Annotated in this window: 54 protein-coding genes, 1 tRNA gene and 1 pseudogene (2 of these 56 cut by a window edge); 22 read left to right on the top strand and 34 right to left on the bottom strand. The window is 29.4% G+C overall.

The window, feature by feature from the left end:
• Positions 1 to 831: the 3' portion of an excinuclease ABC subunit UvrB gene (gene uvrB, locus CAMP18497_RS00530; RefSeq protein ID WP_337212097.1), read on the top strand. It extends 1,143 nt beyond the left edge of the window; 831 of the gene's 1,974 nt are visible here — the last part of the coding sequence; its start codon lies off the left edge, out of view; the stop codon is at positions 829 to 831.
• 17 nt (positions 832 to 848) lie between these two features.
• On the opposite strand, the gene efp is transcribed toward uvrB, so the two are convergent.
• Genes efp through pheS form a run of 8 tightly spaced genes read right to left on the bottom strand, consistent with a single transcriptional unit; the run spans position 849 to position 10,693 of the window.
• Positions 849 to 1,418, bottom strand: a complete 570-nt coding sequence (efp, locus tag CAMP18497_RS00525) for an elongation factor P (RefSeq protein ID WP_039618934.1) — start codon at positions 1,416 to 1,418, stop codon at positions 849 to 851.
• 60 nt (positions 1,419 to 1,478) lie between these two features.
• Positions 1,479 to 3,059, bottom strand: coding sequence for a phosphoglycerate dehydrogenase (serA, locus tag CAMP18497_RS00520; protein WP_337212096.1), 1,581 nt, complete (start codon positions 3,057 to 3,059; stop codon positions 1,479 to 1,481).
• Positions 3,056 to 3,535 (bottom strand): hypothetical protein, encoded by a 480-nt coding sequence (locus tag CAMP18497_RS00515; RefSeq protein WP_263675239.1) that lies wholly within the window; start codon positions 3,533 to 3,535, stop codon positions 3,056 to 3,058. The genes serA and CAMP18497_RS00515 overlap by 4 nt, the downstream gene beginning before the upstream one ends.
• A 6-nt stretch (positions 3,536 to 3,541) precedes the next feature.
• Positions 3,542 to 5,209 carry a 30S ribosomal protein S1 gene (locus tag CAMP18497_RS00510; protein ID WP_337212095.1) on the bottom strand — a complete coding sequence of 556 codons (1,668 nt, stop codon included), beginning with the start codon at positions 5,207 to 5,209 and terminating at the stop codon, positions 3,542 to 3,544.
• Positions 5,210 to 5,264: 55 nt separating this feature from the next.
• Positions 5,265 to 6,101 (bottom strand): 4-hydroxy-3-methylbut-2-enyl diphosphate reductase, encoded by an 837-nt coding sequence (locus CAMP18497_RS00505; RefSeq protein WP_039618941.1) that lies wholly within the window; start codon positions 6,099 to 6,101, stop codon positions 5,265 to 5,267.
• Positions 6,091 to 7,377, bottom strand: a complete 1,287-nt coding sequence (gene aroA, locus CAMP18497_RS00500; protein ID WP_337212094.1) for a 3-phosphoshikimate 1-carboxyvinyltransferase — start codon at positions 7,375 to 7,377, stop codon at positions 6,091 to 6,093. The genes CAMP18497_RS00505 and aroA overlap by 11 nt, the downstream gene beginning before the upstream one ends.
• Entirely contained in the window at positions 7,374 to 9,704 is a 2,331-nt protein-coding gene (gene pheT / locus CAMP18497_RS00495) for a phenylalanine--tRNA ligase subunit beta (RefSeq protein ID WP_337212093.1), read from the bottom strand. The genes aroA and pheT overlap by 4 nt, the downstream gene beginning before the upstream one ends.
• On the bottom strand, positions 9,701 to 10,693 hold the full coding sequence (gene pheS, locus CAMP18497_RS00490; protein ID WP_039668703.1) for a phenylalanine--tRNA ligase subunit alpha: 993 nt from the start codon (positions 10,691 to 10,693) through the stop codon (positions 9,701 to 9,703). The genes pheT and pheS overlap by 4 nt, the downstream gene beginning before the upstream one ends.
• 85 nt (positions 10,694 to 10,778) lie before the next feature.
• Here pheS and CAMP18497_RS00485 point away from each other — a divergent pair, with 85 nt between their 5' ends.
• Positions 10,779 to 11,144, top strand: a complete 366-nt coding sequence (locus CAMP18497_RS00485; protein ID WP_220555324.1) for a histidine triad nucleotide-binding protein — start codon at positions 10,779 to 10,781, stop codon at positions 11,142 to 11,144.
• A 17-nt stretch (positions 11,145 to 11,161) separates the two neighbouring features.
• Here the strand turns inward: CAMP18497_RS00485 and pckA are convergent, their stop codons facing one another.
• The 5 genes from pckA to CAMP18497_RS00460 are packed head-to-tail and all read right to left on the bottom strand — an operon-like array spanning position 11,162 to position 18,633.
• Entirely contained in the window at positions 11,162 to 12,736 is a 1,575-nt protein-coding gene (gene pckA / locus CAMP18497_RS00480) for a phosphoenolpyruvate carboxykinase (ATP) (protein ID WP_337212092.1), read from the bottom strand.
• A gap of 10 nt (positions 12,737 to 12,746) precedes the next feature.
• Positions 12,747 to 14,531, bottom strand: coding sequence for a biotin/lipoyl-containing protein (locus CAMP18497_RS00475; protein ID WP_337212091.1), 1,785 nt, complete (start codon positions 14,529 to 14,531; stop codon positions 12,747 to 12,749).
• Between the two features lie 58 nt (positions 14,532 to 14,589).
• Positions 14,590 to 15,924 (bottom strand): sodium-dependent transporter, encoded by a 1,335-nt coding sequence (locus CAMP18497_RS00470; RefSeq protein ID WP_337212090.1) that lies wholly within the window; start codon positions 15,922 to 15,924, stop codon positions 14,590 to 14,592.
• A 9-nt stretch (positions 15,925 to 15,933) separates the two neighbouring features.
• On the bottom strand, positions 15,934 to 17,271 hold the full coding sequence (locus CAMP18497_RS00465; RefSeq protein ID WP_337212089.1) for a sodium-dependent transporter: 1,338 nt from the start codon (positions 17,269 to 17,271) through the stop codon (positions 15,934 to 15,936).
• A 9-nt stretch (positions 17,272 to 17,280) separates the two neighbouring features.
• Entirely contained in the window at positions 17,281 to 18,633 is a 1,353-nt protein-coding gene (locus CAMP18497_RS00460; protein WP_337212088.1) for a sodium-dependent transporter, read from the bottom strand.
• Positions 18,634 to 18,827: 194 nt separating this feature from the next.
• Here CAMP18497_RS00460 and CAMP18497_RS00455 point away from each other — a divergent pair, with 194 nt between their 5' ends.
• The 5 genes and pseudogenes from CAMP18497_RS00455 to CAMP18497_RS08270 all read left to right on the top strand — a co-directional run bounded on the left by CAMP18497_RS00455 (position 18,828) and on the right by CAMP18497_RS08270 (position 21,076).
• Positions 18,828 to 19,151, top strand: coding sequence for a F0F1 ATP synthase subunit C (locus tag CAMP18497_RS00455; RefSeq protein WP_012661906.1), 324 nt, complete (start codon positions 18,828 to 18,830; stop codon positions 19,149 to 19,151).
• Between the two features lie 25 nt (positions 19,152 to 19,176).
• A tRNA-Leu gene (locus CAMP18497_RS00450) sits at positions 19,177 to 19,262 on the top strand.
• A gap of 19 nt (positions 19,263 to 19,281) precedes the next feature.
• Entirely contained in the window at positions 19,282 to 19,716 is a 435-nt protein-coding gene (locus CAMP18497_RS00445) for a hypothetical protein (RefSeq protein WP_337212087.1), read from the top strand.
• Positions 19,717 to 19,780: 64 nt separating this feature from the next.
• A pseudogene (locus tag CAMP18497_RS08275) lies at positions 19,781 to 20,548 on the top strand (PAS domain-containing protein); the annotation flags it as partial.
• The gene (locus CAMP18497_RS08270) at positions 20,528 to 21,076 is read left to right on the top strand and encodes a methyl-accepting chemotaxis protein (protein ID WP_391527395.1); all 549 of its coding nucleotides are present in this window, start codon (positions 20,528 to 20,530) and stop codon (positions 21,074 to 21,076) included. The pseudogene CAMP18497_RS08275 and the gene CAMP18497_RS08270, both read left to right, overlap by 21 nt.
• Before the next feature lie 11 nt (positions 21,077 to 21,087).
• On the opposite strand, the gene CAMP18497_RS00435 is transcribed toward CAMP18497_RS08270, so the two are convergent.
• From CAMP18497_RS00435 to CAMP18497_RS00400, 8 genes are all read right to left on the bottom strand, one after another.
• Positions 21,088 to 22,251, bottom strand: a complete 1,164-nt coding sequence (locus CAMP18497_RS00435; RefSeq protein WP_337212086.1) for a metal-dependent hydrolase — start codon at positions 22,249 to 22,251, stop codon at positions 21,088 to 21,090.
• Positions 22,248 to 23,150 carry an NAD(P)H-dependent glycerol-3-phosphate dehydrogenase gene (locus tag CAMP18497_RS00430; protein WP_337212085.1) on the bottom strand — a complete coding sequence of 301 codons (903 nt, stop codon included), beginning with the start codon at positions 23,148 to 23,150 and terminating at the stop codon, positions 22,248 to 22,250. The genes CAMP18497_RS00435 and CAMP18497_RS00430 overlap by 4 nt, the downstream gene beginning before the upstream one ends.
• A gap of 2 nt (positions 23,151 to 23,152) precedes the next feature.
• Positions 23,153 to 24,571 carry an Asp-tRNA(Asn)/Glu-tRNA(Gln) amidotransferase subunit GatB gene (gene gatB, locus CAMP18497_RS00425; protein ID WP_337212084.1) on the bottom strand — a complete coding sequence of 473 codons (1,419 nt, stop codon included), beginning with the start codon at positions 24,569 to 24,571 and terminating at the stop codon, positions 23,153 to 23,155.
• 123 nt (positions 24,572 to 24,694) lie between these two features.
• Positions 24,695 to 25,375 carry a F0F1 ATP synthase subunit A gene (locus tag CAMP18497_RS00420; protein ID WP_039668715.1) on the bottom strand — a complete coding sequence of 227 codons (681 nt, stop codon included), beginning with the start codon at positions 25,373 to 25,375 and terminating at the stop codon, positions 24,695 to 24,697.
• Between the two features lie 62 nt (positions 25,376 to 25,437).
• The gene (locus tag CAMP18497_RS00415; protein ID WP_337212083.1) at positions 25,438 to 26,946 is read right to left on the bottom strand and encodes a phytoene desaturase family protein; all 1,509 of its coding nucleotides are present in this window, start codon (positions 26,944 to 26,946) and stop codon (positions 25,438 to 25,440) included.
• Positions 26,937 to 28,277 (bottom strand): DNA repair protein RadA, encoded by a 1,341-nt coding sequence (gene radA / locus CAMP18497_RS00410; protein ID WP_257938838.1) that lies wholly within the window; start codon positions 28,275 to 28,277, stop codon positions 26,937 to 26,939. The genes CAMP18497_RS00415 and radA overlap by 10 nt, the downstream gene beginning before the upstream one ends.
• A 3-nt stretch (positions 28,278 to 28,280) precedes the next feature.
• Positions 28,281 to 29,147 (bottom strand): signal recognition particle-docking protein FtsY, encoded by an 867-nt coding sequence (ftsY, locus tag CAMP18497_RS00405; protein ID WP_337212082.1) that lies wholly within the window; start codon positions 29,145 to 29,147, stop codon positions 28,281 to 28,283.
• The gene (locus CAMP18497_RS00400; RefSeq protein WP_337212081.1) at positions 29,147 to 29,692 is read right to left on the bottom strand and encodes a TlpA family protein disulfide reductase; all 546 of its coding nucleotides are present in this window, start codon (positions 29,690 to 29,692) and stop codon (positions 29,147 to 29,149) included. Before CAMP18497_RS00400 ends, ftsY begins: the two co-directional genes overlap by 1 nt.
• Before the next feature lie 67 nt (positions 29,693 to 29,759).
• Here CAMP18497_RS00400 and CAMP18497_RS00395 point away from each other — a divergent pair, with 67 nt between their 5' ends.
• Genes CAMP18497_RS00395 through CAMP18497_RS00380 form a run of 4 tightly spaced genes read left to right on the top strand, consistent with a single transcriptional unit; the run spans position 29,760 to position 33,691 of the window.
• Positions 29,760 to 30,389 carry a 5-formyltetrahydrofolate cyclo-ligase gene (locus CAMP18497_RS00395; protein ID WP_263675219.1) on the top strand — a complete coding sequence of 210 codons (630 nt, stop codon included), beginning with the start codon at positions 29,760 to 29,762 and terminating at the stop codon, positions 30,387 to 30,389.
• The gene (rny, locus tag CAMP18497_RS00390; protein ID WP_337212080.1) at positions 30,313 to 31,866 is read left to right on the top strand and encodes a ribonuclease Y; all 1,554 of its coding nucleotides are present in this window, start codon (positions 30,313 to 30,315) and stop codon (positions 31,864 to 31,866) included. Before CAMP18497_RS00395 ends, rny begins: the two co-directional genes overlap by 77 nt.
• 8 nt (positions 31,867 to 31,874) lie before the next feature.
• Positions 31,875 to 32,438, top strand: a complete 564-nt coding sequence (locus tag CAMP18497_RS00385) for a DedA family protein (protein WP_087699278.1) — start codon at positions 31,875 to 31,877, stop codon at positions 32,436 to 32,438.
• Positions 32,435 to 33,691: a ComEC/Rec2 family competence protein gene (locus CAMP18497_RS00380; protein ID WP_337212079.1), complete on the top strand. Its 1,257-nt coding sequence runs from the start codon at positions 32,435 to 32,437 to the stop codon at positions 33,689 to 33,691. The genes CAMP18497_RS00385 and CAMP18497_RS00380 overlap by 4 nt, the downstream gene beginning before the upstream one ends.
• Here CAMP18497_RS00380 and CAMP18497_RS00375 read toward each other — a convergent pair.
• The 3 genes from CAMP18497_RS00375 to CAMP18497_RS00365 are packed head-to-tail and all read right to left on the bottom strand — an operon-like array spanning position 33,638 to position 36,533.
• The gene (locus tag CAMP18497_RS00375) at positions 33,638 to 34,450 is read right to left on the bottom strand and encodes a YihY/virulence factor BrkB family protein (protein WP_337212078.1); all 813 of its coding nucleotides are present in this window, start codon (positions 34,448 to 34,450) and stop codon (positions 33,638 to 33,640) included. The two genes, CAMP18497_RS00380 and CAMP18497_RS00375, sit on opposite strands and share 54 nt — an antisense overlap.
• Positions 34,450 to 35,832, bottom strand: coding sequence for an FAD-linked oxidase C-terminal domain-containing protein (locus tag CAMP18497_RS00370; RefSeq protein ID WP_337212077.1), 1,383 nt, complete (start codon positions 35,830 to 35,832; stop codon positions 34,450 to 34,452). Before CAMP18497_RS00370 ends, CAMP18497_RS00375 begins: the two co-directional genes overlap by 1 nt.
• Complete coding sequence (locus tag CAMP18497_RS00365) at positions 35,832 to 36,533, bottom strand: plasminogen-binding N-terminal domain-containing protein (protein ID WP_337212119.1); 702 nt, start codon at positions 36,531 to 36,533, stop codon at positions 35,832 to 35,834. Before CAMP18497_RS00365 ends, CAMP18497_RS00370 begins: the two co-directional genes overlap by 1 nt.
• A 134-nt stretch (positions 36,534 to 36,667) precedes the next feature.
• Between CAMP18497_RS00365 and CAMP18497_RS00360 the strand changes: the two genes are divergently transcribed.
• The 3 genes from CAMP18497_RS00360 to tpx are packed head-to-tail and all read left to right on the top strand — an operon-like array spanning position 36,668 to position 39,701.
• Complete coding sequence (locus CAMP18497_RS00360; protein ID WP_114640562.1) at positions 36,668 to 37,825, top strand: peptidoglycan DD-metalloendopeptidase family protein; 1,158 nt, start codon at positions 36,668 to 36,670, stop codon at positions 37,823 to 37,825.
• A 1-nt stretch (position 37,826) separates the two neighbouring features.
• Positions 37,827 to 39,170: a magnesium transporter gene (gene mgtE, locus CAMP18497_RS00355; protein WP_337212076.1), complete on the top strand. Its 1,344-nt coding sequence runs from the start codon at positions 37,827 to 37,829 to the stop codon at positions 39,168 to 39,170.
• Positions 39,171 to 39,182: 12 nt separating this feature from the next.
• On the top strand, positions 39,183 to 39,701 hold the full coding sequence (gene tpx / locus CAMP18497_RS00350) for a thiol peroxidase (protein ID WP_337212075.1): 519 nt from the start codon (positions 39,183 to 39,185) through the stop codon (positions 39,699 to 39,701).
• Here the strand turns inward: tpx and CAMP18497_RS00345 are convergent.
• The 4 genes from CAMP18497_RS00345 to waaF all read right to left on the bottom strand — a co-directional run bounded on the left by CAMP18497_RS00345 (position 39,698) and on the right by waaF (position 43,403).
• Positions 39,698 to 41,083: a replicative DNA helicase gene (locus CAMP18497_RS00345; protein WP_263687541.1), complete on the bottom strand. Its 1,386-nt coding sequence runs from the start codon at positions 41,081 to 41,083 to the stop codon at positions 39,698 to 39,700. The two genes, tpx and CAMP18497_RS00345, sit on opposite strands and share 4 nt — an antisense overlap.
• A gap of 12 nt (positions 41,084 to 41,095) precedes the next feature.
• Positions 41,096 to 41,998 carry a cysteine synthase A gene (gene cysK, locus CAMP18497_RS00340; RefSeq protein WP_337212074.1) on the bottom strand — a complete coding sequence of 301 codons (903 nt, stop codon included), beginning with the start codon at positions 41,996 to 41,998 and terminating at the stop codon, positions 41,096 to 41,098.
• A 95-nt stretch (positions 41,999 to 42,093) separates the two neighbouring features.
• Positions 42,094 to 42,396 (bottom strand): HU family DNA-binding protein, encoded by a 303-nt coding sequence (locus tag CAMP18497_RS00335; protein WP_039619003.1) that lies wholly within the window; start codon positions 42,394 to 42,396, stop codon positions 42,094 to 42,096.
• A 92-nt stretch (positions 42,397 to 42,488) separates the two neighbouring features.
• Positions 42,489 to 43,403, bottom strand: a complete 915-nt coding sequence (waaF, locus tag CAMP18497_RS00330; protein WP_337212073.1) for a lipopolysaccharide heptosyltransferase II — start codon at positions 43,401 to 43,403, stop codon at positions 42,489 to 42,491.
• Positions 43,404 to 43,455: 52 nt separating this feature from the next.
• On the opposite strand from waaF, the gene CAMP18497_RS00325 reads away from it, so the two are divergent.
• Genes CAMP18497_RS00325 through CAMP18497_RS00315 form a run of 3 tightly spaced genes read left to right on the top strand, consistent with a single transcriptional unit; the run spans position 43,456 to position 46,173 of the window.
• Complete coding sequence (locus CAMP18497_RS00325; protein ID WP_337212072.1) at positions 43,456 to 44,271, top strand: glycosyltransferase family 2 protein; 816 nt, start codon at positions 43,456 to 43,458, stop codon at positions 44,269 to 44,271.
• Complete coding sequence (locus CAMP18497_RS00320; protein ID WP_337212071.1) at positions 44,259 to 45,002, top strand: glycosyltransferase family 25 protein; 744 nt, start codon at positions 44,259 to 44,261, stop codon at positions 45,000 to 45,002. Before CAMP18497_RS00325 ends, CAMP18497_RS00320 begins: the two co-directional genes overlap by 13 nt.
• Before the next feature lie 4 nt (positions 45,003 to 45,006).
• Entirely contained in the window at positions 45,007 to 46,173 is a 1,167-nt protein-coding gene (locus CAMP18497_RS00315; RefSeq protein ID WP_337212070.1) for a nucleotide sugar dehydrogenase, read from the top strand.
• On the opposite strand, the gene CAMP18497_RS00310 is transcribed toward CAMP18497_RS00315, so the two are convergent.
• Both CAMP18497_RS00310 and CAMP18497_RS00305 read right to left on the bottom strand, forming a co-directional pair.
• Complete coding sequence (locus tag CAMP18497_RS00310; protein WP_337212069.1) at positions 46,170 to 47,264, bottom strand: beta-1,4-N-acetylgalactosaminyltransferase; 1,095 nt, start codon at positions 47,262 to 47,264, stop codon at positions 46,170 to 46,172. The genes CAMP18497_RS00315 and CAMP18497_RS00310 overlap by 4 nt on opposite strands.
• Entirely contained in the window at positions 47,236 to 48,972 is a 1,737-nt protein-coding gene (locus tag CAMP18497_RS00305; RefSeq protein WP_337212068.1) for a glycosyltransferase, read from the bottom strand. The genes CAMP18497_RS00310 and CAMP18497_RS00305 overlap by 29 nt, the downstream gene beginning before the upstream one ends.
• A 73-nt stretch (positions 48,973 to 49,045) precedes the next feature.
• On the opposite strand from CAMP18497_RS00305, the gene CAMP18497_RS00300 reads away from it, so the two are divergent.
• Positions 49,046 to 50,005: a glycosyltransferase family 2 protein gene (locus tag CAMP18497_RS00300; RefSeq protein ID WP_337212067.1), complete on the top strand. Its 960-nt coding sequence runs from the start codon at positions 49,046 to 49,048 to the stop codon at positions 50,003 to 50,005.
• Entirely contained in the window at positions 49,986 to 51,191 is a 1,206-nt protein-coding gene (locus CAMP18497_RS00295; protein ID WP_337212066.1) for a glycosyltransferase family 8 protein, read from the top strand. The genes CAMP18497_RS00300 and CAMP18497_RS00295 overlap by 20 nt, the downstream gene beginning before the upstream one ends.
• On the opposite strand, the gene CAMP18497_RS00290 is transcribed toward CAMP18497_RS00295, so the two are convergent.
• Genes CAMP18497_RS00290 through waaC form a run of 4 tightly spaced genes read right to left on the bottom strand, consistent with a single transcriptional unit; the run spans position 51,180 to position 55,676 of the window.
• Positions 51,180 to 52,235: a glycosyltransferase family 4 protein gene (locus tag CAMP18497_RS00290; RefSeq protein WP_337212064.1), complete on the bottom strand. Its 1,056-nt coding sequence runs from the start codon at positions 52,233 to 52,235 to the stop codon at positions 51,180 to 51,182. The genes CAMP18497_RS00295 and CAMP18497_RS00290 overlap by 12 nt on opposite strands.
• Positions 52,232 to 53,779: a glycosyltransferase family 2 protein gene (locus CAMP18497_RS00285; protein WP_337212063.1), complete on the bottom strand. Its 1,548-nt coding sequence runs from the start codon at positions 53,777 to 53,779 to the stop codon at positions 52,232 to 52,234. The genes CAMP18497_RS00290 and CAMP18497_RS00285 overlap by 4 nt, the downstream gene beginning before the upstream one ends.
• Before the next feature lie 8 nt (positions 53,780 to 53,787).
• Positions 53,788 to 54,660 (bottom strand): lipid A biosynthesis lauroyl acyltransferase, encoded by an 873-nt coding sequence (locus tag CAMP18497_RS00280; RefSeq protein ID WP_337212062.1) that lies wholly within the window; start codon positions 54,658 to 54,660, stop codon positions 53,788 to 53,790.
• On the bottom strand, positions 54,657 to 55,676 hold the full coding sequence (waaC, locus tag CAMP18497_RS00275) for a lipopolysaccharide heptosyltransferase I (RefSeq protein ID WP_337212061.1): 1,020 nt from the start codon (positions 55,674 to 55,676) through the stop codon (positions 54,657 to 54,659). The genes CAMP18497_RS00280 and waaC overlap by 4 nt, the downstream gene beginning before the upstream one ends.
• Positions 55,677 to 55,742: 66 nt before the next feature.
• Between waaC and CAMP18497_RS00270 the strand changes: the two genes are divergently transcribed.
• The 3 genes in view from CAMP18497_RS00270 to pglK are tightly spaced (at most 58 nt apart) and all read left to right on the top strand, a layout consistent with a single transcriptional unit that may run on beyond the window.
• Entirely contained in the window at positions 55,743 to 56,522 is a 780-nt protein-coding gene (locus CAMP18497_RS00270) for a 3'-5' exonuclease (protein WP_337212060.1), read from the top strand.
• A 58-nt stretch (positions 56,523 to 56,580) separates the two neighbouring features.
• Positions 56,581 to 57,567, top strand: a complete 987-nt coding sequence (gene galE / locus CAMP18497_RS00265) for a UDP-glucose 4-epimerase GalE (RefSeq protein WP_337212059.1) — start codon at positions 56,581 to 56,583, stop codon at positions 57,565 to 57,567.
• On the top strand, positions 57,561 to 57,671 hold the 5' portion of the coding sequence (gene pglK / locus CAMP18497_RS00260; protein WP_337212058.1) for a BC-type lipopolysaccharide transporter PglK. Its footprint extends 1,584 nt past the window's final position; the window shows 111 of its 1,695 coding nt (coding positions 1–111); it begins with the start codon at positions 57,561 to 57,563; the stop codon falls past the right edge of the window. The genes galE and pglK overlap by 7 nt, the downstream gene beginning before the upstream one ends.

Genomic DNA, 57,671 nt, shown 5'->3' with positions numbered 1-57,671 from the left:
TTTATTAATAAAAATTGTAAATTTTTATTTGTTTCAGCTACACCTGCGCCTTTAGAACTAGAATTAAGCAAAGAAAATATTTTTTATCAAATCATGCGTCCAACAGGGCTTTTAGATCCTAAAATAGAAATCAAAGATAGCGAAAATCAAGTAGAAATTTTATACGATGAAGCTAAAAAAGTTATAGAACGCAATGAAAGAGTTTTAATAACCGTTTTAACTAAAAAAATGGCTGAAGAGCTTAGTAAATACTACTTAGAACTTGGATTAAAAGTAAAATACATACATTCAGAAATTGACGCAATAGAGCGCAATGAAATCATCCGTGGTTTAAGAAGTGGTGCTTTTGATATTTTAATCGGGATTAATCTTTTAAGAGAAGGACTTGACTTGCCTGAAGTTTCTCTTATAGCGATTATGGATGCAGATAAAGAAGGCTTTTTAAGAAGTACCACTGCACTCATTCAAACAATGGGGCGTGCTGCTAGAAATGTTAATGGGAAAGTTTTACTTTTTGCCAAAAAAATCACAAAATCTATGCAAGAAGCTATCGATACTACTAATGAAAGAAGAACCCTACAAGAAGCTTATAATAAAAAGCACAACATTACGCCAACCTCAGTAAAAAGAAATATAGAAGAAAGTTTAAAACATGAACTTGAGCAAGGAGAAATTTATCGCAAAGGCAAAGAACTTGAAAAAATGCCTGCAAAAGAACGCGCCAAAATAGTAAAAGAATTAAGAAAACAAATGCTAGAAGCGGCTAAAAATCTTGAGTTTGAGAAAGCAGCAATGCTTAGAGATGAGATTAATAAATTAAGAACTTTATAATCCCTTAAAATAAGGGATTATTTATTTGCTCTTTCTATATACTCTCCACGCACAGTATCAACACGGATTACTTCTCCTTCTAGTACATGGAAAGGAATTTGCACTACTGCACCTGTTTCTAAAGTAGCTGGTTTTTTGTTTGAGCCTTGAGTGTCACCTTTGAAATTTGGTGCTGTTTCGATAATTTTAAGCTCCATTACTTGAGGTACTTCCACACCGATTGCTTTTCCATTGTGGAATAAAACATCCACCATAGTTCCATCAAGCATCCATTTTTTAGCTTCACCCACATCTTCATCGCTAATTGCAACTTGCTCATAAGTTTGAGTATCCATAAATTGACAATTTTCACCATCATCGTATAGATATTGCATTTGTTTTTCTTCTAAATTTGGAGATTCACATTTATCTCCTGCATGGAAAGTTTTTTCTAAAACCTTACCATCGATAAAAGATTTAATTTTAATACGTACAAAAGCAGGACCTTTTCCTGGTTTTACGTGTTGATATTCTACGATTTTAAAAGGAATACCATCAATTTCTATTTTTAAACCTTTTTTTAAATCTCCCATTCCATAAGAAGCCATATATTTTCCTTAATTTTAAAATTAAAAAATAATTGTAACAATTAAGGCTTATAAAAAGCCTTAAATTTCTGCATATTCTGCAAAAATACAAGCATCAACTGCTCTTAATTCTTCAAGCAAAGCTTTTGAAATTTTTGCATCAAGCAAAATCACAGCTAAAGCTTTTCCAAAGCCATTTCTACCAAGTCTAAAATCAGCTATATTGACATTATTTTTAGCTAAAATTCCGCTAACATTAGCAATAACTCCTGGTATGTCATTGTTATTTAAAATTATCATTTTCCCTTTTGGTTTAAAGTCTACATCAAAACCATTTAACTCTACTATCCTTTGTTCATTTTCACCAAAAATAGTTCCTGAAATAGAAAGGTTAGAATTATCTGTGATTACCTTTATGGTGATTTTATTACTATAACCGCTACTTGGTAAAATACAAGAAGAAAGCTCCACGCCCTTATCTTTAGCTACAAAATGTGCGTTAATATAATTAATATTTTCACCTAAAATTCCTCTTAAAACACTCACTGTTGCAAAAGTTAGCAAAGACTCATTATACTCGCTAATTTGTCCTTCGCTCTCAAGTTTAATAGCCTTAATAGGAGTTTTATCAAGCTGAGCAGCCAAAAAGCCCATTTTAGAAATAAGCTCAATATAAGGTTCTACAAAACTTGGTAAATCTTCAGTTTTAATTGGTAAATTTAAAGCATTAGGATAAGAAATTCCTCTTGCAGCATTTAAAGCTTGCTCGCATGCTTGGATAGCTATATTTTCTTGACTTTCTAAGGTATTTGCACCAAGATGAGAAGTCACAGAAACATTTTCAAAGTCTAAAAATGGATGATTAGTTGCTGGTTCTTTATTAAACACATCGATACCAAGCCAAGCTATTTTACCACTTTTTAATCCCTCACACAATGCATCTTCATTATAAAGACCACCTCTGGCACAATTTATCAATCTTACGCCATCTTTCATTTTAGAAATTTCTTCAAAAGAAATCATATCTGTTGTTTCTTTTGTTTTTGGTGTATGTATGGTAATAAAATCACTTTGAGTTAAGATTACATCTAAAGAATTCACACATTCAATACCCAAATCAGTCATTTTAGAAGCTACCACATAAGGATCATAAGCTATAACTTTCATACCAAAAGCTTTTGCGCGTACAGCTACTCTTGAACCTATATTGCCAAAACCTATAACCCCTAAAGTTTTGTTCATAAGTTCAACACCATACCACTTTTCTCTTTCCCATCTTCTTTGTATTTTTAAAAAATTATGAGCATTTACAAAAGATCTTGCAGAGCATAATAGATGATTCATAGTAAGTTCGACTGCTGCTATAGTATTAGCCGTTGGTACATTCATAACTATAATGCCTTTTTTAGAGCATTCATCTATATCAACATTATCAACCCCAACACCTGCTCTAACTAAAGCTTTTAAATTAGAACATGCACTGATAAATTTCAAATCCACATCTGTTGAACTTCTAGTAATAGCTACATCTACATCACTTAATTTTGTTAAAAGCTCATCTTTAGGTAAATGCGCTGCTTCAATAAGTTCTACATCATCAGCTTTTCTTAAAAGCTCCACACCTTTGTCTAATATTGCATCACATACAATAATTTTTTTCATAACCAAACCTCCTTTAATTTTGCATTTATGTTGTAAATTTTTAATTTGTCGATCAGTGCGTTTAAAACTTTTTCATTATTTGTATCTAAATAAATTGCCACTTCATCTTTGCTTTGTGTTAAAGTGTATTTGATAAAAAAAGAATGCAAAGTTTGCTTTAAACAAAACATAGAATAAACATCGTTTTTATTTACATCGAGCATATAAAATTTTTGTTTTGGTTTTACTACAGAATCATCCATATTAAAACTCATATAAAATTCATTCGCTGCTGGAGAAAAATCATTAATTTTAAGATTTGAAAGCTTATCTTGCCAAGTTTGTGGCAATTCTTTTTTTATCTCATCAAAAGAATATTTAACATTTTGTGAGATAGGTAAATTTCCAACATTTACATATCTCACCATAAAAACAAAAGCAACAATCAAAGCTAGGCTTAAAAAGCCTAAAATACCATAAAGGGTATATTTTTTCATTTGTTATTATGAAAGTTGATCTTTGATAATATCACCTAAAGTTACTTTATCATTATCATTGATTTCATTTAACGCTTCTCTTTCTTTCATTCTTGCAAGACTTTTTACGCTTAAACGAATTCTATTTTTCTTTTCATCAATGAAAACAATTAAAGCTTCTATTGTATCGCCTACTTTTAAACTTGAAAAATCAATATTACCTAAATCTTCTTTGTGGATTAGCGCATCAACACCCTCTTCAAGCTCTACAAAAACTCCAAAATCTTTAATATCTCTAATTTTTCCTGAGATAATATCATTCACTTGGTGTTTTTGTGCATAAACTTGTACAGGACTTTTTTGCAATTCTTTAGTACTTAAAGAAATTTTTTGATTTTCTTTGTCAAGCTTGATGATTTTAACTTCTATAACATCACCAACTTTATACATATCTTTGCATTTATCGTTTCTATTCCATGAAGCGTCTTCATTATGCAATAAACCTTCTAAGTTTGCAATTTTTACAAAGGCACCAAAATTAGTCACAGAAGTAACACTACCTTTTACCACATCACCTACTTTATGTGATTTTAAAAACTCATCAAAAGGTTTTGCTAATAAATTTTTTAAAGAAACTCTAAGTCTTCTTTCTTTAGCATTAATCTCAATTACTTCTACATCAAGCTCTTGGCCTTCGCTAATATAATCTTTTGGATTTTTAGCATTTTTATCCCAAGAAATTTCACTTATATGTAAAAATCCTTCTATATCATTTCCCAAATCAACAAAAGCACCATATGGCTCTATATTTGAAACTGTAACCTTAATAGTATCACCAACCTCTAAACCATCTTTAATTTCATCCCAAGGATCAGGCATAGCAAGTTTGATAGATAAAGAAAGATGTTTTTTATCTTTATCATATTTAATCACTTTTACAGGAACCTTATCGCCCTCATTATACAATGAACTAGGATTTACTGGCCCTTTGTAAGAAATTTCACTATAGTGAACCAAACCATCAACACCGCCTACATCAACAAACATACCATAGGTGGTGATTTTTTTAACAATACCTTCTATAATTTCTTCTTGATTTAACACATTTGAGATAATCTCTTTGCGTTTTTTTCTTTCCTCATCTACTATTTTTTTTCTAGAAACTACTATGCTTTGAGCTTCTTTATCTATTTTGATGATTTTAACTTTGAAAGTTTTATTGATGATGTTATTTGAATCTTTAAAGCTACTTTGTGATTTTGGCAAGAAAAATTCTACTCCATTTTCATCCACAGCCACAAAGCCACCTCTATTTTTACCAATGATTTTTACATCAAACATGCTTTCATCATCTTTATAATTATCAATGAATTCTTTAACTTTTTGCTTTCTTAAAGCTTTTTTATGAGAAAGTAAAGATCTGCCACCGCGAGAACCCACTATAGCAACTTCTAATGTATCGCCTTCTTTGAAGATAAATTCGCCTTTGTCGTTTTGAATTTCTTCCATTGCTAAAATACCTTCTGATTTTTGCCCTACATTTACAAATACTTCATCGCCTTTAATCGCGACAATTATACCCTGTGTAGTTGCCTCCTCATCAGACTTAAAAGATTCTTCAAGCATTTGCTCAAAATCTTCTTCTATGATAATATCCTCTAGTCTGTTTTGAACTTTTTTGTTCACCTCGCTCATCGTGGTCCTTTGTTTTAAATTTTAATTCTTGATTATAGTATTGTTTTCTTTAAACTTAGTTAATTTTGGTGTATTCTTTGATTTTTTCCAAAACCAAGTCAATCACCCAATCTGGTGTAGAAGCACCTGCACTAATACCACATTTTTCTTTGCCACTAAACCATTCTTTTTGAATCTCTTTTTCATTTTCGATTAAATAACTATTCTCACAGTAATTTTTTGCTATTAAAAAAAGCTGCTTAGTATTAGCTGAATTTTTTCCTCCAACTATTATCATTACATCACTTTTTTTAGCAAGCTCATTGATTGCTTCTTGATTTTTAAAAGTCGCATCACATATGGTATTAAAAACACGCACTTCTTTAACTCTAAGCATTAAAAAATTTACAATCTCCATAAATTTTTCTATCTTTTTTGTAGTTTGTGATACCACTGCAATTTTAGAAGGCAATTTAATATCAAGCAATTCTTTTTCATCAAGCACTACATAAGCCTTAGTACTTACATAACTTCTCACCCCTTTTACTTCAGGATGATTTTCATCTCCAAAAATTACAACTTCATAGCCTTCATTGCTCATTTGCTCACAAATTTTTTGAGGTTTAGTCACAAAGGGACAAGTTGCATCAAAAATTTCTATATCTTTTTGTTTTAATTTTTCTAAATCTTGCTTTGTAATACCATGGGTTCTAATGATAGCTTTTTTTTCTGTGCTTAATTCATTGATATCATTTAATGTTTTAACATTATAATTTTTCCAAAGTCTTGTGATTTCTTCATTATTATGGATTAAAGGACCTATGGTAGCTGCATCTTTAATCTGTTCAGCCTTTTTAATAGCTCTTTTTACCCCAAAACAAAATCCATAGCTTTTTGCTAGTTCAATCTCCAATTTTAGCTCCTATTTGCTTTAAAATCTCAATAAAATTTGGAAAAGAAGTTTTAATACATTCACTATCATCTACTTCCATTCCACATCTTAAACCTAAAATTAAAAAACTCATCGCAATTCTATGATCTCCAAAGCTTTCTATTTTAGCACTTTTAGCTTCGCCACCTTCTACTTCAAAACCATCTTCAAATTCTTTTACCTTTATGCCACATTTTTGCAAATTTAATACAATTGATTTGATTCTATCGCTTTCTTTTACGCGCAATTCTTTAGCATTTTTTATAACGCTTTTTCCCTTTGCACAAGCAAAAGCTATGGCCAAAGCTGGAATTTCATCAATCAACCATGCGATATTTTCACTCACATTTACCGCCTTTAAAGGCGCACTTTCAACACAAATTTCTCCAATACTTTCAAAATCTTCATTGATAATATTATAAGTGATCTTTGCACCCATTTTTTCTAAAATTTTAAAGGCCTCAATGCGTGTTTTATTTAACAAAACATTTTTTAAAACTACTTTTGAATGAGGTAAAATACAAGCAGCTAAGGCAAAATAAAAGGCCGATGATGGATCATTTGGTACACATACTTCAAATGCTTTTAATTTTTCTTTTAAAGGATTTATTTTGATAAAAGTTTTATCCTCATTTAAATATTCAATGCAAGCTCCCATTTTATTAAGCATAATTTCACTATGATCTCTTGAAAGCTCAATTTCTTTAAAATAACTTTCTTTTTTGGCAAATAAAGCTGCTAAAATTAAAGCCGATTTTACCTGAGCTGAAGCAATATTACTACTAAAATCAAAACCATCCAACTTAGCTCCTTGTATGCAAATAGGTGCTAAATTTGCATTAGCTCTTCCATAAATTTTAGCCCCTAAACTCATCAAAGGCTCACTTACACGTCTCATCGGCCTAGCATTTAAATAACAATCCCCACTAAGTACAAAAAATTTATCTTCAATAGCACTTAAAAGACCTATTAAAAGTCTCATAGCTGTACCTGAATTGCCACAATCTAAAACACAATTTGGAGATTTTATATATTTTGGAGCTTTAATATAAATTAATCCATCAATTTCTTCAACCTCAGCTCCCAAAGCTTGAATAATTGCTAAAGTATGTAAAGTATCTTGTGCTTTTAAATAATTTTTAATTTTGCAAGTTCCTTGAGTGAGTAAAGAAAAAATAGCAAAGCGATGAGATATAGACTTATCAGAAGCTATATCTTCAAGCTCTGCTGTAAAAGAACCAATAGGACTGATTTTCATCGAAGTTTTAAACCATGCTCATCATCTAAAGCTTTGATGATTTTATCAATATATTCAAGGATAATATTATCCTCTAAGGTTTTTTCAAAATCTCTAAATACTAAATTAATAGTCAAGCTATAAAAATCGCCTAAATTCTCATCTGTATATAAATCTACCACTCTAAAACTTTCTAATCTTTCAATATCTAATTTAGCAATAGTGTGTTTGATTTTTTCATATTCAAAACCCTTAGGTATAACTATACTTAAATCCCTGCTCATAGATGGAAATTTAGAATAAGCTTTAGCGGTTTTAAAGTCTTGTTTTAAGCCCTCTAAATCAAGCTCGCAAATATAAGTTTTAGTCAAATCTCTTTTATTTTCTATACTTAAATGCACTCTACCTATAAACCCTATGCGCTTACCATTTTTATATACATTTGCTTGCTCATATGGGCTTAAAAATGCATATTCTGATTTTTGCAAACTAAAATCACCTATAATGCTTTTTAATTCTGCTAAAAAAGTATAAAAATCTACCAAAACAGGTTTGGCCTTATTTGTGATTTTAGCTTCTTCTTTGTGGCCACTAAAGATCATTGCAAATTTAGCATGCTCGTTTGAAAACTCATCAAAAACACTACCACACTCAAAAAGTTTGATTTTCTTTTTTGAATTTCTTAGATTAAAGCTTGCTGCATTTAAAAGATGATTTATCAAAGTACTTCTTAAAGTATTAAGCTCATTGGTGATAGGATTAATAAGCTTATTTTTAATGCATTTAAATCCTAATTGACTTAATTCTTCTTCATTATCTAAAACATAATGCACACTTTCAAAATATCCATTACTACTTGCTTTTAATCTTAAATTTTTAAGCTCTTGATAATCAAAATATACTTTATTTAAGCGATTTTTTTCTTTAAATTCTAAAGCTTTTGATGGGATATTATCAATACCAATAATTCTTACTATCTCTTCACTAATATCAGCTATATTTGCTATATCACTGCGATGAAGTGGGATTTTGATATTAAATTGCTCATCATTTACTACACTTATTTCAAAGCCTAGTTTTTTAAGAATTTTTACTAAATTATTTTTATCTATAGGCATACCAATGATTTTATCAATCTCTGCACCAAAAATACCAATAATATTTGCTTCATTTTCTTTAAAAACTTGTTGACTTCCAGAAAAAACACTCATCGCGCTAATTTTCAAGCACTCATTAAATAAATACTCCATTCCCAAAGAAAGCTTAGGTTCACTACCTCTTAAAGAACGATATATAGTGTCATTTTTCTTTTTATAAAAGGCTATTGCGTTTGCTATAGTTTGAGGATGAGTGTAGCTTGCTTCTATAATGATGATTTTACTTTCATCATTGATTTTAAATTTATCTTCTTGCTCTATACCTGCTAAAGCAATCAATTCATCTTTATAATAAACTCCATATTCTCCATGTTCTTGAGTTTTAATTTCTAAGATAATCTTTTCATCGATTTGACATTCTTTACAAAGCTTATGAAAATCATAAGCACAAAAAATCACCCCACTTGCATGAGTTGCATAAGTTAAAAGATTTTCTATGTTGTTGTTTTTATATAATTCAATCAAAGCAAGACGAATTTGTATCGTGATATTTAGCTTAAATTCTTCTTTAATCTCTAATGCTTTATAAGCAAAAAAGCCTTCAACATCGCTTTGATTTTTAACACTTAGTATTCTTCCTATACCTACGCTATTTTCACTTTCTTTTAAAGGATTTAATTCTTTTAAATTTAAATCAAGCGCTGCGCTTAAATCTCTAGCAACACCATATAAACTCAAGCAATCCCCGCGATTTGGAGTAAGTTCTATTTCAATTAATTCATCATTAAAAAGTTCATAATCATTTAAGGCTTTTCCTAGAACTAATTCCCCCATGCTTTCATCTAAAACCATAATACCTTCATTGCTTTTTCCAAAACCAAGCTCACTAGAAGAGCAAATCATACCCATAGATTCAACTCCTCTAAGTTTGGCAGGTTTTATCTCAAGTCCATTTGGAAGCACTGCACCCACTAAGGATACGGCTACAAATTGATCTTTATCAACATTTTTTGCCCCACAAACAATTTGTAAAATTTCATTCCCAACATCTACTTTACAAATATTCAATTTATCTGAATTTTCATGTTTAACTTTTTCTAAAACCTTACCTACTACAACTTTTTGGGGAGCTTTAACACTTTTGAAACTATCAACTTCTAATCCTATAGAATTTAAAATATTTACTATAGTTTGTGTTGATATTTCACTTAAGTCAATCCATTCATTTAACCAATTTCTACTAATAATCATCTAAATTGCTCCAATAATCTTAAATCACCTTCAAACATAGAACGCAAATCAGGAATTTTATGCAAAAGCATAGCAAAACGCTCCACACCCAAACCAAAAGCATAGCCACTTACATTTTTATAGCCAACAAATTTATAAACATTAGGATCAACAACGCCACATCCTAAAACTTCAAGCCATCCTGTTTGCTTACAAACCCTACATCCACAACCTTTACAAAACACACAAGAAATATCTACCTCAGCAGATGGCTCTGTAAAAGGAAAAAAGCTAGGTCTAAAACGCACTTTTACATCACCAAACATATGTTTTAAAAAATGTTCTAGCATATCTTTTAAATTTGCAAAATTTACCTTATCACCCTCTTCTACCACAAGTCCTTCTACTTGATGAAACATAGGCGTATGGGTAATATCAAAATCTCTTCTAAAAACTGCACCTGGTGCTATCATTCTAATAGGTGGTTTTTGAGATAGCATAGTTCTAATTTGCACCGGAGAAGTTTGGGATCTAAGCAAGGTTTTATCTTCAAAATAAAAAGTATCTTGCATATCTCTTGCAGGATGATTTTGTGGTAAATTTAATGCTTCAAAATTATGAAAATCATCCTCGATCAAAGGCCCTTTTTCTATGCTGAAATTTAAAGCTGTAAAATATTCTATGATTTTATCCATAGTTTGCATGATTGGGTGCAAAGCACCTGCATTTGAAGTTTCATCAAAAAAGCTAAAATCTTGCACATCTTGTTTCATTTTTTCATTTAAAGCTTTTTCTTCTAATTCTTTTAATTTTATTTGATAAGCTTCATTAAATTCATCTCTTGCTTTATTTAAACCATTAGCAAATTCTTTTTTTTCTTCACCTTGCAAATCTTTTAACTTTGCAAATTCTAAAGTCAAAATACCTTTTTTTCCTAAAACACTTACTTTTATATTTTCAAGTTCTGCTAAAGTACTTGCAGAAGCAATTTTTTCTATCATATCTTGCAATTTTAGCTCCAACTAAATTTTTTTTAAACATTCTAATGTAAAATTATTTAAAATTAGCAAAAATAACAAAAAAAAGGACTACCAAATGAGAGAAAAAACCGTATTTGAACTAATTATAGAAGGAAAAATCCCTGCTAATAAAGTTTTAGAAAGTGAAAAATTTTTAGCTTTTCATGATATCAATCCTAAAGCACCTATTCATATTTTAATCATTCCAAAAGAGCATTTTGAAAACTTTCAAGAATTAAGACCTGAATTAATGAGCGAAATGACACAATTCATTCAAGAATTAGCTACTCTTTTAGGACTTGATAAAAGTGGATATAGATTAATCACAAATTGTGGAAAAAATAGCGGACAAGAGGTTTTTCATTTACATTTTCATATGTTAGGTGGATTTGAGCTTCCAAAAAATAAAGAAACCCAAATCAATCCTGAATCACTATTCTAAAAAGAGCTTAACTCTTTTTAGATAGCAGGACCAGCTAATTTAAATTCTGCTCCTTCTTTTACATCTTCATAGCGTTTGAAATTTTCTATAAACATTTTTGCAAGCTTTAATTTGGTTTCTTCGTAAGCTTTTTTATCCTCCCAAGTATTAATAGGGTTTAATAACTTACTTTCTACACCCGCTAATTCTTTTGGAACTGCAAGATTGAATAAATCATAGTTTTCAAACTCACAATTTTGTATGCTACCATCTAAAATCGCATTAATGCAAGCTCTAGTAGCTTTAATACTCATTCTTTTGCCTACACCATAAGCTCCACCGCTCCAACCGGTATTTACCAAATAAACATTTACATTATGCTTGCTGATTTTTTCGCCCAAAAGTTTTGCATAAACAGTTGGGTGTAATGGCAAAAACACTTCTCCAAAACAAGCTGAAAAAGTCGCAACAGGCTCAGTAATACCTCTTTCAGTTCCTGCTACTTTTGCAGTATAACCACTTAGAAAATAATACATTGCTTGTTCTTTGCTAAGTTTACTAACCGGAGGTAAAACACCAAAAGCATCTGCTGAAAGGAAAATAATATTACTAGGATGACCTGCGCTAAGACTTGGCTCGTGATTTAAAATATGTTCTATCGGATAAGAAACTCTAGTATTTTCAGTTTTAGAACCATCATTGAAATCAACACTTAAATCATCTTTTAAAACTACATTTTCTAAAAGTGCATTTTGCTTTATAGCTCCATAAATTTCTGGCTCACTTTGAGGGTCAAGGTTAATACATTTTGCATAACAACCTCCTTCAAAATTAAACACACCCTCATCATCCCAACCATGCTCATCATCGCCTATTAATTTTCTTTTTGGATCGGTTGAAAGAGTAGTTTTACCTGTGCCACTAAGCCCAAAGAAAAGCGCCACATCGCCTTTTTCTCCAACATTAGCACTACAATGCATAGAAAGTTTATTTTCTAGTGGAAGCCAATAATTCATCATAGAAAAAATTCCTTTTTTCATCTCTCCGCCATACCAAGTTCCACCAATTACTGCTATATTTTTTTCTATGTTAAAAATTACAAAAACCTCTGAATTTAAACCATCTTTTTTATAGTCTTCATTCACACATTTACAAGCATTATATACCACAAAATCAGACTTAAACTCTTTAAGATCTTCTTCTTTTGGGCGAATAAACATATTTTTTACAAAATGCGCTTGCCATGCAATTTGTGTCACAAAACGCACAGCTTTACGACTTTTTAATGAAGCCCCACAATATGTATCTTGAATATAAATATCACTATTACTAAGTTGCTTTTTAGCTTTTGCTAAAAGTTTTTCAAATAATTCTTCACTAATAGGTTGATTAATCTTACCCCAAGCAATATATTTTTGCGAAGGATCTTGTTTTACAAAATATTTATCCTTAGGACTTCTTCCAGTAAAAATTCCCGTATCCACACTAAAGGTACCATTTTTAGTACATACACCTTCATTATTGTTTTTTTCGTGCTTTAAAAGCTCATCATAACTAAGATTATGAAAAACTTGTCCGATATTTTCTAAACCTAAATTTTCTAAACCTATCATTTTTGCCTCCTTATTTATAAGTCATTAAAGCTTGGCCTTCACTTACACTCTCACCAGCATTTACTAAAAGTTCTGCGATTTCTCCATCTTTACTTGCGCTAACCTCAATCTCCATTTTCATAGCTTCAAGTACAGCTACAACTTGCCCTGCTTTTACACTATCATTTTCTTTGACTAAAATTTTAAATACATTTGCATTCATACTCGCAACGATGGCATTAGCACTATCATCTACTTGTGCCTTTTTCACTTCTGTTTTGTCTGAATTTACCTTGACAGCACTTTTAACATTAACATCTCTATCAAAACCTGCACTTACTTCCACATGGTATTTATTACCATTAACTGAAACGGTAAATTGATTTTCATTAACAAGGCTTGGTTTTAATTTGCTATTTTTTCTAACATTAACCTTAGCTTCGCCTTTTAAGAAAGCTATGCCTTTTTCTTTACAAGCTGCAACGATAAAAATATTTTCTTCACTTGTTTCTAAATTTTCTTTTTCCAATAAGTTTTTAATATAAGCTATGCTTTTACTCTCATCTGCATCAGCAATATCTGTGGCTAATTTTGTAGTTGGTTCTAATTTTAATTGCTCGCTTGCAAGCTTGATTACTTCAGGATCTGGAGCAACAGGAGTTTTTCCAAAATATCCCAAAACCATCTTACCATACCCATCTGCTATTTTTTTCCAAGGACCAAACATTACATTATTAAAAGCTTGTTGAAAATAAAACTGCGATACAGGAGTAACCGAAGCACCATAGCCACCTTTTTCTACTACTTCTTGCATGGCTTTTATAACTTGAGGAAATTTATCTAAAATATTATTATCTCTCATCATTTGTGTATTAGCAGTTAATGCCCCACCTGGCATAGGTGAAAAAGGTATTAAAGGATTTACCGCCGTTGCTTCAGGTGGTAGAAAATAATCTTTTAAGCAATCTTTTAACACTTCTTCATATTTTAAAATTTTCTCTTCATCCAAACCAAGATCAAAATTACTTCCCTTTAGAGCATGAAGCATGGTTAAAATATCAGGTTGAGAGGTACCACCACTAACAGGAGCAGCAGCTAAATCTATACCATCAACACCTGCTTCCAAAGCTGCTAAATAGCATGCTATACTCACCCCTGCAGTTTCATGCGTATGTAATCTTATATGCATATTTTCAGGCAAGTTTTTTCTAGCCATTTTAATAACTTCATAAATTTTATTTGGATTTGAAGTTCCACTTGCGTCTTTAAAACAAATACTATCAAAAGGAATTTGTGCTTGTAGGATTTCTTTTAAAATTCTTTCATAAAAAGGTACATCATGCGCACCTTTACATTTTGGAGGTAAATCCATTAAAGTAATAGTAATTTCATGTTTTAAACCATGCTTAACTATACATTCTCCACTAAATTTTAAATTATTTACATCATTTAATGCGTCAAAATTTCTTATGGTGGTTGTGCCATGTTTTGCAAACATTTTTGCATGCAAGTCAATAATTTCTTTACTACCTGTATCAAGTGCTACGGTATTAACCCCTCTTGCAAGAGTTTGCAAATTTGCTTCTTTTCCAACGATGGCTCTAAATTTATCCATCATTTCAAAGGCATTTTCATTTAAATAAAAAAATAAGCTTTGAAATCTAGCTCCACCACCAAATTCAAAATGCCTAATGTCTGCTTCTTTAGCTGCTTCTAGGGCAGGAAAAAAGTCATTCATTAAAACTCTAGCACCATAAACAGATTGGAAACCATCTCTAAATGTGGTATCCATTACATCAATTAACTTTTTAGCCATAATTTTTCCTTATTTTTACATCTTTGCAATTATAACTCTACTTTCTTAAAAAATAAATTTATAAAATTTGATTTAACATAATGATAATAATCGCAATAGGCGCAACAAATCTAAGTAAAAAATACCATACTTCAAAAATACTTCTACTCATAAATTTAGAAAATAAATTATAAATTTTTATTTTATCTATAAAAAATCCTACAAAAATAGCACTTGCAATCGCTCCAAGCGGGAGCATAAAATTAGAAGTTAATTTATCCAAAATATCAAAAAAACTTAGACCAAAAAAGCTAAAACTAGCCCTATAGCTAGCACTAAAAGATAAAATACAACTCATTCCCAAAAGAAAAACTACAAAACCTATAAAAACCAAAGCTTTTTTTCTTGAAATTTTATATTCATTTACAAGATAAAAAGTAAAAGGTTCTATCATAGAAACTGCTGAAGTAATTCCTGCAAAAAATAAAGCCAAGAAAAAATAAAAGGCTAAAAAATGCCCGAAAATAGTGCCTAAATTAGAAAACAAAGTTGTTAAAGATATAAATACAAGTCCAGCACCTTCTGCGGGATTAGCATTAAATTTAAATATAAAAGTAAAAACAATAAGCCCCATCATCAAACCTATACTGATATTTAAAAGCACAATTACAATTGAACTTGTAATTAAATTTGTATCATCTTTTAATGAAGCTGCATAAGTGGTAATACAACCTATACCTAAACATAAAGTAAAAAAAGCAAGACCTAAAGCTGTTAAAACAGAGTTTAAACTAAGCTTAGTAAAATCAGGATAAAACAAATAAACAAAAGCTTCCTTAAAACCATCTTGAAAAAAACAATACACTAGCATTAAAACAAGCATGATAAACAAGCTTGGCATAATCCAAACATTAAGTTTTTCTATACCACTTTTAACCCCTCTTGAAACAACAAATAAAGCAAGAAAAAAAGCAACTAAAAAATACAAACTACTTTCTAAAATACTATTTTGTATTAAATTTCCAAATAAAGCTCCTGCTTCTTGAGTATTGCTAGGTAAATAATAAATCGAAGTTATCATGTATTTTAAAACCCAACCCATAATAACAAGATAAAAAGATAATACAAAAATTCCACCGAGCATAAAAAATCCAGCAAATTTCCATTTTTGAGCATATTTAGTCGCTAAGCTTTTATAAGCATTTACAGGATCACTTTGACTTAATCTTCCCATGGCAATTTCAGCCAAAAATACACAAAATCCTATACTAATAGTCAAAAGCAAATACAAAAGCACAAAAGCAAAACCACCATTTTGGCCTACTAAGGTTGGAAATTTCCAAGCATTTCCAAGTCCTATAGCTCCACCTGCTACTGCTAATACAAAACCTATTTTAGAAAATTTATCATTCATTTTAATACCTTAGAAAAAAAGCTGTCTAGCCATGATTAAAATCACCGCTAATGGAGAAATATATCTTAAAAAAATATACCAAATTTCAAAATACACCCCGCGCATAAAGGGACGAAATAAAATTTGTAAAGCTTCTTTTTTAAGCACAAAACCCACAAAAAATGCTGTAATTAAAGCAGAAATTGGCATTAGTAAATTTTGTATGAAAAAGTCTAAAATATCAAAAAAACTTTTTCCAAAGAAATTTAAACTTGGCGCACTTACATGATAAAAAGAAAGTATAGATAAACTTCCAAGAAAATAAACAATCATACCCACAAAAACCAAAGCTTTTTTTCTTGAAATTTGATAACGATTTATAAGATAAAAGGTAAAAGGTTCTATCATGGAAATAGCTGAAGTAATTCCTGCAAAAAACAATGCAATAAAAAAGGCTATAGCTAAAATATTTCCTAAAAATCCTAATTTTGCAAAAAGTGTTGTTAATGATATAAATATAAGCCCTGGTCCTTGTTGAGTAGGATCAGCTCCAAATTCAAATATAAAAGTAAATACAATAAGCCCCATCATTAAACCAATAATAGTATTAATAATGATAATATTTAAAGAACTACTTATAAAATTTGTTTTATCGGGCAAACTTGCTGCATAAGTTAAAATCACACATACGCCCAAAGACATACTAAAAAATGCAAGCCCTAGTGCATCTAATATAGAATTAACACTTAATTTTGAAAAATCAGGCACGAATAAAAACTCACTCGCTTTAGAAAAACCATCCATACTAAAAGAATATCCAAGCATTAAAATAAGTAGTATAAATAAGCTTGGCATCATCCAAACATTGAGTTTTTCTATACCACTTTTAACACCTTTTGATACAACATAAAAAATAACTATAAATACAAAAGTAAAACATATAAATTGAGATAAGACATCATTAGAAAGTAAATTTCCAAAAATAGCTCCTGCTTCATTTGTATCTTTAGGTAATTCAAAAAATCCAAAATAAGCATATTTTGCTATCCAGCCTATAACAACACTATAAAAAGACACTAAAATAATAGCACCAAGCATAAAAAATCCCGCAAATGACCAAGCTTTTTTGTTCTTTGGTGCTAAAGTATGATAAGCATTTACAGGGTCTTTTTCGCTAAGTTTTCCTATGCTAAGTTCGGCTAAAAATATCACAAAAGCCACACCTAAGGTTAAAAGTAAATACACCACTACAAAAGCTGATCCGCCATTGTTACCCACTAAAGTTGGAAACTTCCAAGCATTTCCAAGTCCAACAGCTGAACCTGCTACTGCTAATACAAAACCTATTTTAGAAAATTTTTCATTCATCTTTTAACCTTAAAAAAATAATTGTTTTACCATGATTAAAATCACCGCTAAAGGCGAGATATATCTTACAAAAAAATACCAACACTTAAAGTATTTACCCCTCATATAAGGATAAAATAAAGTTTGTAAAGCTTCTTTTTTAAGCACAAAACCTACAAAGATTGCCCCAAATAATCCACCCAAAGGCATCATTAAATTTGAAGCAATAAAATCTAATATATCAAAAAAACTTTTTCCAAAAAATTCTAAAGAATCTTTACTCCACTCAATTCCTGATAAAATACACAAACTTCCCAAAAAATATACAATGAAAGCTATAAAAATCAAAGCTTTTTTTCTTGTAAAATTATAAGAGTTGATTAAATAAAAAGTTAAAGGCTCTATCATGGAAACTGCTGAAGTAATCCCTGCAAAAAATAAAGCTATAAAAAAGGCTACAGCTAAAATATTTCCTAAAGGTAAAAAACCGATTGGAACAATATTTGAAAACAAACTCATTAAAGATACAAAAATCAAACCTGGACCTTGCTGAGCTGGATTGCCATTAAATTCAAATATAAAAGTAAATACAATAAGCCCCATCATAATACCAATAATAATATTAATAATAATAATATTAATAGTACTTGTAATAAAATTTGTTTTATCTGATAAACTCGCTGAATAAGTTATAATCGAGCCCACTCCAATAGATAAAGAAAAACAAGCAAGCCCTAAAGCACTCAAAAACGCTCCTACACTAAGCTTAGAAAAGTCCGGAGAAAATAAAAACTCACTCGCTTTAGAAAAACCATCCATACTAAAAGAATATCCAAGCATTAAAATAAGTAGTATAAATAAGCTTGGCATCATCCAAACATTGAGTTTTTCTATACCACTTTTAACACCTTTTGATACAACATAAAAAATAACTATAAATACAAAAGTAAAACATATAAATTGAGATAAGACATCATTAGAAAGTAAATTTCCAAAAATAGCGCCACTCTCTTCTATACTTTTTGGTAAAGGAAAAAACCCAAAATAAGCATATTTTACAATCCATCCTATAATCACACTATAAAAAGAAACAATTAAAATAGCACCTATTAAAGAAAAGCCAACTATAGACCAAGCTCTTTTGTGTTTTGGTGCTAAAGTATAATAAGCATTTACAGGATCTTTTTCACTAAGTTTTCCTATGCTAAGTTCGGCTAAAAATATCACAAAACCTACTCCCAAAGTCAAAAGGAGATACAAAAGCACAAAGGCTGAGCCTCCATTTTGTCCTACTAAAGTTGGGAATTTCCAAGCATTTCCAAGCCCAACAGCTGAGCCTGCCACTGCTAATACAAAACCTATTTTAGAAAATTTTTCATTCATAAAAATAACCTTAAATTTATAAAACTATAAAAAACTTTTAATGTAGCTAAAAAAAACTTTAATTTGTTTTAAAATAGATATATTAATTTAAATTTCAATAATTTTAAAGCTATATTGATATATAATTTCGCTTTTATAAATCACGAGTAGGGATACGCAAGCCGAAAGGATTTAAATTTTTATAAGGAAAAACTATGAAAAAAATCGTATTTTTAATGCTAGCTTTAAGCGGTTTTGCATTTGCAGCTGAAGGTTCTATGAATCAATGGTTAGCTTCTTTTTCTATCTTAGCAGCAGGTTTAGGACTTGGTGTTGCAGCTTTAGGTGGTGCTATTGGTATGGGTAATACTGCAGCAGCAACTATAGCAGGTACTGCTAGAAACCCTGGTCTTGGTGGTAAATTAATGACTACTATGTTTATTGCTTTGGCGATGATTGAAGCTCAAGTTATTTATGCACTTGTTATTGCTCTTATCGCTCTTTATGCTAACCCATTCCAAGCATTAGTAGCAGCTTAATTTAAAGCCCTATTTAGGGCTTTATGCGGTTATGGTGGAACTGGTAGACACGCCATCTTGAGGGGGTGGTGCGCTCAGCGTGTGCGAGTTCAAATCTCGCTAACCGCACCATTTTAAGGAAATTTAAAAAATGGCTTTTTATCTCTTAATCAGCGCGATAGCTTTTTTAATTCTTTTCTTTGCTATTAAAAAATATACTTTAAAATTAGACGAGCAAGCTTTACTTGAGCCTATAAAAAATGATATTTATCCTGAGTTTTGTGATCTAATCAATGAAGAAATAAGAAATATCAAAAATAATCTTTTACAAAATACTTTTACACTTCAAAATGAAAACCATAAAGATGAATTTTTAGAAAATTTAAGCGATATGAGTAGAAAACTTAATCATATTCAAACCATGAATTTAAGTAAAAAAAATAGTGCTTTATGGGAAGAAACTCTTTTTGAGTTTTTAAAAGAGTTTGAAAATCTTAACGAGCAATACCTAAATAATGGTGAAAAAATCAATGATTCAATGAGAACTTCTTTGCAAGAAAAATTCTCTAATTTAACAAAAAACTAATATAAGCAAATTATTTATTTTAAAAAATACTATATAATTTAAAATTATTTTATAAAGGGGTTTTATGTTTATCAACAAGAAAAAAATTAATGAACAAATTACTCAATTAGAGCAATCTAACCAAGCCTTTCAAGATATACTTAATGCTATAAGCAAAACCATGGCAATGATAGAATTCCAAACAGATGGAACCATCATTAGTGCCAATGAAAATTTTCTAAAAACCATGAATTACTCTCTAGATGAGATCAAAGGAAAACACCATAGTATGTTTTGCTTACCTGAGGTAGTAAAATCACAACGCTATGTTGATTTTTGGAGAGATTTAAAAAGTGGTAAATCAAGAAATGGGCTTTTTAGACGTATTGCAAAAGGTGGAAAAGACATTTATCTTGAAGCTAATTATCTTCCTATTTTAAATCAAAATAACGAAGTATATAAGGTTATTAAATTTGCTAATGATATCACTCAAAGACACTATGAAATGCTTGATCTAAAAAACACCATAGATGCGGCTAATCGTTCTATGGCTATTATTGAATTTAATCCTTATGGAGAAATTTTAAATGCTAATGAAAACTTCACTCAAACTATGGGTTATTCATTAAGTGAAATCAAAGGAAAACACCATAGTATGTTCTGTGAAGAAAAATTTAGAAATTCAAAAGAATATACAATTTTTTGGGAAGAATTAAGAAGCGGTAAATTTCAATCAGGAAAATTCATACGCTTTGGTAAAAATAATAAACTTATCCACCTAGAAGCAAGTTATAATCCTATCAAAAATGATGATGGAGAAATTTACAAAGTTATTAAATTTGCAACAGATATTACTGAGCAAGTTGTAAGAGATGAGGAAAAATTAAAACTTATCAGCGAATTAGCTGAGCAAAATGATAATCTCACTCAAGAAGGTGATAGCGTCATAGAAAATACGGTTCAAAATATTCAAGGCATTGCTGATATGATGAATAATAGTAGTAATTTGGTTTCATCATTAAATGAGCAATCTGAAGAAATCAAAAATATCATTCAAACTATTAGCGATATAGCTGATCAAACTAATCTTTTAGCACTAAATGCAGCTATTGAAGCAGCGCGTGCAGGTGAGCATGGTAGAGGCTTTGCTGTAGTTGCTGATGAAGTTAGAAATCTCGCCGAAAGAACTGGACATTCAGTAAATGAAATTACTACTACCATTAATTCTATTAGAAATGTAACAGCTGAAGTGGTACAAAGTATCAAAGATGGCTTAAGCGGAGTAAATCAAAGTGTGGATTTAGCTAAAGAAGCTAGAGAGTGTATGGAAAAAATTAGAAATAGCTCAGCTCAAGTAGCTCAAGCTATGCAAAATAAATAAAAGTTTTTAGCTTAAATGCTAAAAACTTTTCCTGCTATAAAGCTTTTCTCTACCTTGCCTTGCAAGATATCATTTACATATAAACCTTCCCCTTTAAAAGAAAGATTTTCATCAAATACAACTAAATCAGCATCAAATCCAAGTTCTATTTTGCCTTTGTTTAATCCTAAAAAATGCGCTTGATTATAACTTGTAAAATCACATAATTCTTTCCAAGCTAAGATACCTTCTTTTACTAAATATGTAAAACATAAACTCATATACATAGCTATAGCATTAACTCCAAAATCTGCTTCATCAAAAGCTAAATCTTTTTTAGTGCTAGGAGTATGCAAAGAGCTTAAGAAAGTAATTTTTTTATTTTGAAGTAATTTTTTAAGGCTTATTAATTCATCTTTTGCTCTTAGTGGAGGTAAAATTTTTGCTTGAGTGTTGAAATTTTCACATGCACTTTCATCCTTAATTAAATGATGAATTGAGATTTCACTATACTGATCATGCAATAATTCAAATGATCTTGCAATTGCTAAAGAGCTAAAACAAGCTTTGTTTTTATAAAACTCCACTAGTTCTTTCATTTTTGCTACTTCACTAGTTTCAGCTATATTGCTAATTCCTATAAGTCCTAATTCAAAACTTATTTGTCCATCATTCATCACTCCATGATCATCAAAACTCTCATCAAAACACTTTAAAAACACCGGAGTTGATTTCATATTAGCATATTGCATACATTGTCTTAAATAATTTGCACCTAAAGTACTTGAAAGCTCTAAGCCCTTTGCGCCCATATCAATTAAGGTAGCAATATTTTTTAATTTTTCTGTTTTATCTAATACATTAATAGTAGGTAAAACATTAATATCTAAAGATTTTAATTTATCAAAATAAAGCACATAGCCTTGAGTGTTAGCTTCTAAACTATCTTTTAAAACAATAGTCCCCACCCCACCTTTTAAGCATGCTTTTTCAAGATTATATAATTTATCTATACTAAATTCATTATCAAGCAAACTAACATTTAAATCAATAAACGAAGGAAGTAAAGTCTTACCTTCTATATCAACAATATGCTCATCATCATTTAAATCATTAGCAATTTGAGTGATTTTTCCATCTTCTATTTTAAGATCAAGCTTTTGCTCGCCATAAATTTTTGCATTTTTGATAATCATGATATTTCCTCCTTTGATGACATCAAATCTTTCAAAGATTCCCAAGCATTCTTACCCTCTAGCATTAAGACTACTTCATTAACAATCGGGGTATAAATTTGAAATTGTTTTGATAAAGAATGTATAGCATAAGCAGTTTGCACTCCTTCAGCTACCTCGCCAAGTTCCATTAAAATATCTTTTATATTTTTACCACTAGCCAAACTTAAACCTACTCTATAATTTCTTGATAGATTGCTTGAAGCTGTTAAAAATAAATCTCCGGCCCCACTAAGTCCTAAAAATGTTTCTTCTTTAGCATTAAAAAATTGCCCAAAACGGTGCATTTCTACTAAGCCTCTTGAAACCAAAGAAGCTCTTGCATTATTACCTAAATTTAAGCCATCGCAAACCCCGCTTGCAATTGCTAAAACATTCTTATATGCACCACAAATCTCAGCACCTTTAACATCAGAACTTGTATAAGTTTTAATATAATTTGGAAAAAAACTTGCAAATTGATTACAAAGATCTTGATTTTTACCACTAACAACCAAAGCACAAGGTTTTTTTTCTAGCACCTCACTTGCAAAAGAAGGACCACTTAAAAAACAAAGTCTATCACTACTTATAAACTCGCTAAAAACCTCATCCATAAATTTTAAACTTTTACAATCAATACCCTTAGAAGCTACAAGAATTTTTTGATTTAAATCTTTAAAATTATTTACAAGCCACTCATGTATTCCTTGAGCATATAAAGCAAAAACTAAATATTCATATTCTAAAGCTTCTTTGGTGCTAACAAAATAAGAAAGATCTTTTTCGTGAAAAGAAGTTATTACGCATTCGTTTTTAACGCTCAATGCATCATATAAAGCACTTCCCCATTTTCCTGCACCAACAACTGCTATTTTCATATTTAACCAAGTTTTGCTTTTAAAATTTCATTTACCTTAGCAGGATTAAATGCACCCTTACCTGCTTTCATTGCCTGGCCGACAAAGAAACCAAAAAGTTTATCTTTACCACTTTTATATTCAGCTACTTTATCTTCATTGTTTGCTAAAATTTCATCAATAATCTTTTCAATAGCACCATCATCACTAACCTGTTTTAAACCAAGTTTTTCAATAGCATCATCAATTCCAACTTCTGTATTTTCAAACACATAAGCTAAAATATCCTTACCTGCTTTAGCACTAATAACACCTTCTTCTATACGTTTGATTAAAATAGCCAATTTTTCTTGTTTTACAGGTGAGTTTTCTATGGTCAATTCGCCTTTTAAAAGCCCCATTAACTCAGTCGTAAGCCAAGTAACACAAAGTTTTGGGTTTAATTTTTGGTTAATTAGATACTCAAAATATCTACAAAGCTCCAATGAAGAAACAATCACTTCACTATCACTTTCTTTAATACCTAATTCACTAACAAATCTAGCTTTTTTCTCATCAGGAAGTTCAGGTATATCTTGACTTAGCATTTCATCATCTAAAATTACAGGTAAAAGATCAGGATCAGGGAAATATCTATATTCAGCAGAATCTTCCTTGCCTCTCATACTTCTAGTAACTAAATTAACCGTATCAAATAATCTTGTTTCTTGCACAACTTCTTGGTCGTATTTTCCATCTTCCCAAGCTTCACTTTGACGTTTTACTTCATACTCAATCGCCTTTTGGATAAAACGAAATGAATTTAAGTTTTTAATCTCCACTCTAGTATAAAGCTTATCATCGCCCTTTGGACGAATACTAACATTAGCATCACATCTAAAACTACCTTCTTGCATATTTGCATCTGAAATATCTAAAAATCTTATAATAGAATGTAACTTTTTCAAATAAGCCACTGCCTCATCAGAGCTTCTAAGTTCAGGTTCACTAACGATTTCAAGCAAGGGCGTGCCTGCTCTATTTAAATCTACTTTTGAAAAATTACTCTCATGTATATTTTTTCCCGCATCTTCTTCTAAATGAGCTCTAGTAATACCTATGCGTTTATTTTCTCCATTTACATTGATAAACAACTCGCCATTTTCTACTATAGGAATATCAAATTGCGAAATTTGATAAGCTTTTGGCAAATCAGGATAAAAATAATTTTTTCTATTAAAAATACTTTTTTTATTTATAGTTGCATTAACCGCTTTTCCAAATGCTATGGCTTTTTTTACCGCTTCTTGATTTAATACAGGTAAAGCACCTGGTAAAGCTAAACATGTTGGGCATACATTAGTATTTGATTTTTCTCCAAAAGAAGTCGCACATGAGCAAAAGATTTTTGTTTTTGTATTTAATTGTGCATGAACTTCAAGTCCTATAACAACTTCAAACATTAAAATTTTCCTTAGAATTTTTTGATTATTCTAGCGTTTTTTATTTCAAAAAGAGTTTAAAAAAGAATAAAAGAAGTATATTAAAAAAGAAAAAGCAAAAAAAATATTTTTGCTTTTTAAAAATTAATGATGCTCATCAACTACAGTTGCACCTGCTAAATAAACATAAGTTAAAATCATAAAAATAAAAGATTGCAAAAATGCCATAAAAGTTAAAAGCATATAAGCAGGTAGTGGTGCAACCCAAGGCACAAGAGCTAAAATGACTGCTAAGAATAAATCATCTCCCTTGATATTACCAAATAAACGGAAAGATAAAGAAATAACTCTTGAAAAATGAGAAACCACTTCTATAGGAAACATTAAAGGCGCTAGAATTTTCACAGGTCCCATGAAATGTGCAAAATACTTAAAAAACCCTTGAGTTCTAATGCCTTCAAAATGATAATACACAAATACTATAATAGCCAAAGAAGCACTAAAATTTAAACTAGCACTTGGAGCTTCAAAACCAGGGATGATTCCTATAATATTACTAAAAAACACCATAAAACCTATAGTTGCAACTAAAGGCAAGTATTTTCTAGCAGCTTCATCGCTACCCATAGTATCCCTACCCATGCTTAAAATGCCTTCCATATAAGCTTCAGCTAAATTCTGACTACCTCTTGGGACAATTTGCATAGATCTTGTAGCAAGTTTTGCTAAAATCAAAGAAATCACAACCACTATACCCAAATGAAAAAAGTATGCAAAAGTGTGACTAGAATCTATAAAAGAACTAAACAAAAATAAATCTTTCATTAAAAATCCTTAGCAGAATAAATATTTCAAAGCTAATATTATAAAAAAAAATTGCTTATATTTTAATGAAAATTCATTTTATTTGCGCAAAAATATCCACCCAAAATCGCACCTGTAAAACCACCGCCAGGAAATATAAAAGCATTAGCAAAATACAAATTTTCTACACTTTTGCTTTTATAATGTAATCTGTATTTAGCCCCTTCTTGATCTTGAGAAAATCCATAAATTGTTCCCTCATAAGCTTTAGTATATCTTTGTATAGTTTTTGGAGTGGCTAATTCTTGATGGATTAAGTATGAGCTTAAATTTGGAAAAATCTCATCAAGTCTTTGCACTATAGCTTTCAACACTTCTTCTTTTTTAGCTTTATAATCTTGCTTATTTAAATCCCACTCTTGATAATTTGAACTAAAAGCTACAACACCTATATATTTATCGCTAGCTAAGCCACTATCAACCTTAGAATAATTCACAAAAGCTATAGGTCTTTTTTTGATATCTAGTTTTAAAATATTAGTATTTTCATATGAACTATTTAAAAAATCATCTTCAAATATAAAATTACAATAATCCATATTTTCATAAATTTTAGAAATATCTTTATCATAAATAAAATAAGCACTTACCAAAGAACAAGCACGCTTTTTAGATTCTATTGCTTTGATTTCTTGGGTTAAATTTAAATCTTTAAGCAAGTCTTTATACACGATTAAAGGATCACAATTAGCAATAATTTTTTGCGCATAAACCGTGTGAGTTTCATTTTTATGAGTATATTCTACTCCATAAGCTTTTTGATCTTTTGTGAGTATTTTAACAACTTCAGCCTTGGCTAAAACCTGTCCTTGATTTTCTTTGATAACCTCAGCCAAAGCACCACTTAAAGCTTGAGAGCCACCTTTAATATACACCCCACCATCATAATAATGTTTTTGTGCCATAGCATGATAAGAAAAAATAAATTCTTTACTATTATGATGATAATAACTTAAATTTGCATTTAAAATCTTTTTTAACTTATCATTTTTAATATAAGCATTTAAAACATCATAAACTTTTTTATTAAACAATCTATTTTTAATAAATATCCAAGCAGTGCTAAATGGAAATAACAATAATTCACTTAATTTTAAATCCCAAGGAAATCTTCGAATAGCATAAGCTTGCGTTTTTATAGCTTTAAAATATTTATCTATACCTTTACTTTCTTGTGGAAATTCTTTTTTCAAAACCTCTTTTACTTTTTCTATACCATGAGGTAAAGTTAGATTATAATTTTTACTTTTAATGCTCCAAGCACTTGGTAAAGGTAAAATTTCAATTTTATTTTTTATACCAAGTTTTTCAAAAACCAAATGCTTCATATCAGTTTTTGCTTCACCTAGGTCCATCTCATGAAGTCCCGCATCAATCAAAGCGCCTTTTCTTTTAAAACAAGTAGCACAACCACCGATTAAAGAATGCTGTTCTAAAACTAAAACTTTTTTACCATTTCTAGCTAAAAAAGCACCCGCACTTAAGCCTCCAAGACCTGAACCTATAATAATTACATCAAATTTTACATCCATTCTAAAACCTCACGTAATTCTTTGGCTACAAAACATTTTAAACCAAGATCTTCCATAGGCTTAACCGGCACTATGGCATTTTTAAATTTTTGCATTTTAGCTTCTTTTAAACGCACATCAAGTGAAAATACTTCTTTGATCTCACCATTTAAACTAAGTTCGCCCACAAAAACACTATCTTTACTTAAAGGACGATTTTTAAAACTTGAAATAATTGCTGCAACCACCGCTAAATCTGCTGCAGTTTCACTAATTTTCACCCCACCACTTACATTAATAAAAACATCATAATGCCCCAAGGGAATTTCAAGCTTTCTCTCAAGCAAAGCTATGAGCATATCTAAACGGTTTTTTTCATAGCCTGTTGCACTGCGTTTTGGGTAAGCACTCTCACAAACTAAGGCTTGAATTTCTAGCACTAAAGCTCTGCTTCCTTCCATCACTACACTTAAAGCACTACCACTTACTGCCTTGCCACGCGTAAAAAATCTATTAGCTATATCTTTAGCACTAATCAAGCCCTTAGAAGTCATTTCAAAAATACCAACTTCAGAAATATTTCCAAAACGATTTTTAAAACCTCTTAAAATTCTTATTTCTTTATTGGCATCGCCTTCAAAATAAAGCACTACATCTACCATATGCTCTAAAATTCTAGGTCCAGCTATAGCTCCATCTTTGGTGATATGTCCTATGATAAAAGTGCTAATATTATTGGCCTTAGAATAGCGCATCAACTCAAAAGTAATTTCTCTAACTTGAGTGATACTACCTGCTGCTGAAGTAATTTTATTAGAATATAAAGTTTGAATAGAATCAATAATTAAAATTTCATAATCTTTTTTAGAAAGTTCGCTTAAAATATCTTCCAAGCAAAGTTCAGTAAGTAAAAATAAATTTTCACAATTTGCATTCAAACGATCTGCACGCAGTTTGATTTGAGATTTACTCTCCTCACCACTTACATAAAGTACTTTTTTACCGCTTTTAGCCAAATTCGAAGCAATTTTTAATAAAAGTGTGGATTTTCCAACCCCAGGTGAACCCCCAATTAACACCAAAGAACCCACAACAAGCCCACCACCTAAAACTAAATCAAGTTCATTATCATCAGTACTAATACGTGTGAAATTTTCTGCTATAACATCATTTATACATACTGCAGAACTTGGGGTGTTTGAGAGTGAATTTAACTCTTTTAAAACCTTAATTTGTTCTTGCTTTAGCTCAACAAAACTATCCCAAGAACCACATTCAGGACATTTGCCTAGCCATTTACTTTGTTGATTTCCACAAGCTTGACATTCAAATAAAATATGTTTTTTAGCCATAAATTATGCAAAAATCTCTTCAACTAAAGTTTTAACATATTCATTAGGATTAAACTCATGAATTTGTCCTAGTTGCTCTCCTACTCCTACATATAAAATAGGAAGCTCAAGCTCTCTTGCTATACTAAATAAAGCTCCACCTTTAGCGGTTCCATCAAGTTTTGTAATAATCACTCCATCAAGTTTTACTAAATCATTAAAAGCTTTTGCTTGTAAAATTCCTGCTACGCCTTGAGTGCCATCAAGCACAAGGATTTTTCTATGAGGAGCTCCCTGCATAGCTTTATTGCTTATGCGAACGATTTTTTCAAGCTCATTAGCAAGATTTTTTTGATTTTGCAAGCGTCCCGCTGTGTCTAAAATAACTCTATCATAGTTTTTTGCCAAAGCTTTAGAAATAGCATCATAAGCAACTGCTGAAGGATCATGTCCTTGTGAAGTAGCTATGATATCTATATTTAATTTTTGCGCCCATAATTTTAACTGCTCTATAGCTCCTGCCCTAAAAGTATCACAAGCTCCAAGTATAACTTTTTCACCATTTTCTTTATGCAAATGTGCCATTTTAGCAATACTTGTAGTCTTACCTACTCCATTTACGCCTAAAATCAAATCCACAAAAGGCTTAGCATTAGCAAGTTCTGGCTTATCATAAATAAAATAAGTCCCCATAACACGCTCTAAATCAGCCTTTTTAACCTCATCATTTGGAGGAAGATAATAAATAATCTCTTCAACTATTTCATACGCCACATCAGCTTCTAAAAGCATTTCTTCAAGCAAATATTTGGTAATGATTTTATTTGAAGCTTTAACTAAATGAATACTTTCTAAGGTTTTTTTCAAACCATTTTTTAAAAATCCAAACATTACATTATCACTTTTTGTATATCTATATCTAGCATTTCTTCAGGGATTATCCCTAAATACTCTTTAATCTTTTCGCCTTTTGCATTAAACAACACCATTGTTGGAATAGAATTGACATTTAAAACCTTGGAAAAAACAAAATTATTCCCTCCTATAGCCGCTGGAAATTTTATTTTTTCATTTTCTATAAAAGTTAATATTTCTTGCTCTTTATTTTCTTCTAAAAAAAGCGCTATTACTTCAAATTTGTCTTGATATTTTTTATCTAGATTATTTAAATGTGGAATTTGAGCCTTACAAGGTGTACACCAACTTGTAAAAAAAACAAACAACTTAGCTTTAGCCGTATCATCAAAATTAAAAGCTTGTTCATGATATTTCACATACATTTTTCTACCATCTAAAAATTTCAAAGTAAAATCAGTATTTTCACTTTGAGTCAAACTTGCATTGTCTGTATTTTCAGTGTTAGAATTTTCTTTATCACTAGAACATGAAGCAAAAAATACCGCAATAAAAATCACTAAAAAAATTTTAAATTTCAATTCTTATCCTTATGATTTTTTAAGCTTAAAAGTATAACATAAAAAGTTAAAAACTTTAAGGAAAGCCTTGATAAAAAACAATTTTAGAATAAAACAAAAATCCAAAATGCATTTAAAATTAAAATATCAATACAAAAGGGATTTTTTAGTTTTTCAAGAAATAATGAAAATTCTAAATTTATGCAAAAATTGCAAAAATATCCTTATATACATCCCTTTAAAATATGAAATTAATCTTTATAAATTCAGACATTTTTTAACAAAAAAATATCAAATTTTCGTCCCATTTATGCAAGATAAAAGTTTAAAGGTAGTAAAATTAAGATTAGCTCTTGAAAAAAAGAGCTTTGGGGTATATGAACCAAAAGATTCTTTTTTGCAAACTCGCATTGATGTTGCGATTATCCCTGTAATAGGTGTAGATGCAAAATTAGGAAGAATCGGTCATGGTCAAGGTTTTTACGATAGGTTTTTTGAAAGTATTTCTTATAAAAAACCTTTGGTTATTTTTACACAAATGATTGATGCAAAATCTGATCAATTTTTTAGCCAAGATCATGATATAAAAGGAAATTTTTATATAAACCCTTATAAAAAATATTTTAGGAAAGTTAAAAACAATGATAGAAATATTAGTCGCATTAATAGCCGTTTTTATAGGCGGAGGGATTGGGTATATAGTCGCCAAAAAGATTAATGATGCAAATTTCAATATCTTTTTAGAGCAAGCAAAAGCAAAAGCAAAAGCCATTGAATACGAAGCTGAATTAACACTTAAAGATGCTAAAAATTCAGTTGCTGAAGCTGAATTTGCAGCAAAGAAAAAATTTGATGAAAAAATTCAAAAACTACAAAAAGAGCATTCTATTAAACTAGAAGAGCTTAACAAAAAAGAACAAAATCTTCATTATCAAGAAAAACTTCATGAAGAAAACAAAAATAAATTAGCAAAAGAGCAACAAGTTATAAAAGCTTTACATGAGGAAAATGAAAATTTAAAACAAAACTATGAAACAAAACTAAATGATGTTTTAAAAATCCTTGAACATTCAGCTGGTCTTACACAAGAAGAGGCAAAAAACATTGTCTTACAAAAAGTAGAAGAAAACTCAAGAGCTGAGATTGCTCATATTGTTAGAAAATACGAAGAAGAAGCTAGAAATGAAGCCAAAAGAAAGGCTAATTTTATCTTAGCGCAGGCTACTTCAAGATTTGCAGGAGAATTTGCTGCTGAAAGATTAATCAATGTAGTAAATATCAAAAATGACGAACTAAAAGGTCGTATTATAGGTAAAGAAGGAAGAAATGTTAAAACCTTAGAAATGGTTTTGGGTGTTGATATTATCATCGATGATACACCTGGAGCGATTATAGTAAGTTGTTTTAATCTTTATAGACGCGCCATTGCTACAAAGGTGATTGAACTTTTAGTTGAAGATGGCAGAATACAACCTGCAAAAATAGAAGAAATTCATGAAAAAGTTTGCAAAGAATTTGAAGATAATATCTTAGAAGAAGGTCAAACTATAGTAATGGATTTGGGACTTAATAATATCCATCCTGAAATTGTTAAATTAATAGGAAAATTAAGATATAGAGCAAGTTATGGACAAAATGCTCTAGCACACTCTTTAGAAGTAGCACATTTGGCTGGAATCATAGCAGCTGAGTGTGGTGGCGATGAAAAACTAGCAAGAAGAGCTGGAATTTTACACGATATAGGCAAGGCTTTAACGCATGAATTTGAAGGTTCTCATGTGGATTTAGGAGCTGAACTTTGCAAAAGATACAAAGAACATCCTGTTGTGATTAATGCAATTTATGCTCACCATGGACATGAAGAGGCTACAAGTATAGAATCAGCTGCTGTTTGTACAGCAGATACACTAAGCGCTGCGCGTCCTGGTGCAAGGCGTGAGGTGCTTGAGGCCTTCTTGAAACGAGTTAGCGAACTTGAAGATATAGCAAAAAGTAAAGAAGGGGTTAAAAAAGCTTATGCTATTAATGCTGGTAGGGAGATTAGAGTTATTGTCAATGCAAAATTAGTCAATGATGATGAATCTGTCCTTTTAGCTAAAGAAATAGCTGAAGAAATTCAAGAAAAAGTTCAATACCCTGGTGAAATAAAAGTCAATGTCATCAGAGAGCTTAGAGCTATTGATTTTGCAAGATAAGGTTTTTCATGCAAGAAATGATAGATAATCTAAGCACTTATGGCTATTTGATTTTATTTTTTTATTCTTTTGGTGGAGGTATGGTTGCTATACTTGCTGCCGGGGTACTTTGTGCAAGTTCTACCAAACTTGATTTGCATTTGTGTATATTTTTAGCCTTTTTAGCTAATACCATAGGCTCAACCTTATTATTTATCTTGGGAAAATACTATAAAAAAGACATAATGCCTTATTTTAAAAATCATAGAAGAAAAATTGCTCTTGCTATGATGAAAATCAAAAAATACGGCGATTTGCTTTTAGTGGTGCAAAAATTTATCTATGGAGTAAAAACTATCATTCCTATAGCAGCAGGTCTTTGTAAATTTAGCTTTGTAAGATTTTTTATCATCAATACCTTGGCTAGTTTGATTTGGGCTGTTGTTTTAGGTTATGCTGGTTTTATTTTTGGAAATACCCTAAAAGAAGCTTTTGAAGTATTTACCAACTATCCTTACATAGCTCCTGCTTTTATAATCACTTTAATTTTTATTATATGGTTATATTTATCACGCTTTTCTAAGAAAAAATGAGTTTAAAATTCTCTATAAAAGAAACTTATAGAGAATTTTTTATTTTATTATTATGTTTTTTAGCAATTTTTAGTTTAAATTTCATCTATGAGTATAAAAAATATCAAAATTTTAAGCTTACTAAGCATTTATTACTTAAAGATAACATCGTTTTATCTTCTTATGAAAAAACTAATAAAAAAGGTAAAAAATATCAAGTTTTAAAACTTAAAAATTCTAATTTTATTTTTTACGCCACTAGTTTTAAAGATCTAAATTTAAGTAAAAATGATGTGATAAATCTTAGAATTATCACTAAAAATATTAACTTTAAAGATTATCTTAGTAAAAGTTTTTATGCACCAAGTTATGATTTTAATAAAACTAAAACACAAAAAGAAAACTCCTTAATAAAGTATTTTCTAAATCAACATCAAAATGAAAAAATCAAAGAATTTTACGGGGCTTTATTTTTTGCCAAAAATATATCAAGTGAACTTAGAAATGATGTAAATTTTTATAATATTGCACATTTGATTGCTATTAGTGGATATCATTTGGGCTTGTTATTTAGCTTTTGCTTTTTGATTTTTGCTCCTTTGTATGCCTTTTTTCATAAACGATATTTTCCTTATAGAAGTTTGAAGCTTGATATTAGTATTTTTGCTTTCTTACTTTTAATTTTTTATATATTTTTAATAGATTTTAGCCCTTCTTATACAAGAGCTTTACTAATGAGCATTTTTGCTTTTTATTTATTTAGTAAAAATATTAAAATACTCAGTTTTAAATTTTTATTTTTAAGTATAGTCTTTTGCATTAGTATTTTTCCAAAACTTCTTTTTAGCGTTGGGTTTTTATTTTCTATTTTAGGAGTTTTTTATATTTATTTATATCTTCATCATTTTAAAGATCAATTTTCAAATTTTACTCATGTTTTTTTGCTAAATATCTGGACCTTTTTAGCAATGATTATCCCTGTATTATACTTTTTTCCTCTACTTAGCTTTCAGCAATTTTTAGCCATACCTTTAAGTTTAGCCTTTGTGATATTTTATCCTTTGGTTTTAATCTTGCATATTTTCTCTTATGGAAATTTATTAGATTTATATTTAATGCATTTTTTTGAGTTTAAAATGCATGCAATTAATCTATCAATACCTTTTGTGTTTTATTATATTTATTTAATTTTATCTTTAATCGCTATATTTAATAAATACTTAGCTCTTTTTATAATTTCTCTTGGGCTTATTCCCTTTATTTTCTTGATTTAAAAGCAAACAAGCCTTTAAGCCCAAAAGATAAATAATCCAAGAAATATAAATCCACAAAAAGAAAAATAGTATTACAGAAAAAGAACCATATACATTTAAATAAGTTTTATTATATACAGCATAATACACAAAAATCATCTTAGAAATATACCAAATTACAGAAGCACCAAAAGAACTAATAAGTAAAGTTTTTAAATCGCCTTTTTTGCTTACCGAACTTGAATAAGAAACAAAAAACAAAGCCCATATAATCACATAAGGTAAAATCTCAAAAAAATTTAAAGCAATATTAAAATCATCTAAGGTTTTTTGTATAAAACCTGAAATATAAAAGCTCACCCCAAGCCCAAGTGGGGTTAAGGTTGCTAAAGTCCAATAAGAACTTATACTGTGCCAAAGACTTTTAGAATCTTCTTCTAAGAGCTTATTAATCACATAATCATAACCTGAAAAAAAAGCCAAAGAAGTCAAAGCCATAGCCAAAAGTCCTATAAGTCCTAAATTTACGCTGTTTTTTAAAAAGGTATTGATATACTGTATGATTAATTCTTGTTGAGTTGGGATTAAAAAAGTAAAAATTAAATTTTTAATTCTTTCTTGATACATTTCAAAACTTGGAATTTGAGTAAAAACCCAAAAACACAAAAACAAAAGTGGTATTAAAGACAAGATAGTATAAAAACTCAAAGCCGCAGCATAATTTAAAATTTCTTTATCTCTTAAAGCTAAAAGAATTTTAAATAAGTTTTTAAAATTCATCAAAGTCCCATTTTGAAAGGATTGAGTATATTATTTGGATCAAATGCTTTTTTGATATTTCTCATTAAGTCCATTTCAGCTTCACTAAAAGCAAGCTTCATAAAAGGAGCTTTTGAAATACCTATGCCATGTTCTCCACTTAAAGTCCCGCCTAAAGAGACTGTAAGCTTAAACACCTCTTCCACAGCTTCATAACCTTTTTTAACTAATTCAGGATTGTTTTTATCACTTACCATTACATTAGTATGTACATTGCCATCGCCAGTATGACCAAAACAAGGGATTTTAAAACCATATTTTTTAGAAATTTCAGCAATACCTTTTAAAAGCTCAGGTAGTTTTGAACGCGGTACTGTAATATCTTCATTAAGTTTTAAATTTCCATACATTGCTATACTTTGAGAGCAGTTTCTTCTAGCAAACCAAATATTAGCTGCTTCTTGTTCATCTTTTGCTATTTTAAACTCTCTTACGCCAGATTCATAAAAACTTTCTTGCAAGATTTTTAAATCTGCTTCCAAGGCCTCTTCTACATTACCATCTACATCAGCGATTAAAATCGCACCCGCATCCATAGGCAAGCCTTTTTGAAATTTTTGCTCTAATGCTTGTATGCTTAGTTGATCTAAAAATTCCATAGATACAGGGGTCACACCTTTGGCTAAAGTTTTATAAACTGCATTCATCGCTTCATCAATACTGTTAAAAATCCCCATAGCTGTCTTTTTAAACTTTGGCAAAGCTACAAGTTTTAAAGTAATCTCACTAAGCACAGCCAAAGATCCCTCACTTGCTATTAAAATTCCAGCTAGATTATAACCTGCTACATCTTTTATGGTTCTTTTACCTGCTCTAATGATTTCTCCATTAGGTAAAACAGCTCTTAAAGCCATTACATAATCTTTAGTTATACCATACTTAGCAGCCCTCATACCCCCTGCATTTTCGCTTACATTCCCCCCTAAAGAAGAATACTCCATACTAGCAGGATCAGGTGGATAAAATAAACCGTATTCTTTTACTTTTTCTTGCAAAGCCATATTTATCACACCAGGCTGCACTACTGCAACTAAATTTTCAAGATCAATTTCTAAAATTTTATTCATATGCTTTTCAAAGCTTAACACCACTCCACCATTAACAGCCAAGCTTCCACCGGTAAATCCACTACCTGAGCCCCTAGGAATGACGATGATTTTATTTTCATTGCAATATTTTAGAATTTGACTAATATCATTTTCATCTCTTGGAAAAAGCACTCCATCGGGCAAATAATGCTTTTTAGTAGCATCATAGCTATACGCTCTTTTATGGATAGGATCAAAATGTGCGTTTTCAACTCCTAAAAGATCTTGAAAGAATTTTTGATGAATTTCTTGCATTATTTTTCTCTAGTTAAGCTAATTAGTTTTTCATAATATACATAATAATTTCCAATAGCCTCATCATTTAAGCTAAAAATATCACTTTTATAACCTGTAATTCTTGAATAAAATGGAATTTGCAAAATTTGAGCTTGCGGTATGGCAAATTCTTCTATCTTGCCAAAATCTTGACAATCAACTATCTCAGCTTTCTTTTCTAAAGCTACTACCAAAAGCCCCACAGCATTTTTTGAACAAAAAGATCTAAAATCTGATCTTCTTGGAGTTTGGCGGTATTCTTGTATCATATGCGCACCAAATAAATCAGGATGTAAAAAATAAATTCTATTTAATTTTTGAGCTATAAAATCATACACACTTTTATCAGGAGCTATAATCAAAGCTCTATCATATAAATAATTTAAAACTATTTTATCGCCTACTTGTGGCAATACATTGGGCAAAGGCATAGCATCTTGAGCTAGCATATCAAAAACTTTAAATTGTAATTTAACTAAGCCATTTTCACGCCCTATCACACTAGCTCTTGCAATAATAGATTTTTGTGTATCAATTTCATGTACAACTATACCACTTGAGTGTAATAAAATTCTAGGATCATCTTTTATATAACCATAAATATCATCTACTTTTTCAAGTTTTGTTTGTATTAAATCAAAATTTTTAGCTTGTAAAAATGCTAAAAAACAGCAAAACATTAAGATAATTCTTGACAATTTATACTCCTTAAAAAGTGTAAAAATAAATTATATTGTTTTTTCCTTACAAAATTGTAAGAAAAATTAAGTAAAATACAAATTTATGTTTAAATTTTAGAAGGCTTTAAATTATCATGAAAAAAATTTTCATATCTTTACTTATATCCATAAAACTTTTTGCTATTTCAAGTGTTGAAGAACTTTCTTGGGAAAATGGCAAAACTTTACTTGATTTTTTACAAGATCATTCTATACCACTTAATTTATATTATAATCTTGATACCGAAGATAAAGAACTAAGCGCAGAAATTGCAAGTGGTATTAAATACCAAATGCTAAAAGACGAGCAAGGTGAACTTGAGCAAGTTTTAATCCCAATTAGTGATGATTTACAAATTCATATTTACAAAAATAATGAAAACAAATTCGTATTGAGTTTTACCCCTATTTCTTACACTAAAGAAAAAAGAACCATTCGCGTAGCTATTAACAACTCAGCTTATCAAGATGTTTATGATGAAAGTGGCAGTGTAACCTTAGCAAGAGCTATGGTGAGAGCTTTTAAAAATAGTGTTAATTTTAAAAATGTCAGAAAAGGCGATAGCGTAGTATTAATTTATGAGCAAAAAAGAAGACTAGGAAGACTTTTTGGCGACATTAATATCCAAGCAGCTTTAGCTAATATTAGAGGTAAAGAATATTCTGTGTTTTTATATAAAGATTCTTATTATAATGCTCAGGGAAAAGAACTTGAAAATTTCTTTTTAACCAAACCTGTTAAATACACAAGAATTTCAGATCGCTTTACTAGAGCAAGATATCATCCTATCTTAAAACGTTATAGAGCGCATTTAGGTATTGACTACGCAGCTCCAACGGGTACTCCAGTTAAGAGTGCAGGAGATGGGACGATTAGTTTTGTTGGGACAAAAGGTGGTTATGGCAAGGTTGTACAAGTAAAGCATGTATCAGGCTATATGACTTTATATGCTCATCTTAGTCGCTTTGCAAAAATCAAACGTGGTCAAAAAGTTAAGCAAGGACAAGTAATTGCCTATGTAGGCTCTACTGGTATGAGTACTGGGCCACATTTACATTTTGGACTTTATCTAAATAACAAAGCAATTAATCCTGAAACCATAGTAAAAATTCCAAAATCAAGCCTAAGCGGTAAAAACAAAGAAGAATTTTTAAAAATGGCAAAAGAATATGAAAACCGCTTGCAAAGCATTGATGAAAACTATAAAAATCCACCAAAAGAACAAAATATAGAAAATTCTATGGAGCTTTGAGATGATGAATGATTTTTTAGAAGCACAAGAACTTTTAAAAAATATTTCCAAAGATCAAAGCACCTATGAAACCAATGAAGCCCTAAAGACTATCAAAAGATATAATGAAGAGCTTTATTTGCAAACTCTTAAATCTTTTGATACTTACACACTAGCAAATGTAGCTACTATAACACCTGAACATATCTTAGAAGATATTTTAGAACACTTAAGCATTATAAAGATTGCAAAAGCGGTAGAAGAGCTTGAAAGTGATGATGCAACAGACTTAATTAAGCGTTTTGAAGAGCTAAATCCACAAAAAACTTTAGCCATTTTAAACCGCTTAAGTTCCGAAGATAAAGAAGAAATTTTACGCCTTAAAAATTATGATGAAAATACTGCTGGTGCTTATATGCAAACAGAAATTTTCACAGCTTCTATTGATGAGAGTATAGAAAAGGCTATTAAAAGATATAGAATTTTAAAACACTCAGGGCAAGTAGATCAAATTTTTCAAGTTTATATTATAAATAATCAAGGGAAGCTTTGCAATGCTATCAACTTAAGTGATCTTTTGATTTGGGACTTTAAACTAAGTTTTGCAGATATTATTAAAAATAATAACGAAAAATATAAATGTTATAGCATTAAAGATCATGAAGATATACAAAAGGCTATTGATATAGTAGAAGATTATGATTTGAGTGTTTTAGCGGTTGTAAATGATGATGGAGTGCTTTTAGGTAGAATTACCTATGATGATATCCATGATTTAATCCAAGAAAATGCAACAGAGCAAATTTATAACTTAGCCGGAGTTGATGAAGATGCCGAAGAAGAAAGTGCTTTCAAAGCAGCCAAAGCAAGAGCTTTTTGGCTTATGATTAATCTTACAACTTCATTAATCTCAGCTAATATCATCAGTCTTTTTTCAGGCGAAATAGAACAACTTGTAGCTCTAGCAGTACTTATGCCTATCGTAGCTTCTATGGGAGGCAATACAGGCTCACAAGCTTTAGCAGTAACAGTTAGAAAACTTTCACTCAATGAAGTAGAATTTAAAGATGCTAAAAAAGTTATATTAAGAGAAAGTGGAATTTCTTTATTAAATGGGCTTATATTTGCTAGCATTATGAGCATTATAGCTTTCATATGGTTTAAAACAGCTCTTTTAGGACTTGTTATAGCCTTATCAATGCTAATTAATCTAGCCTTAGCAGGCTTTGTGGGTTCTTTTGTACCATTAACTTTAAAAAAATTTAAAATCGATCCCGCAGTAGGATCAAGTGTAGTGATTACTGCAATTACCGATGGTTTGGGATTTTTTAGTTTTTTACTTTTGGCAAAAATGATTTTATTATAAAAAAGGGAAATTATGTCAAGCATTATATATAAAGATCAAGAAATAGAACTTATAGGAGATGAGCTAGAAGTTGGCGATAATGCTCCAAAAATAACTCTAAGAACCAAAAACCTCGCCCCAGTAGAAATAGCACCACCAGGAAAAACTCAAATTTTATTAACCTTTCCTAGTTTAGACACTCAAGTATGCTCTAAACAGGCAAAAGAAACCAACAAAAGATTAGCTTCTATGAAAAATATTGAAGTTATTATTATTAGTATGGATTTACCTTTTGCTATGGATCGTTTTTGCGCTACTGAAGGGGTTGATGATATTATTGTAGCAAGTGATTTTGCCTTTAAAGATTTTGGCACTAATTATGGAGTTTTAATAGGCGATAGTATATTTGCAGGATTATTAGCAAGAGCAGCCTTTGTAGTCAAAGATGGAAAAATAGTGTATAAGCAACTCGTAGAAGAACTAATGGGAAAAATCGATTTTAAAGATTTAGAACTTTTTATGCATAAAAATTATGGTTACCCTTTGAATTAACCTTCAAAGTTTGTAACCACAAAATCTTCTTTTGGAGCTTCAATAAAGCATGATTTTTCTTTTAAAAAAAGCAAATCCACATGCCCTACAGGACCATTTCTATTTTTACCTATAATGAGCTCAGCCTTTTCTTGCACAGGATTTGGCATAAATTTTCTCTCATAAGTTTTGCCTTCATTTTTAGCTTTATTTTCTCTTTCTTTTTCTTCTTGCTCTCTATAAACCTCATCTCTATATACAAATAAAATCGTATCTGCATCTTGTTCTATAGCGCCACTTTCTCTTAAATCACTGAGCATAGGACGCTTATTTGCTCTACTTTCTAATGAACGATTTAATTGCGAAAGTGCCACTACTGGCATATTTAATTCTCTTGCTAAAAGCTTTAAGCCTCTTGAAATTTCACTCACTTGTAAATGCCTATCATTAAAAGCTGAATTACTCATCATAAGACCAATGTAGTCAACTACGCAAAGCTCAATACTCTCATCTTGAGCTTTGATTTTGCGTAAAATCGAACGAATATCAGCTATGCTAGCATAACCACTATCATAAATATAAAGATTTTTTTGCGCATATTCATTACAAGCATCACCCACTCTACTCCACTCATCATCGTTTAAATCTGCGATTAGAATTTTTTGCAAAGGAATGGAGGTTTTTGCACTGATTAATCTTTGCATGATTTGCGTAGCAGGCATTTCTAGTGAAAACATCACAACGCCTTTATTTTGCCTTAGTGTTTTTTCTATAAAATTAAGACAAATTGTAGTTTTTCCCATACCTGGGCGTGCAGCAATGATTACAAGATCGCCAGGTTTAAAGCCTTTTGTCATTTTATTAAGCTCACTAAAGCCTGTATCAAGCCCTAAAATATCTTTGTTTTCAGCTTCTTTTTGCTTTTTAAACTCATCCATAAGTTCAGACATAACCATAGTCATATCTTTAATACTATTACTATTTACACGGTTAGTAAGATTAAAAATCTCTTTGCCTATTTCATCTGAAATTTGAGAAATGCTTTTATCTTCATTAACCCTTGTAGGTATAGTATAAGCAAAATTTAAAAGTTGGCGTCTAATGGACTTTTCTCTTAGCTCATAAGCGTATTTGCTCACATCCGCTATGGAAGTAGTGGCTAAAACTTCAGCTAAAATTTGCTCATCTACTTTTTTATGTTTTCTTATAAAACTTGCACTTATAGGCTCGCCTGCATTCACACAAGCTAAAATAGCTTTGTAAATATCTTGATGAGCTTTGAGTGAGAAATCATTAATCTCAATATCTGAAGAAATACTAAAAAAAGAATCCTCACTAAATATACAAGAACTTAAAATCGCCCTTTCAAGATCTAAATCAAAATGCTCATTATTTTGACTCATACATACTCCAAATTATAAATTTGCAAATAAATCAGTTGATAAATATCGCTCGGCTGTATCATTTAACATAGTCAAGACTTTTTTATTTGGATTTTCTAAAGCAATTTTTCTAGCCATATATACATTTGCTCCGCTTGAAATTCCTGCCATTATGCCATTTTTACCAAGATCTAAGGCTGTATTTAGAGCATCTTCATTACTTACACAAACTATCTCATCTATAATTTTTTGATTTAAAATTTTAGGGATAAAATTTGCACCTATACCTTGAATTTTATGGCTTGCAGCGGTATTTTGGCTCAAAAGTGGCGAAGATGCAGGTTCTAAGGCTATGATTTTGACATTAGGATTGTGTTCTTTTAAAATTTCTCCTACTCCACTAATAGCCCCACCTGTGCCAAAACCTGCTAAAAAAATATCAAGATCAGGTAAAGCTTTTAAAATTTCTAAAGCAGTATTTTTTCTATGTGCGTTTTTGTTGTTGATATTTTCAAATTGACTTACCATAAACGAATTTGGAATTTCACTCAAAAGCTCATTAGCTCTATCAAGCGCTCCCTGCATACCTTTACTTGCCTGAGTAAGCTCTAGCTTTGCACCAAAAAAACTCATCATTTTTCTACGCTCAATACTCATAGACTCAGGCATAGCTATGATAAGTTTAAGCTTTAAGCTTGCACAAATCATTGCTAAAGCTATGCCGGTATTTCCACTTGTGGCTTCTATAATGGTTGTTTCTTGATTAATCTTACCTTCATTTAAAGCTTGTTTTATCATCTCCACAGCCGCTCTATCTTTTATAGAATGACTTGGGTTAAAATACTCACATTTAGCATAAAGATTTGGAGCAAATTCTTTTAAAGAAATAATCGGGGTATTACCTATGCAATCTAAAATATTATTATAAACTGACATTGTTTTCCTTCTAATTTTTTAAAACAATATCAAAAGAAAATTAATACTTAATCTACGAAGAAAAACGCAAAAGTTAGAAACTTTTGCGCAAAGAATTATTTTTTAGCTTTTTTAGCAGTTTTAGCAGCAGCAACTGCGTCTTTAAGGTTTTTACCTACTTTAAATTTAGCAACTTTAGTAGCAGGCACTTTGATAGTAGCACCAGTGCTTGGCACTCTAGCTTCTCTAGCAGCTCTTTCAGCTACAGAAAATGTACCAAAACCGATAAAGCTAATGCTATCACCTTTAGCTAATACATCAGTAATAGTAGCGATTACTGCATCAGTAGCTGCAGTTGCATCTTTTTTAGTTAGCCCAGCAGTTTGAGCAACTTGAGAAATAAAATCTGCTTTAGTCATAAAAAGCTCCTTGATTAAAAATGATTGTTAAGTTTAACACATTTATCAAGCTTTTGCAAGAGGTTTAAACCCAAATCGAAAATAAAAATATGTTAAAAAAATGTTTTTGCTAAATTTATTACCACTTCAGGCTTTAAATCTTTCATGCATTTGTGGTGTTTTAAAGGACAGACCTTTTGCATGCAAGGCATACAAGCTAAATTTAAATGTGCTATTTTAGCATTTTCTTGCCAAGGCGAGGTTTGACTGAATTTGGTAGAACCAAAAACAGCCACCGTTTTCACTCCATAAACTGCGCCTATATGCATAGGACCACTATCGTTTGTAATGAGCAAATCAAGCATAGAAATATTTTTGCATAAAGTATAAATGCTAGTTTTACCACAAAGATTTTTTGCCCTTATGCCTTCTTTTAAAAGATAATGTTCAATTTCATTACAAATTTCTCTCTCGCTTTCTACTCCAAAGATTAAAATTTGATGAGTTGGGCTAAATTCTTTTGCTACCCTTGCAAAATAACTCGCCTCCCATCTTTTAGCACTTCCAAAATGTGCACCTGGATTTATACCTAAAATTTTTTGAGTTGATTTTGCTTTTATAGGGAGTTTTAAAGCATTTGAAGTGGCTTTAAAATTTAAAGCTTTTTCTGTGAAATTTAAGTATTTTAAGACTTGATGTTCTTCTTTTAGAATATTTTTATCAAAATAAAATCTTTTTTTTGCTTTGATTAGATTTAAAATGATCTTACTTGAAAATGCCGAGCGAAACGAAAAAGCTAGATCAAAATTACCAAGGTTTTTTCTAGCTTTTAAAATTTGCTTATATCTTTGCTTTTTATTTTCTACTAAAATTTGAGCATTTTCAAAGCGTTTAAAAAGCTCTGTGCTTACAAAAGAACCATAAAAAGTAAATTTGGCTTGGGGGTATTTTTCTTTTATAGCATAAATAGCCGCACTAGCCATCACTGCATCGCCAAGCCAAGTAGGAAGGTTGATAAAAATATTCATAATTTTCCTTAAAAATAAAAGCTATAATTATATCAAAAAATAAAGAGTTAACATGAATCAAATTTCCATCATACTGCCAACTTATAATGTGGAAAAATATATAGCTAGAGCATTAGAAAGTTGTATTAACCAAAGCTTTAAAGATATAGAAATCATTGTGGTAGATGACCTTGGAAATGATAAAAGTATAGATATAGCTAAAGAATATGCTAGTAAAGATGATAGGATAAAAATCATACATAATGAAGAGAATTTAGGAACTTTTACTAGTAGAAATATAGGTGTATTAAATGCAAAATCAGATTTTATAATGTTTTTAGATCCTGATGATTATTTAGAGCTTAATGCTTGTGAAGTTGGACTTGAAAAAATTAAAAATGTAGATATGGTAGTGTTTGATGCATATGTACATAGAGTGAAATTTAAGAAATTTTATAGATTTAAACAAGATGGGCTTTTTAACAAAGATGAATTTTTGGAATTTTTACTTAAACAAAAACATTTTTGCTGGAGTGTTTGGGCAAAAGTATATAGGAAAAATTTGATTTTAAAAAGTTTTGAGTATGTTGATTTTAAAGAAAAACTTTGTTATGGGGAAGATGTGCTTTTTAACTATATAAATTTTATGATTAGTGAGAGTTTTTTTGTATCGAAAGAATGTACATACCGCTATGAATTTAATGAAAATGGCAGATATGAAAACAAAAATAAAGAAATTTTATGGCAAAATTACGAGCATAAAAAGCAAAGTTTAAAATGCATTAAAAAATTAGCTAGTGTTTTTTCATATAAACATTTTAATGAAAAAATATTAGAAGTTTTAGAAAAAGAAATTTTAGGGTTAGAGAGTAGAGTTTGGAAAAAGTAAAAGTTTTTATCATCAATCTAGAACGCTCAGAAGATAGAAAAAATTTTATGCAAGAACAAATTCAAAAACTCTTCGCGTGTAATCCAAATTTAAAAAATCAACTAGAATTTGAATTTTTTAAAGCCGTCGATGGTTCTAAAAATGAGCATTTACAGTTTAAAAGTCACTTCCCATGGTGGTGTCAATTTGTACTTGGGCGTGAACTTAGCGATAGTGAAAAATCATGCTTTGCATCTCATTATAGTTTATGGGAAAAATGCCAAGAACTTAATAGTCCTATCATCATTTTAGAAGATGATATCGTCTTTAGTGATGAGCTTTTAAACAACTCAAATATCATTGAAAAATTACTAAATAGCAACTATGAATACATAAGATTTTATTACCTTTTTGATAAAAGAATACACCATTTAAATAACAATTTTTACATAAGTTACGAGAATACTGGTGGCACGCAAGGATATTTTATACACCCAAATGCTGCAAAAAAGTTTGTTAAAAAGGCAAAATATTGGTTTAAGCCCGTAGATGATTATATGGATATGTATTATTATAATAAAATGCAAAACATCATCTATAAACCATTCTTACTTGACTTAAATCATGTAGAAACTACCATAACACAAAGAAAAAAGAAACTTAGCATACCATCTAAAATTATAAGAGAAATTATAAGATTTTATTTTTATATTTTAAAAATTACATATAATAAAAAAATATTTCAAGGATAAAAAATTGAAAATAGCTGTAGTTGGTATAGGTTATGTAGGTTTATCTAATGCCGTTTTATTATCTCAAAATCATGAAGTTTTTATGTTAGACATAGACCATAAAAAAGTTGAAAAAATCAACAATAAAGAAAATGTTATACAAGATGATCTTATAGAAGAATACTTAAAATATAAGCCTTTAAACATCCAAGCTCATACCAATCAAGAAATAGTTTACAAAAATACAGACTATATTATAATAGCTACACCAACAAATTATAATGAAGATTTAAACCACTTTGATACTTCAAGCATAGAAGAAGTTATAAGTAGTGCATTAAAAATAAATCCTTCTGTAACAATCATCATAAAAAGCACTATTCCTATAGGATATACGGAAAAGATCAAAAAACAATTTAATTATGAAAATATTATATTTTGCCCAGAATTTTTAAGAGAAGGTAAGGCTCTATATGATAATTTACATCCTAGTAGGATTATAGTAGGAGAAAAATCATCAAAGGGGTTGAAAATTGCCAAATTATTTCAAGAGAATGCTTTAAAAAAAGATATCTCAGTGTACTTAACAAATTCAACAGAAGCTGAGAGTATAAAACTTTTTTCAAATACATATTTAGCTATGCGTATAGGATTTTTTAACGAAATTGATACATATGCTAGAAAACATGGTTTAGACACAAAAGATATTATTATGGGTGTTAGTGCTGATCCTAGAATAGGAAATTACTATAATAATCCTAGTTTTGGATATGGTGGTTACTGCTTACCAAAAGATACTAAGCAATTATTACAAAATTTTAAAAATACTCCTAACAATCTAATTAAAGCCATTGTAAAAACTAATGAAACTAGAAAAATATTTATAAAAGATACTATACTATCACTCAAGCAAAAAAGAATTGGAATTTATAGACTTATTATGAAAAAAGATTCAGATAATTTTAGAAATTCAGTTATGCTTGATATTATAAAATATCTTAAAAATCACAATGCTGATATTATTATATACGAACCATTATTAAATGATGAAACAGATGAATTTTCTATAGAAAATAATTTCGCACATTTTATAGAATCTTGTGATATTATCATAGCAAATAGGATAGACGATAAAATCCGCAACTATAAATATAAAATTTTTACAGCAGACGTGTTTGAATGCGATTTTTAATTTATTTTAAAATAGCGAAATAATAATATTAAATATTCTTCAGTTAATATCATAGGATCTATAAAATGATTTATTTTATTCTCTTTTAAATAAACTCTTAAATTAATCCATTTAATTGTCTTTGCCATATTGCTTCTAGATATTTTAATGTATGGCAAATGATAGTTATTTAATTCAACATGATATATATTTTTTTCTTGTATTTTTAACATCTCTATAGATCTATTTTTATTGTTCAATATATACCTAAATTCTTCAAAAAAAATATTACTATTTTGAATCAACCAATGATCATTGGGATTGTATAAAAATGAATTAAATTCTCTTTTTTTTGAAACATATATTTGACTATTTATAATACAAAAATCAATCCTAGGATAGCTAACAACATCTTTGTTACTCTTTGGAATATAAAAACTTTTATACAACTTCTTAGCATCATAAATATGATCAACATCGATTTTAACCATCCATTCATCTTTAGGAATATGGCTTAATATATAATTATAATAGCTATAAAGTTTATTATATTCACTTTTTGGATTTTCTGTATCAATCTTATAAGGATATTTAATAGGAACAAAAGAAGGATATTTTTTACAAAACTCTAAGATAACCTCCTCGCTTCCATCCTCACAATCATTATAGCCAATAACACCTCTTTGTATAGCAGGTAAAATACTTTCCAAAGAAGACTTTATTGTTATTATTTCATTGGAAACTCTTATAAAAGCCCAAGGATTTAATGGCGATTTTACATTTTTTGAGCGAATATCAAGTTCAAAAAAACCACTGTGCTTTACCCCCCCCCTCTTCCTATCTCTTGTATTGATTTTATTATTTATTTTAATATTATCAACGATTTGTAATTTTTTATTTTTTTCTAGATAATAAAGATTACTTTTATTATTAATTTTATCTCTAACAACTTTAGGGATGAAAATATCAGCATAACCATATATAATATTATTAATTTTTTTACGAATTTTTTTACGAATTTTTTTTATAGGAAAAAATTTTGAACAAAACTTAAAGAAAGCATTGCACATTAAAAAACATATTTTAATCTGCAATATTTTTATATCGTTCATAGCACTCCTTAACCTGACTAACATCTATATTATCTTTAACTTTAAAAACAGCTAAAGTATCAATACTATCAATACAATCTAAAAAATCTAATATTACCCCATATTTTTCTTTTCTATTAAAAAAATCATGAACTATATAAATACTTTTTGGACAATTTAGAATAGAATTTAATACACAAGCAACTCTAAATCTTCCATCAATAAAAATCAAATCAATCAAAGATGGGTTTATAACCGAAAAAACATACTGTGAATATAAAATAAACTTATCTTTGCAATTTAATGATTTTGGATATCCCCATTCCTTTGTCTCTCCAATATCCACATGGAAAAATTTTAATCTAGAATTTTGCAATGAAGCCGAAATTACCTCATTTTTAGATAGAAAATTTATAAAATTTAAATCTGACTCAACAGAATATATACAAGCCGAAGTAGAATACGCTACTACAAAAGTACTACCACCGCATCCAAATTCTAAATAATATTTTGACCTGATTGCATAAGATAAAAATAAATTAATTTCATTTTTAGTTGCACACATAGGGAAAAAATATCTATATTTTTGATTTTCTATATTTAGTCTAGTATTTTTTACAATATTTTCTTTTAAATTAAAAAAACCAATAAACATTCTAAATATTTTCTTGGATTTTATATATGGTTTTATGTAAGGAATTTGTTTTTTTAAATTTAAAGGATCTTTATTGAAATTTTTTATTTTTATAGCTTCTTTGCTATAAGTTGGTAAAAATTTATATTTCAACAATGCTCGAAAATACTTATTATTTGTAGAATCTAAAAATTTAACCAACTCTAAAGTTTGCTTCATCCAGCTACTTGCTTTATGATACATTTTAGCTTGTATAGGATCGTATGAGAATTCTTTATAAATATCATTCAAATAAGAAGGAATATTTGCTTTTGTTATAGTTTTATCATGATTAACACTGCTATTAGCTCTAATTCTATAAAAAAGTAGTTTTTTTGGTAGTATATAAATTTTACTGCTTTGCATAAACAAAAGAATACCAAAATGATGATCTTGATGAATAACATGTGACAAGAACTGCAAGTTAATTGTACATAAAAACTCAAATTTAATCAGACCTTGCCATACAAAAGCAAAATCTTTAATCTTTTTTATTTTTAAACATTTTTTCGCCCATTCTCCAGAAGTAATACATTGTTCTTGCGTATAATCGTGATTTTCTAATCTTGTAAAATTTTCTATAAAACCTTCAACTTCATTCACATTATAATTATTAAACCATATAATATCAATATCTGAATCTATACAAGGTCTAATTGCCTCTTCAATGCAATTTAAAGTCAAATAATCATCAGAATCTAAAAACATAACATAATCAATCTTACCAATAGCATAATTTAGATGTGTATGTATTTTATTTATTCTATACTCTTTTAATAAATCCTCGTTTTCTTTAAATTTTTCTGCATTTTTTAAATAATCAATACCTATATTTCTTGCAACACTTTGTCCATCATTTTGCTTATCAATGAGTGTAATTCTCGAATCATTTTTAAAATAATTTAAAGCTATTTCTAAACTATCATCTGTACTTCCATCATTTATTAAAATAATTTCTAAATTAGAGTAAGATTGATCGACAACACTATCCAAACATTCTTTTAGATATGAGGATACATTATAAATTGGTATAATTATTCCAACTCTCTTACTCATAAGCTTATTTCCTTAGTTGTATTTTGTTATAATTATAAAATTATATTATAAATAATTAATCATTAGGATTAACATGAGTCAAATTTCCATCATACTACCAACTTATAATGTAGAAAAATATATTGCTAGAGCATTAGAAAGTTGTATTAACCAAACTTTTAAAGATATAGAAATCATTGTTGTAGATGATTGTGGTAATGATAAAAGTATAGATATAGCTAAAGAATATGCTAGCAAAGATGATAGGATAAAAATCATACACAATGAAGAGAATTTAAAACTTTTAAGAGCAAGATATGAAGGTGTTAAAGTGGCAACTTCACCTTACATAATGTTTTTAGATCCTGATGATTATTTAGAGCTTAATGCTTGTGAAGAATGTGTTAAAATTTTAGATAAACAAAAAGTTGATTTGATATGTTTTAATTATTATGAATGCGATGACTATAAAAAAGAATGGAATTTTTTTGAAAGTGCATTTTATAATAATGAAAATTTTTGCTATTTTTTATTTTCAAGGTATCCTAAATTTAGTTGGAATATTTTCAATAAAATACTAAAAAAAGAGTTATATCTCAAAGCTTTTAATACAATTAATCTTCAACCAAATGAAAAAAATACTATGGCTGAAGATTTTTTATTGGTTTTACATAGTCTAAAATTTATAAATGCAATTGGTATCACAAAACAATATTTATATAATTATAATATTTCAAATGAAAATTCATCAACTAGAGAAAAAAAAGATCTTAATAAAATTAAATCCTATATTCATGACTTATCTTTTGTTTTAGAAAAAATTTCAAATCTTACTCAAAATCAAACAAATAAACTTCATTCGCTGATTTTTAAAATCGCTATATATGATCTAAACATCCATAAAATAGATTTAACATATAAATACACAAATAAAAATTTTTTTGAAAAAATTTTTTTGAAAATACAAAGAAAAAAAATTAAAATTAAAAAAAATATCCAAATAAAAAATGTTAAAAATATCCTAAAGGAAGCAAATGTATCACATTGTTTTTAGTGCAGATGAAAATTATATTAAATACACAGCTGTTTTGATTACAAGTATTATTAAAAATACAGATAAAAATAAATTTTATCAAGAAAACGAAATATATTATTTTCATATTTTAAGTAATAATATTAGCAATCATACTAAAAATAAACTTCAGAAATTAGAACAAGAACTTAATTTAACTTTCCCATGCAAAATACAAATTCACATTCAAAACGATGAAGATTTTAAACATTACCCCATCAGCGGAGCTGCTCATAGTAATTTCCTTACATACTATAGATTTAAAATAAGTTCTATATTAGATAGTAAAATAAACACTTGTTTATATTTAGATTCTGATATGCTATGTTTATGTGATATAAGAGAAATTTTTACTATTAACTTAGAAGGAAAAATAGCCGGTGTTGCAGGTGATCCTGGCTCCAAGCGTGCAAAAATAAAATTTAAAGAAAACAATCAAAAACACACTTTGCATTTTGATGAAAATTATTTCAATGCAGGTTTTTTACTTATCAATCTAAAAGAATGGAAAAAACATAATATAGAACAAAAATGTGAGGATTTAGCTAGCAAATGCTACTACATAAAAGCTGCTGATCAAGATTTACTTAACGCCACCATAAAACCGCAATATCAATTAAAGCTTGATTTTTCGTATAATTTCAATATTATCACTCTTTTTTATGCTATATGTAAAGATGAGCAAGCAAATAGACTTAATTACACAAGAGATGAATTTACCAAAAGTGCAAAAACACCTAAAATTTTACATTATGGAGAAAAACCTTGGAAATTTTTAAAATCATACACAGATTTGCAAGGTAAAAATATAAATGATTATTGGTGGCAAATAGCAGAAAAAACACCTATTTTTAATGAAGAATTGCTCGAACAAAAAGCAAACATTAAAGATCATTTGCTTTATAGTGCTTTGGGATTTGAGCTTTTAAAAGCTATAAAAAGTTTTAATTTTGCAAAAATATCATCTTTAATTCATAACACTAAAAAAGATGAGTATTTTTTAAAAGAACCACAAAAGATTAATGATGATATTTTTGGACTTTGTTGTATGCTTGGAGAAAGTATTTTATATGCAAGAAAAAATCAAAAAAACACCTTCAGTGTTTTTTTAAAAGCTATCAAAATGGTCAAAAATTTTAAAAAATACGCAAACAAATCAAGAGTTTAATAACTCTTGCCATTTTTGTATAACTTTTTCTTTAGAGAAATTATGAAAAATATTTTCTTTTGCTCTTTGTCCCATTTGTTTTCTTAAATTTTCATCATCCATAAGTAAACAAAGCTTATTTGCAAATTCTTGCAAATCACCATCCTCGATTAAATATCCATTTTTACCACTTTCTATAATATCACTAGGACCTGTGTTAATATCAAAAGAAATTAAAGGAATTTTATAAGAACTAGCTTCAACTAAAACCATAGGAAATCCTTCCCATTTGCTTGTCATAACATAAATACTAGCATTTAAATATTCTTTTTCTATGTCTTTAGTAAAAGGTTTTAAGATAATTGAATTTTCTAAATTATTTTCTTTTATTTTATTTTCTATAGTATTTTTAAACTCACCTTCTCCAACTATAGTTAAAGCCCATTCTTTGTATTTTACATTTTTTTGTACAAGCTTCCAAATTTCAATAAGCCTTAAAAAACCCTTTTCATCATTTGCTGTCATACGGCCTATACTTAAAATATTTTTTTGAGTTAAAATAGAATTTATATCGGATAAACAAGGTAAAAAATTTGGTATAACCCAAACATTCTTATGATATTTTCTCCACTGATCAATTTGTTTGGCTGATAATACCACTAAAGTATCAAAATAATTATTTTTAAATCGATATTTTTTAAAATGATTATGAATAAAATTAATATATTTTGTATTCTTATTTTTAAAGAAAGGAAAATGAGGACAATTATTAAAAATCATCACATCAATATCTTTATATCTTTGTTTTAACAAAAAACACTCATAATGCTTGTAATATAACTTATAAAATAATCTTTCTTTTTTTACATCAGCTCTTGATTTGCTATGCAAGTAATCTATTTTAATATTGTCATTTAATTCATAAGCTACATCAACTCCTTGTTTGTAAAAACTAAAAATTTTTACATCATATCCAAGCTCAAAAAGTGCATTTGCTAAATTTACGACAACCCTTTCAGCACCACCCCCTATAGTAATATCCCCAATAAGTAATAAAATTTTCATTTCCAAGTCACTTTTTTATTTTTTATAGTTTCAAGATAAATTTGATGATTAATTTCAAGCATATTTTTGCTATTTTCTTCATGGTAGATATGATAAGCTAAGGCATTAAATTTAAGCCTTTTAAACACTCCCTCATTAAATAAAAATCTAGCTACAAACTCACTATCCTCCCTACCCCAGCCTATAAATTTTTCATTAAACCCTTCAATGGCTTCAAAATCACTTTTATAAAAGCTCATATTACAACCTCTTATGCCTTTAATGAGTTGTGATTTTTTAAAAATTTTCTTAGTTAGTCTTGAAAATTTATATACACATTTAGCTAAAAAAATATTTCTTTGATTTTTAAAACCTTTTTTATCAAATGCCAAACTAAAATCATTTTTGCTTAAAAGTTCTTTACTTTCATTTTCATTTAAAATCACCCTAGAGCCTTGCAAAAACACTTTTCTTTGCGCAAATTTCAAATGATCATTAATGAAGTTTTTCTCTAAAATCATATCTCCATCTATAACGATTATATATTCGCTTTTAGAAGTTTTAATAGCTTTATTTCTAATCTCACTTAGTCTAAATCCCTCATCTTCTTGCCAAATATGCTCTAACTTACATGGAAAATCCTTTTGATAAGCTTGTATAAGCTTAGCTGTATCTTCCCTGCTTCCATCATCAGCTATTAAAACCTCATCTGGTAAAGGCTCTAAGTTTTTAACGCTATCAAGCACCAAAGCAAGTCTTTCTTTTTGATTATAGGTTGTAATGATTAAGGCGCAAGTTTTTGGCTTTTGCTTTTTAAGTTCATACAATTTCATATATTTAAAAAAAGCTCCAAGGCCATTACAAGTACTTATGATAAAGCCTTTATAACCATAAAAAATCCCTTTTTTTAAAACATAATTTCTAAAAAAAGTCCAAATTCCTCTTAATAATGCTTTGCAAACACTACTTTCTTTATGTAAATTTTGCAAAGCCCAAAGCTTGGAGTATTTTTGAAGTTTATCTAACAAACTATCGATATCTTCAAAAGCAAAATGCCTCAAACCATTTTGCAACTTAATCTTTTTGCTATCTTCATGTAAAATCAAACTCTCATGTACCAAATTTTCATTAAAACTAGTATGGGTTTTATTAAACACCCGCATTACATGATCAGGCCACCACCCACAAGCTTTAATCCACTCTCCATTGTATAAATTTTCTCTTGGCAAAGCTATGATATCTTCTTTATTAGGCTCAATTTGCCCTAATTCTTGTAAAAATTCTTTCTTAGCAAGCTCATCTGCGTCAATATTAAAAATCCAATCATTACTAGCATAACTTATGGCTAAATTTTTCAAAGGTCCAAAACCTATAAATTTATGCTGATAAATCTTGATATTTTTATAGTTTTTACTAAATTCATAAGCGATTTTCAAAGTATCATCATTGCTATCATTTTCTATTAAAACTATCTCGCCAAATTCTTGCAAAGATTCCAAGCAAGCTTTTAAAGTTTTTTGAGCATTTTTAACAATCATTATCACACTAATTTGCTTTAAATCCATTTTATATCCTATAAATACAACTCATGATTATATCTTTTAAATCTCTTATGAAAGAAAAAATACTCATCAGGTTTAAATTTAATCATCTCTTCACAACACTTTGCCTGATACTTAGTAAGCTCTTCTACACTTGCCTTACTTGCGTCTAAAGCCTTAAAAGTTTTTACAAAAAATTTCTCATCTTTTTGATACACAAAACAAGGTAAAATCATAGCATTTGTTTTTTTAGCAAGCACACTTGCACCTGCTATAAAATTTACTTCTTGATTAAAATATTGTATTTTTACACTTTCACTATCCACCGCATCTTGATCGGTTAAAATTCCAAGCGATCTACCTTCTTTTAAGGCTTTTAGCATTTTTTTAAGCCCGCCTTTTTTTTCTATAAGCTCTATGTTAAATTGCGTACGATTTTTACTTAAAATTTTATCCATTATCACGCTATCAAGCGCTCTTCCAACTATGGAAATTCCTTGAAATTTAGCCCCAAAAGATAAAGCTAAAAGTTCCCAGTTACCATAATGAGCCGTAGTTACAATCAAGGGTCTTTTACTTTGCATTATATTTAAAATTTGCTCCTCATCATCAAAGCAAATTTTATTGATGATTTCTTCTTTGCTTGCATTTTGATTTTTGATAAAATCAATCCCAAATTTAGCAAAATTTTTATAGATATTAAGACTAGTTTCATCACGCCATTTTTGATCTTTTCCAGGAAAGCAAATTTTTAAGTTTGCGTCAATGATTTTGCGGTGTTTATGATTTAACTTATAAGTGATTAAAGCAACCAAATTTGCAAAAGAACTTAAAAGCTTTGAAGGTAAAATCTTCACAAGAGCTTTTAATATATAAAAAAGGCTTAGATATACATAATTTATCATTTTTCTAAAAGCTCACAAGCAAGTTTAAAAATATCTTTTTCATCGATATTTTGTATGCAAAAATCACTCTTATCTATATGCTTTGAATGCAGTATTTTTTTACCTGCATTGATTGTTTTATTGATATTTGTTTCATAAGCATTTCTTTGACTAGGAGTAGCACCAAAAATCGTTATAGAAGGCTTGTTTAGCGCAAAGGCTAAATGAGTAGGCCCGCTATCATTTCCGATAATCAAATCACTTGCCTTAGTTAAAGCACAAAGCTCACTTAAGCTTAATTTTGGAGCAAGTTCTATTTTCAAATGCTTTAAATTTAAAACTATATCTTTAGCAAAATTAAACTCATTAACATTACCCCAACCAAGCATGATTTTTGCACTAGTAAAATACTCTAAAAGTATTCTGCAAAGTAGTATCAAACGCTCTTTTGGGTAAATTTTATTAGGCATAGATGAGCCTATATGTATGAGTATATTTGGCGCACTTTCACTTAAAGAAAGCCTTTGTTCTAAGCTTTCTTTTAACTCATCATCTACGCTAAAACAACTTTGTTTTAACTCTATATCGCTATGATCAAAATGTTCATTTAATACATAAGCTACCAAAGAAAGATTACGCACGATAATATTTTCTTCATAATTACACGCAAATTTATGCGTATAAAAATTGCTCGCAAAGCTCTCTTTTATACTTTCTTGATCAAAACCAAAAGTATTGGCACATAAAAATTTACTTACCAAAGCAGATTTAATCAAACCTTGCAAGTCAATCACAACATCATATTTGTTTTGTCTTGCTTCAAAAAGCATAGCAAAAACTTCTTTGAATTTTCTATCTTTTAAAGGCAGGGCATAAACTTCATTGATCATTGGATGATCTTGCAATAATCCTGCAAATCTTGCATCTACAAACCAATCAATACTCGCCTTAGGATAATGCTTTTTAATAAATTGTAAAACAATTACCGCATGGATGATATCTCCAAGTGCGGATAACTTAACCAAACCTATTTTCATATGCTACTTTATTTTTAAATTTTCTGTTATGATTTTAACAAAGATTTTTTTAAAAAAAGGTTTATCATGCAAGAATATATTTGCGTTTTTGATTGTGAGAGCATTCCTGATGTAGAATTGATAAAACATCTTTATGATTTTAATGGCGATGATTTAAGCATTAGCAAGCAAGCTTTAGAAAGACAAAAAGAAGAAAGCGGAAGTGAATTTTTACCCCTGCCTTTTCATAAAGTTATAAGCATTTGTGCAGTGATTGCAGATAAATTTGGAAATTTCATCAAAGTCAATAAAATCAAAGGTGAAAATGAAAAGCAAATACTAGAAGAGTTTTTTAACTTCATAGATAAACACCAACCCCGCCTTGTAAGTTTTAATGGTAAAAGCTATGACATGCCTTTGCTTGTTATAAGAGCATTAAAATACAATATCAACGCAAGTGCTTATTTAGATGCAAGCGATAAATGGAATAACTACAAAAGCAAATTTGTAGAAAATAAACATTGTGATTTATTAGAATCTTTAGGAAGTTTTGGGCAAAAAGGCTTAAAACTTGACACACTTTGTGCTATGATAGGACTTCCTGGAAAGTATGATGTGCATGGAAATGAAGTATTAGAACTTTTTTATCAAAACAAATTAGAAAAAATTCACGAATACTGTGAAAGCGATGTGTTAAACACCTATATGCTATTTTTAAAATACGAACTCATCAAAGCTAATTTAACCCAAGAAGATTATCTTAATATTTTAGAAAATTTCAAAGAAGAGCTTTTGCAAAAACATAGCGATAAAAGCTATCAAAAGCCATTTTTAGAGGCCATAGAAAAAGAAAAGAGTAAGTTTTAAATTAATTAAGAAAAGTATATTAAAATAACTATTATTAAATATCACAAAAAGGATAAAAATGAAAATTTTAATCACCGGTGGCGCAGGATACATAGGCTCTCATACTTTAAAACAATTTTTAGAAACAAATCATGAAATTTGTGTATTAGATAATCTTTCAAAAGGTAGCAAAAAAAGTTTAGATGAACTTTCTAAAATCAGACCTTTTAAGTTTTTTGAGCAAGATTTAAGCGATTATGCTGGGATTAAAAAACTTTTCAAAGAAGAAAAATTTGATGCGATTGTGCATTTTGCAGCTAGTATTGAAGTTCCTGAAAGTATGGAAAATCCTTTAAAATACTATATGAACAATACCGCAAACACAAGCAACTTAATCCAAACTTGTTTAGAAATAGGTGTGAAAAAATTCATCTTTTCTTCAACCGCAGCAACTTATGGAGAGCCACAAACTCCTATCGTAGATGAGCAAAGTCCATTAGCACCGATTAATCCTTATGGACAAAGCAAGCTTATGAGTGAAAAAGTCCTACAAGATGCTAATATGGCAAATCCTGAATTTAAATACTGCATTTTAAGATACTTCAATGTAGCAGGTGCTTGCATGAGTTATCCTATAGGTCAACGCTATCCAAAAGCTACTTTGCTTATCAAGGTTGCTGCTGAAGTAGCCACAGGAAAAAGAGAAAAGCTTTATATTTTTGGCGATGATTATAATACTAAAGATGGCACTTGTATTAGAGATTTTATCCATGTTGATGATATTTCAAGTGCGCATTTAGCTGCTTTAGAATACCTAGAAAACAATGAAAGTAATATTTTTAATGTAGGATATGGACACGGTTTTAGCGTAAAAGAAGTTATTGAAACTATGAAAAAAGTAAGTGGGGTGGATTTCACAGTAGAACTTGCACCAAAAAGAGCTGGGGATCCTTCTGTGCTTATTTCAAATGCGGATAAAATCAAAACTCTAACTAATTGGAAACCAAAATATGATGATTTAGAATTAATCTGCAAAAGTGCTTATGAGTGGGAAAAACAGTGTTAAAAAAACTTTTTTTTATACTCAATGCTCATGATAAGAAATTTTTATTTGCTTTACTAATTTTTTCTATTTTTATAGGATTTATAGAAAGCTTTGCTATTTCTTTA

It is taken from the genome of Campylobacter sp. W0066.1 (genome assembly GCF_024723635.1).
GTDB lineage: Bacteria > Campylobacterota > Campylobacteria > Campylobacterales > Campylobacteraceae > Campylobacter_D > Campylobacter_D lari_C.
The sequence above is the reverse complement of the archived record's forward strand: the minus strand, read 5'-3'. Positions and strand labels throughout refer to the sequence as shown.

Coding starts and splice junctions, on each gene's coding strand:
- efp (WP_039618934.1), bottom strand. CDS start 1,418: ATGGCTTCTTATGGAATGGGAGATTTAAAAAAAGGTTTAAAAATAGAA.
- serA (WP_337212096.1), bottom strand. CDS start 3,059: ATGAAAAAAATTATTGTATGTGATGCAATATTAGACAAAGGTGTGGAG.
- CAMP18497_RS00515 (WP_263675239.1), bottom strand. CDS start 3,535: ATGAAAAAATATACCCTTTATGGTATTTTAGGCTTTTTAAGCCTAGCT.
- CAMP18497_RS00510 (WP_337212095.1), bottom strand. CDS start 5,209: ATGAGCGAGGTGAACAAAAAAGTTCAAAACAGACTAGAGGATATTATC.
- aroA (WP_337212094.1), bottom strand. CDS start 7,377: ATGAAAATCAGTCCTATTGGTTCTTTTACAGCAGAGCTTGAAGATATA.
- pheT (WP_337212093.1), bottom strand. CDS start 9,704: ATGATTATTAGTAGAAATTGGTTAAATGAATGGATTGACTTAAGTGAA.
- CAMP18497_RS00485 (WP_220555324.1), top strand. CDS start 10,779: ATGAGAGAAAAAACCGTATTTGAACTAATTATAGAAGGAAAAATCCCT.
- pckA (WP_337212092.1), bottom strand. CDS start 12,736: ATGATAGGTTTAGAAAATTTAGGTTTAGAAAATATCGGACAAGTTTTT.
- CAMP18497_RS00475 (WP_337212091.1), bottom strand. CDS start 14,531: ATGGCTAAAAAGTTAATTGATGTAATGGATACCACATTTAGAGATGGT.
- CAMP18497_RS00470 (WP_337212090.1), bottom strand. CDS start 15,924: ATGAATGATAAATTTTCTAAAATAGGTTTTGTATTAGCAGTAGCAGGT.
- CAMP18497_RS00465 (WP_337212089.1), bottom strand. CDS start 17,271: ATGAATGAAAAATTTTCTAAAATAGGTTTTGTATTAGCAGTAGCAGGT.
- CAMP18497_RS00460 (WP_337212088.1), bottom strand. CDS start 18,633: ATGAATGAAAAATTTTCTAAAATAGGTTTTGTATTAGCAGTGGCAGGC.
- CAMP18497_RS00455 (WP_012661906.1), top strand. CDS start 18,828: ATGAAAAAAATCGTATTTTTAATGCTAGCTTTAAGCGGTTTTGCATTT.
- CAMP18497_RS00445 (WP_337212087.1), top strand. CDS start 19,282: ATGGCTTTTTATCTCTTAATCAGCGCGATAGCTTTTTTAATTCTTTTC.
- CAMP18497_RS00435 (WP_337212086.1), bottom strand. CDS start 22,251: ATGATTATCAAAAATGCAAAAATTTATGGCGAGCAAAAGCTTGATCTT.
- CAMP18497_RS00430 (WP_337212085.1), bottom strand. CDS start 23,150: ATGAAAATAGCAGTTGTTGGTGCAGGAAAATGGGGAAGTGCTTTATAT.
- gatB (WP_337212084.1), bottom strand. CDS start 24,571: ATGTTTGAAGTTGTTATAGGACTTGAAGTTCATGCACAATTAAATACA.
- CAMP18497_RS00420 (WP_039668715.1), bottom strand. CDS start 25,375: ATGAAAGATTTATTTTTGTTTAGTTCTTTTATAGATTCTAGTCACACT.
- CAMP18497_RS00415 (WP_337212083.1), bottom strand. CDS start 26,946: ATGGATGTAAAATTTGATGTAATTATTATAGGTTCAGGTCTTGGAGGC.
- radA (WP_257938838.1), bottom strand. CDS start 28,277: ATGGCTAAAAAACATATTTTATTTGAATGTCAAGCTTGTGGAAATCAA.
- ftsY (WP_337212082.1), bottom strand. CDS start 29,147: ATGTTTGGATTTTTAAAAAATGGTTTGAAAAAAACCTTAGAAAGTATT.
- rny (WP_337212080.1), top strand. CDS start 30,313: ATGATAGAAATATTAGTCGCATTAATAGCCGTTTTTATAGGCGGAGGG.
- CAMP18497_RS00385 (WP_087699278.1), top strand. CDS start 31,875: ATGCAAGAAATGATAGATAATCTAAGCACTTATGGCTATTTGATTTTA.
- CAMP18497_RS00380 (WP_337212079.1), top strand. CDS start 32,435: ATGAGTTTAAAATTCTCTATAAAAGAAACTTATAGAGAATTTTTTATT.
- CAMP18497_RS00375 (WP_337212078.1), bottom strand. CDS start 34,450: ATGAATTTTAAAAACTTATTTAAAATTCTTTTAGCTTTAAGAGATAAA.
- CAMP18497_RS00370 (WP_337212077.1), bottom strand. CDS start 35,832: ATGCAAGAAATTCATCAAAAATTCTTTCAAGATCTTTTAGGAGTTGAA.
- CAMP18497_RS00365 (WP_337212119.1), bottom strand. CDS start 36,533: ATGTTTTGCTGTTTTTTAGCATTTTTACAAGCTAAAAATTTTGATTTA.
- CAMP18497_RS00360 (WP_114640562.1), top strand. CDS start 36,668: ATGAAAAAAATTTTCATATCTTTACTTATATCCATAAAACTTTTTGCT.
- mgtE (WP_337212076.1), top strand. CDS start 37,827: ATGATGAATGATTTTTTAGAAGCACAAGAACTTTTAAAAAATATTTCC.
- tpx (WP_337212075.1), top strand. CDS start 39,183: ATGTCAAGCATTATATATAAAGATCAAGAAATAGAACTTATAGGAGAT.
- CAMP18497_RS00345 (WP_263687541.1), bottom strand. CDS start 41,083: ATGAGTCAAAATAATGAGCATTTTGATTTAGATCTTGAAAGGGCGATT.
- cysK (WP_337212074.1), bottom strand. CDS start 41,998: ATGTCAGTTTATAATAATATTTTAGATTGCATAGGTAATACCCCGATT.
- CAMP18497_RS00335 (WP_039619003.1), bottom strand. CDS start 42,396: ATGACTAAAGCAGATTTTATTTCTCAAGTTGCTCAAACTGCTGGGCTA.
- waaF (WP_337212073.1), bottom strand. CDS start 43,403: ATGAATATTTTTATCAACCTTCCTACTTGGCTTGGCGATGCAGTGATG.
- CAMP18497_RS00325 (WP_337212072.1), top strand. CDS start 43,456: ATGAATCAAATTTCCATCATACTGCCAACTTATAATGTGGAAAAATAT.
- CAMP18497_RS00310 (WP_337212069.1), bottom strand. CDS start 47,264: ATGAACGATATAAAAATATTGCAGATTAAAATATGTTTTTTAATGTGC.
- CAMP18497_RS00305 (WP_337212068.1), bottom strand. CDS start 48,972: ATGAGTAAGAGAGTTGGAATAATTATACCAATTTATAATGTATCCTCA.
- CAMP18497_RS00300 (WP_337212067.1), top strand. CDS start 49,046: ATGAGTCAAATTTCCATCATACTACCAACTTATAATGTAGAAAAATAT.
- CAMP18497_RS00295 (WP_337212066.1), top strand. CDS start 49,986: ATGTATCACATTGTTTTTAGTGCAGATGAAAATTATATTAAATACACA.
- CAMP18497_RS00290 (WP_337212064.1), bottom strand. CDS start 52,235: ATGAAAATTTTATTACTTATTGGGGATATTACTATAGGGGGTGGTGCT.
- CAMP18497_RS00285 (WP_337212063.1), bottom strand. CDS start 53,779: ATGGATTTAAAGCAAATTAGTGTGATAATGATTGTTAAAAATGCTCAA.
- CAMP18497_RS00280 (WP_337212062.1), bottom strand. CDS start 54,660: ATGATAAATTATGTATATCTAAGCCTTTTTTATATATTAAAAGCTCTT.
- waaC (WP_337212061.1), bottom strand. CDS start 55,676: ATGAAAATAGGTTTGGTTAAGTTATCCGCACTTGGAGATATCATCCAT.
- CAMP18497_RS00270 (WP_337212060.1), top strand. CDS start 55,743: ATGCAAGAATATATTTGCGTTTTTGATTGTGAGAGCATTCCTGATGTA.
- galE (WP_337212059.1), top strand. CDS start 56,581: ATGAAAATTTTAATCACCGGTGGCGCAGGATACATAGGCTCTCATACT.